The organism is Micromonospora narathiwatensis (genome assembly GCF_900089605.1).
In the GTDB taxonomy this organism is placed as follows: domain Bacteria; phylum Actinomycetota; class Actinomycetes; order Mycobacteriales; family Micromonosporaceae; genus Micromonospora; species Micromonospora narathiwatensis.
Genome location: NZ_LT594324.1, coordinates 5913334 through 5971004 on the forward strand (window position 1 = coordinate 5913334; position 57671 = coordinate 5971004).

General features: G+C 68.4%; 46 protein-coding genes, 1 tRNA gene and 3 pseudogenes (2 of these 50 only partly in view). 34 read left to right on the forward strand and 16 right to left on the reverse strand.

What is annotated here, in order from left to right; translation table 11 throughout:
* Together GA0070621_RS26125 and GA0070621_RS26130 are read left to right on the forward strand one after the other, a co-directional pair.
* Window positions 1-221, forward strand: the 3' portion of a protein-coding gene (locus GA0070621_RS26125) for a LysR family transcriptional regulator (RefSeq protein WP_091200714.1). It extends 700 nt beyond the left edge of the window; 221 of the gene's 921 nt are visible here — the last part of the coding sequence; its start codon lies off the left edge, out of view; its stop codon occupies window positions 219-221.
* A gap of 396 nt (window positions 222-617) precedes the next feature.
* Entirely contained in the window at window positions 618-4958 is a 4341-nt protein-coding gene (locus GA0070621_RS26130) for an ExeM/NucH family extracellular endonuclease (RefSeq protein WP_167667395.1), read from the forward strand.
* 162 nt (window positions 4959-5120) lie between these two features.
* On the opposite strand, the gene GA0070621_RS26135 is transcribed toward GA0070621_RS26130, so the two are convergent.
* Window positions 5121-5792, reverse strand: a complete 672-nt coding sequence (locus GA0070621_RS26135; protein ID WP_091200716.1) for a type 1 periplasmic-binding domain-containing protein — start codon at window positions 5790-5792, stop codon at window positions 5121-5123.
* A gap of 174 nt (window positions 5793-5966) precedes the next feature.
* Between GA0070621_RS26135 and GA0070621_RS26140 the strand changes: the two genes are divergently transcribed.
* The 3 genes from GA0070621_RS26140 (at window position 5967) to GA0070621_RS26150 (ending at window position 10455) form a co-directional block, all read left to right on the forward strand.
* Window positions 5967-7184 (forward strand): HupE/UreJ family protein, encoded by a 1218-nt coding sequence (locus GA0070621_RS26140; RefSeq protein ID WP_091200718.1) that lies wholly within the window; start codon window positions 5967-5969, stop codon window positions 7182-7184.
* 173 nt (window positions 7185-7357) lie between these two features.
* Window positions 7358-9286 carry a purple acid phosphatase family protein gene (locus GA0070621_RS26145; protein ID WP_167667397.1) on the forward strand — a complete coding sequence of 643 codons (1929 nt, stop codon included), beginning with the start codon at window positions 7358-7360 and terminating at the stop codon, window positions 9284-9286.
* A 35-nt stretch (window positions 9287-9321) separates the two neighbouring features.
* Window positions 9322-10455, forward strand: a complete 1134-nt coding sequence (locus GA0070621_RS26150) for a COG1470 family protein (protein WP_167667399.1) — start codon at window positions 9322-9324, stop codon at window positions 10453-10455.
* 97 nt (window positions 10456-10552) lie between these two features.
* Here the strand turns inward: GA0070621_RS26150 and GA0070621_RS26155 are convergent, their stop codons facing one another.
* Window positions 10553-11191 (reverse strand): hypothetical protein, encoded by a 639-nt coding sequence (locus GA0070621_RS26155; protein ID WP_157740055.1) that lies wholly within the window; start codon window positions 11189-11191, stop codon window positions 10553-10555.
* Between the two features lie 324 nt (window positions 11192-11515).
* On the opposite strand from GA0070621_RS26155, the gene GA0070621_RS26160 reads away from it, so the two are divergent.
* The 3 genes from GA0070621_RS26160 (at window position 11516) to GA0070621_RS26170 (ending at window position 13944) form a co-directional block, all read left to right on the forward strand.
* The gene (locus GA0070621_RS26160) at window positions 11516-12220 is read left to right on the forward strand and encodes a C40 family peptidase (protein ID WP_091200724.1); all 705 of its coding nucleotides are present in this window, start codon (window positions 11516-11518) and stop codon (window positions 12218-12220) included.
* A 17-nt stretch (window positions 12221-12237) separates the two neighbouring features.
* Window positions 12238-12837: a hypothetical protein gene (locus GA0070621_RS26165; protein WP_091200726.1), complete on the forward strand. Its 600-nt coding sequence runs from the start codon at window positions 12238-12240 to the stop codon at window positions 12835-12837.
* Between the two features lie 462 nt (window positions 12838-13299).
* Window positions 13300-13944, forward strand: a complete 645-nt coding sequence (locus tag GA0070621_RS26170; protein ID WP_091200728.1) for a hypothetical protein — start codon at window positions 13300-13302, stop codon at window positions 13942-13944.
* A 104-nt stretch (window positions 13945-14048) separates the two neighbouring features.
* Here GA0070621_RS26170 and GA0070621_RS30190 read toward each other — a convergent pair whose 3' ends face one another.
* The 3 genes from GA0070621_RS30190 to GA0070621_RS26185 all read right to left on the reverse strand — a co-directional run bounded on the left by GA0070621_RS30190 (window position 14049) and on the right by GA0070621_RS26185 (window position 16477).
* On the reverse strand, window positions 14049-14198 hold the full coding sequence (locus tag GA0070621_RS30190; RefSeq protein ID WP_091200730.1) for a hypothetical protein: 150 nt from the start codon (window positions 14196-14198) through the stop codon (window positions 14049-14051).
* Between the two features lie 843 nt (window positions 14199-15041).
* A complete protein-coding gene (locus tag GA0070621_RS26180) occupies window positions 15042-15335 on the reverse strand; it encodes a hypothetical protein (protein ID WP_091200732.1) in 294 nt (97 codons plus the stop codon).
* 299 nt (window positions 15336-15634) lie between these two features.
* A complete protein-coding gene (locus tag GA0070621_RS26185; protein WP_167666441.1) occupies window positions 15635-16477 on the reverse strand; it encodes a hypothetical protein in 843 nt (280 codons plus the stop codon).
* Here GA0070621_RS26185 and GA0070621_RS26190 point away from each other — a divergent pair.
* The 3 genes from GA0070621_RS26190 (at window position 16386) to GA0070621_RS26205 (ending at window position 18101) form a co-directional block, all read left to right on the forward strand.
* A complete protein-coding gene (locus GA0070621_RS26190) occupies window positions 16386-16613 on the forward strand; it encodes a DNA cytosine methyltransferase (RefSeq protein ID WP_167667401.1) in 228 nt (75 codons plus the stop codon). The genes GA0070621_RS26185 and GA0070621_RS26190 overlap by 92 nt on opposite strands.
* 265 nt (window positions 16614-16878) lie before the next feature.
* Complete coding sequence (locus GA0070621_RS26195; RefSeq protein ID WP_091200734.1) at window positions 16879-17223, forward strand: DUF4241 domain-containing protein; 345 nt, start codon at window positions 16879-16881, stop codon at window positions 17221-17223.
* Between the two features lie 530 nt (window positions 17224-17753).
* A complete protein-coding gene (locus GA0070621_RS26205) occupies window positions 17754-18101 on the forward strand; it encodes a hypothetical protein (RefSeq protein ID WP_157740056.1) in 348 nt (115 codons plus the stop codon).
* 146 nt (window positions 18102-18247) lie between these two features.
* On the opposite strand, the gene GA0070621_RS26210 is transcribed toward GA0070621_RS26205, so the two are convergent.
* The gene (locus GA0070621_RS26210) at window positions 18248-18913 is read right to left on the reverse strand and encodes a Type 1 glutamine amidotransferase-like domain-containing protein (RefSeq protein ID WP_091202873.1); all 666 of its coding nucleotides are present in this window, start codon (window positions 18911-18913) and stop codon (window positions 18248-18250) included.
* Between the two features lie 127 nt (window positions 18914-19040).
* Window positions 19041-19376, reverse strand: a complete 336-nt coding sequence (locus tag GA0070621_RS29660; protein ID WP_167667403.1) for a hypothetical protein — start codon at window positions 19374-19376, stop codon at window positions 19041-19043.
* A gap of 779 nt (window positions 19377-20155) precedes the next feature.
* Between GA0070621_RS29660 and GA0070621_RS26220 the strand changes: the two genes are divergently transcribed.
* Window positions 20156-20458: a helix-turn-helix domain-containing protein gene (locus GA0070621_RS26220; protein ID WP_089007704.1), complete on the forward strand. Its 303-nt coding sequence runs from the start codon at window positions 20156-20158 to the stop codon at window positions 20456-20458.
* 778 nt (window positions 20459-21236) lie between these two features.
* Here the strand turns inward: GA0070621_RS26220 and GA0070621_RS26225 are convergent.
* Window positions 21237-22145, reverse strand: coding sequence for an AraC family transcriptional regulator (locus GA0070621_RS26225; protein ID WP_091200740.1), 909 nt, complete (start codon window positions 22143-22145; stop codon window positions 21237-21239).
* Between the two features lie 75 nt (window positions 22146-22220).
* Here GA0070621_RS26225 and GA0070621_RS26230 point away from each other — a divergent pair, with 75 nt between their 5' ends.
* Window positions 22221-23069 (forward strand): NmrA family NAD(P)-binding protein, encoded by an 849-nt coding sequence (locus GA0070621_RS26230; protein WP_091200742.1) that lies wholly within the window; start codon window positions 22221-22223, stop codon window positions 23067-23069.
* Window positions 23066-23488 carry a VOC family protein gene (locus tag GA0070621_RS26235; protein ID WP_091200744.1) on the forward strand — a complete coding sequence of 141 codons (423 nt, stop codon included), beginning with the start codon at window positions 23066-23068 and terminating at the stop codon, window positions 23486-23488. Before GA0070621_RS26230 ends, GA0070621_RS26235 begins: the two co-directional genes overlap by 4 nt.
* Before the next feature lie 822 nt (window positions 23489-24310).
* Here GA0070621_RS26235 and GA0070621_RS26240 read toward each other — a convergent pair.
* From GA0070621_RS26240 to GA0070621_RS26250, 3 genes are all read right to left on the reverse strand, one after another.
* Window positions 24311-24958 carry a nucleotidyl transferase AbiEii/AbiGii toxin family protein gene (locus GA0070621_RS26240; protein ID WP_091200746.1) on the reverse strand — a complete coding sequence of 216 codons (648 nt, stop codon included), beginning with the start codon at window positions 24956-24958 and terminating at the stop codon, window positions 24311-24313.
* 2 nt (window positions 24959-24960) lie between these two features.
* Entirely contained in the window at window positions 24961-25527 is a 567-nt protein-coding gene (locus GA0070621_RS26245) for a hypothetical protein (RefSeq protein ID WP_091200748.1), read from the reverse strand.
* Between the two features lie 96 nt (window positions 25528-25623).
* Entirely contained in the window at window positions 25624-27972 is a 2349-nt protein-coding gene (locus tag GA0070621_RS26250; RefSeq protein WP_167667405.1) for a TOTE conflict system archaeo-eukaryotic primase domain-containing protein, read from the reverse strand.
* Window positions 27973-28033: 61 nt separating this feature from the next.
* Between GA0070621_RS26250 and GA0070621_RS26255 the strand changes: the two genes are divergently transcribed.
* The 6 genes and pseudogenes from GA0070621_RS26255 to GA0070621_RS26280 all read left to right on the forward strand — a co-directional run bounded on the left by GA0070621_RS26255 (window position 28034) and on the right by GA0070621_RS26280 (window position 33033).
* A complete protein-coding gene (locus GA0070621_RS26255; protein ID WP_167667407.1) occupies window positions 28034-28345 on the forward strand; it encodes a hypothetical protein in 312 nt (103 codons plus the stop codon).
* Between the two features lie 6 nt (window positions 28346-28351).
* Window positions 28352-29503: a hypothetical protein gene (locus GA0070621_RS26260; RefSeq protein ID WP_091200752.1), complete on the forward strand. Its 1152-nt coding sequence runs from the start codon at window positions 28352-28354 to the stop codon at window positions 29501-29503.
* 356 nt (window positions 29504-29859) lie between these two features.
* Window positions 29860-30873 (forward strand): annotated as a pseudogene (locus GA0070621_RS26265) (IS110 family RNA-guided transposase); the annotation flags it as partial.
* Window positions 30874-30988: 115 nt separating this feature from the next.
* Window positions 30989-32353, forward strand: a pseudogene (locus GA0070621_RS26270) (IS1380 family transposase); the annotation flags it as partial.
* A 190-nt stretch (window positions 32354-32543) separates the two neighbouring features.
* A pseudogene (locus GA0070621_RS26275) lies at window positions 32544-32756 on the forward strand (IS110 family transposase); the annotation flags it as partial.
* A 201-nt stretch (window positions 32757-32957) separates the two neighbouring features.
* Window positions 32958-33033: transfer RNA gene (locus tag GA0070621_RS26280), tRNA-Arg, on the forward strand.
* Window positions 33034-33187: 154 nt separating this feature from the next.
* Here the strand turns inward: GA0070621_RS26280 and GA0070621_RS26285 are convergent.
* From GA0070621_RS26285 to GA0070621_RS26300, 4 genes are all read right to left on the reverse strand, one after another.
* Entirely contained in the window at window positions 33188-34405 is a 1218-nt protein-coding gene (locus GA0070621_RS26285) for a tyrosine-type recombinase/integrase (protein ID WP_091200753.1), read from the reverse strand.
* A gap of 3 nt (window positions 34406-34408) precedes the next feature.
* Window positions 34409-34618, reverse strand: a complete 210-nt coding sequence (locus GA0070621_RS26290) for a helix-turn-helix transcriptional regulator (RefSeq protein WP_091200755.1) — start codon at window positions 34616-34618, stop codon at window positions 34409-34411.
* The gene (locus GA0070621_RS26295; protein ID WP_231921102.1) at window positions 34615-35766 is read right to left on the reverse strand and encodes a TRM11 family SAM-dependent methyltransferase; all 1152 of its coding nucleotides are present in this window, start codon (window positions 35764-35766) and stop codon (window positions 34615-34617) included. Before GA0070621_RS26295 ends, GA0070621_RS26290 begins: the two co-directional genes overlap by 4 nt.
* Before the next feature lie 79 nt (window positions 35767-35845).
* Window positions 35846-36535, reverse strand: a complete 690-nt coding sequence (locus GA0070621_RS26300; protein WP_091200759.1) for a hypothetical protein — start codon at window positions 36533-36535, stop codon at window positions 35846-35848.
* Between the two features lie 718 nt (window positions 36536-37253).
* On the opposite strand from GA0070621_RS26300, the gene GA0070621_RS26305 reads away from it, so the two are divergent.
* The 8 genes from GA0070621_RS26305 (at window position 37254) to GA0070621_RS26340 (ending at window position 46636) form a co-directional block, all read left to right on the forward strand.
* Window positions 37254-38084: a hypothetical protein gene (locus tag GA0070621_RS26305; protein WP_091200761.1), complete on the forward strand. Its 831-nt coding sequence runs from the start codon at window positions 37254-37256 to the stop codon at window positions 38082-38084.
* Between the two features lie 288 nt (window positions 38085-38372).
* Window positions 38373-38816, forward strand: coding sequence for a pilin (locus GA0070621_RS30580; RefSeq protein WP_167667413.1), 444 nt, complete (start codon window positions 38373-38375; stop codon window positions 38814-38816).
* 2 nt (window positions 38817-38818) lie between these two features.
* Window positions 38819-40963, forward strand: a complete 2145-nt coding sequence (locus GA0070621_RS26315; protein WP_157740058.1) for a hypothetical protein — start codon at window positions 38819-38821, stop codon at window positions 40961-40963.
* Between the two features lie 6 nt (window positions 40964-40969).
* Complete coding sequence (locus tag GA0070621_RS26320; RefSeq protein ID WP_091200763.1) at window positions 40970-41917, forward strand: PrgI family protein; 948 nt, start codon at window positions 40970-40972, stop codon at window positions 41915-41917.
* On the forward strand, window positions 41914-43671 hold the full coding sequence (locus GA0070621_RS26325) for a VirB4 family type IV secretion system protein (RefSeq protein ID WP_091200765.1): 1758 nt from the start codon (window positions 41914-41916) through the stop codon (window positions 43669-43671). The genes GA0070621_RS26320 and GA0070621_RS26325 overlap by 4 nt, the downstream gene beginning before the upstream one ends.
* A 28-nt stretch (window positions 43672-43699) precedes the next feature.
* Window positions 43700-45073 carry an MDR/zinc-dependent alcohol dehydrogenase-like family protein gene (locus GA0070621_RS31020; protein ID WP_167667416.1) on the forward strand — a complete coding sequence of 458 codons (1374 nt, stop codon included), beginning with the start codon at window positions 43700-43702 and terminating at the stop codon, window positions 45071-45073.
* Entirely contained in the window at window positions 45063-46184 is a 1122-nt protein-coding gene (locus GA0070621_RS26335; RefSeq protein ID WP_091200767.1) for a DegT/DnrJ/EryC1/StrS family aminotransferase, read from the forward strand. Before GA0070621_RS31020 ends, GA0070621_RS26335 begins: the two co-directional genes overlap by 11 nt.
* The gene (locus GA0070621_RS26340; protein WP_091200769.1) at window positions 46181-46636 is read left to right on the forward strand and encodes an NUDIX hydrolase; all 456 of its coding nucleotides are present in this window, start codon (window positions 46181-46183) and stop codon (window positions 46634-46636) included. Before GA0070621_RS26335 ends, GA0070621_RS26340 begins: the two co-directional genes overlap by 4 nt.
* A gap of 124 nt (window positions 46637-46760) precedes the next feature.
* Here the strand turns inward: GA0070621_RS26340 and GA0070621_RS26345 are convergent, their stop codons facing one another.
* Window positions 46761-47942, reverse strand: a complete 1182-nt coding sequence (locus tag GA0070621_RS26345) for a hypothetical protein (protein ID WP_157740059.1) — start codon at window positions 47940-47942, stop codon at window positions 46761-46763.
* A gap of 307 nt (window positions 47943-48249) precedes the next feature.
* Here GA0070621_RS26345 and GA0070621_RS26350 point away from each other — a divergent pair, with 307 nt between their 5' ends.
* From GA0070621_RS26350 to GA0070621_RS26365, 6 genes are all read left to right on the forward strand, one after another.
* The gene (locus GA0070621_RS26350) at window positions 48250-49995 is read left to right on the forward strand and encodes a type I restriction-modification system subunit M (RefSeq protein ID WP_091200773.1); all 1746 of its coding nucleotides are present in this window, start codon (window positions 48250-48252) and stop codon (window positions 49993-49995) included.
* Between the two features lie 151 nt (window positions 49996-50146).
* The gene (locus GA0070621_RS26355; protein WP_167667419.1) at window positions 50147-51265 is read left to right on the forward strand and encodes a restriction endonuclease subunit S domain-containing protein; all 1119 of its coding nucleotides are present in this window, start codon (window positions 50147-50149) and stop codon (window positions 51263-51265) included.
* Complete coding sequence (locus GA0070621_RS26360) at window positions 51265-54402, forward strand: type I restriction endonuclease subunit R (protein ID WP_091200777.1); 3138 nt, start codon at window positions 51265-51267, stop codon at window positions 54400-54402. Before GA0070621_RS26355 ends, GA0070621_RS26360 begins: the two co-directional genes overlap by 1 nt.
* A gap of 468 nt (window positions 54403-54870) precedes the next feature.
* Entirely contained in the window at window positions 54871-55089 is a 219-nt protein-coding gene (locus GA0070621_RS29665; protein WP_157740061.1) for a hypothetical protein, read from the forward strand.
* Between the two features lie 69 nt (window positions 55090-55158).
* Window positions 55159-55755, forward strand: coding sequence for a restriction endonuclease subunit S (locus GA0070621_RS29670; RefSeq protein WP_157740062.1), 597 nt, complete (start codon window positions 55159-55161; stop codon window positions 55753-55755).
* A 2-nt stretch (window positions 55756-55757) separates the two neighbouring features.
* Window positions 55758-57671 carry the 5' portion of an N-6 DNA methylase gene (locus GA0070621_RS26365; protein WP_091200779.1) on the forward strand. Its footprint extends 36 nt past the window's final position, so the window shows 1914 of its 1950 coding nt (coding positions 1-1914); its start codon is at window positions 55758-55760; its stop codon lies beyond the right edge, outside the window.

Sequence of the window (57671 nt, forward strand, 5' to 3'; positions counted from 1 at the left end):
CGGCCGGTCTGGGTGTCGCCCTGGTGCCCGCGCTGGCCGTCCGGGCCACCCCGCCCGACCTCGCCCTGCTTCGGCTGCATTCCGACGACGCCTCGGTCCGGCGGGTCTTCGCCGCCACCGCAGGCGGTCGCAGCCGGCCACCGGCGGTCCGGCGGTTCCTCAGCCACCTCGACACGGTGGCGGCCGGGCTGGCCGGCCCGGCGGCGGCCGTCGAAACCTAGTCGGACCGCCCGCACTGCCAGCGGTCGATGGCTTGGGCAGTTCCCGTCACGCGTCCGACGAGGAGGCATCCCCCGGATGCGCGGCCGTATCGTCTTCTGTCACGATCTCCTGGGCACGGCACCCCAATGATCCCCGGAGTCGTACCTGTCGTGTTCAGAGCCATTACGCAGCGCGAGCGAATAATTGAAATCAGCGAATAATCTGCGCCCGCGTCCGTTTCGTGGCTCAGCGCACTTTTGTTCGATCTACGTTGAATTCTGGCCGACAGGCTAACCTGCTCCGTACATCTGGCGGCTCCTGCTAAGACACCAAATGCGCTTAGGTTCCACCAGTCCATCCCCCCTCTCGGAGGCACAGCTTTGAAGCTCCGACCCATGCGCAGGCACCCTGTCAGGGTGTTGGGCGCACTCGTCACAAGCGGTGCGCTCGCCCTGAGCAGCAGCGCCGCCTTCGCTGCCGAACCGGTGGCGACACCATTCATCAGTGAGATCCACTACGACAACGCCGGCACCGACGTCGGCGAGGCGATCGAGATCGAGGCGCCGGTCGGCTTCGACCTGAGCGGCTGGCAGATCGTTCTCTACAATGGCGGGAACGGTGCGGCGTACAACACTCGTACGCTGAGCGGTTCGGTGCCGGCGGCCGGCGTGATGGTTGCCGACTATCCGGTCAACGGCATCCAGAACGGTGACCCCGACGGTGTCGCGCTGGTCTCCCCGACCGGTTCGGTGACGGAGTTCATCACCTACGGTGGTCCGTTCCTCGCGGTCGGCGGTCCGGCCAACGGGCTGACCGGGACCGACATGGGGGTCAAGGAGAGCTCCACCACCCCCGTCGGCCAGTCGCTGCAGAAGATCGACGGCAAGTGGAACCCCCCGGCGCCGAACACCTTCGGCGTCCGCAACTCCGCCAGCAACCCGGACCCGGACCCGGACCCGGACCCGGGCATCGGCTGCACCGTCACCGTCGACCGCACCATCGCGGAGGTCCAGGGCACCGGCAGCGCAACGCCGCTCGCGGGTACCCGGGTCACCGTCGAGGGCGTGGTGACCGCCGACCACCGCACCGGTGGCTACAACGGCGTCTACGTGCAGACCGCCGGCAGCGGTGGTGACCGTCCGGTCGCCGCCGGCACCGCCTCCGACGGCATCTTCGTCTACGTCGGCACGAACACCGCGAACCACCCGGCGGTCGCCGTCGGTGACCGGGTGCGGGTCAGCGGCACCCCGAGCGAGTACAACGGCCTCACCCAGCTCAACACCGCCGCCAAGACCGACGTGCAGATCTGCGCGCACAACGCGACCCTGCCGGCCCCGGTCCCGGTCAGCCTGCCGCTGTCCGACGACGCCCGCGAGTCGGTCGAGTCGATGCTGGTGGCGCCGGTCGGCCAGTACACCGTCGCCGAGGTGTACAACACCAACCGGTACGGCGAGGTCGTGCTCGCCGCCGGCGACAAGGTGGCCCCGAACGCGACCGACCTGGCCCGCCCGGGCTCGGACGCCGCCAAGCAGGTGAACGCCGACAACAAGCTCCGGCGGATCCTGCTCGACGACGGCAAGACCACCAACCTGGCCACCGCCGGGCTGCTGCCGCCGTACCTGTCCAAGGCGAACCCGCTGCGGGTCGGCGACTCGGTCGAGGCGTTCGGCCCGGTCGTGCTGTCGTACGGCTTCAACGAGTGGCGCCTCCAGCCGACCACGCCGGTCAGCGCGGACACCCCGACGGCCACCCGGACCACCTTCAAGGCCACCAACCCGCGTACCGCCGGTCCGGCGAACGTCGGCGGGGACGTGCGGGTGGCCAGCTTCAACGTCCTCAACTACTTCGTGCACTTCGGCGGCGACGCCCGCGGTGCGGCGAACGAGGCCGGGCTGGCCAAGCAGGAGGCGAAGATCGTCGCGGCGATCAGCGCGCTCGGCGCCGACGTGGTGGGGCTTGAGGAGATCGAGAACTCGGTCCGGTTCGACCCGAGTGACCCGCAGCAGGCGCTGAAGCGGCTGGTCAACGCGCTCAACGCCAAGGACGGCGCGGGGACGTGGGACTACGTCCGCAGCCCGGCCGAGCTGCCCAGCCCCGCCGAGCAGGACTTCATCACCACGGCGATCATCTTCAAGCCGGCGAAGGTCCAGCCCAAGGGCCCGGGCCGGTCGATCAACGACGAGACCGTCTGGTTCAACGCCCGCGAGCCGATCGCGCAGACGTTCACCGCGGGGAAGACCTCCTTCACCGTGGTCGTCAACCACCTCAAGTCCAAGAGCGGCACGGGGACCGGCGACAACGCCGACACCGGTGACGGTCAGGGCAACTGGAACGGCGACCGCGTCCGGCAGGCCAAGGCGCTGACCGCCTTCGTCGACCAGGTCAAGGCCGACAGCGGCACCGAGGACGTGCTCCTGCTGGGTGACTTCAACGCGTACACCCAGGAGGACCCGATGCAGGTCCTCTACCAGGCCAAGTTCAAGGATCTGAACAACACCGGCAAGGCCACCTACGTCTTCGGTGGCGAGTCCGGCTCGCTCGACCACGCCCTCGCCTCGCCGTCGCTGGCGTCGCGGATCACCGGCGTCGACGTGTGGCAGATCAACGCGGTCGAGTCGTTCGCGTTCGAGTACGACGGCCTGGCCGACTTCTACGAGCCGACCCCGTACCGGGCCAGCGACCACAACCCGGTCGTGGTGGGCATCAGCACCAGCGCGAAGCCGGTCAACCTCCAGCTGCTCGGCATCAACGACTTCCACGGCCGGCTGGAGTCCCCGGCCACCGTGGGTGGTCAGCCGGTCGGCGGCGCTGCTCAGCTCGCCGGCCTGGTCGGTCAGCTGCGGGCGCAGAACCCGAACACCGCGTTCATCTCCGCCGGTGACAACATCGGCGCGTCCACCTTCGTCTCGGCGATCGACGGGGACACCCCGACGATCGACGCGCTGAACAAGGCCGGCCTGGTCGCCTCGGCGGTGGGTAACCACGAGTTCGACAAGGGCATGGCCGACCTCACCGGCCGGGTGTCCGACCGTGCCGCCTTCCCGTACCTGGGTGCCAACGTGTACCGGGGCGACACCCGGGCGCTGCCGGCGTACTCGGTCAGCACCATCGGCGGTGTCAAGGTCGGCTTCGTCGGCGTGGTGACCGAGCAGACCGCGTCGCTGGTCAGCCCGGACGGCATCGCCGGCCTCACCTTCCGTGACCCGGTGGCCGAGGCCAACCTGGTGGCCCGCCAGCTCAAGGACGGCAACCCGGACAACGGCGAGGCCGACGTCGTGGTGCTGCTCGCCCACGAAGGCGCCGCGACGGAGAACATCACCTCCGCCGAGGCGCTGGCCAACGACCCGGTCTTCGGCAAGTTCACCCGGGTCGACGCCACCATCGACGCCATCTTCAGCGGTCACACCCACCAGCCGTACGCGTTCAAGCTCCCGGTCCCCGGGACGGACAAGCTGCGTCCGGTGGTGCAGGCCGAGGACTACGGCATGCGGCTGGGCAAGGTCAACCTGACCTTCGACCCGAACACCGGTTCGGTGACCTCCTCGGACGCGCAGCTGGTCGACGTGGTCGGCGCGCCGCAGGACGCGGCGGTGGCCGACATCGTGGCCGCCGCCAAGGTCAAGGCGGCCGAGCTGGGCAAGCAGAAGCTCGGTTCGATCACCGCGGACGTCAAGCGGGCCTACACCAACGGCAACGAGGACCGCGGCAAGGAGTCGGCGCTGGGCAACTTCATCGCCGACGTGCAGCTCGCCGGCACCAAGGACGCCGGCCGGGGCGGGGCGCAGATCGCGTTCATGAACCCGGGCGGTCTGCGGGCCGACCTGCTCTACCGGACCGACGGCACGGTGACCTACGCCGACGCCTTCGCCGTCCAGCCGTTCGCCAACGACGTGGTCACCAAGAGCTACACCGGTGCCCAGATCAAGCAGGTGCTGGAGGAGCAGTGGCAGCCCGACGGCGCGTCCCGTCCGGTGCTGTGGCTGGGTGTCTCGAAGGGCTTCAGCTACACCTACAACCCCGAGGCGCCCAAGGGCTCGCGGATCACGTCGGTGAAGCTCAACGGCACGGCGCTCAACCCGTCGGGCACGTACCGGGTCACGGTGAACTCGTTCCTCGCCTCCGGTGGTGACAACTTCACCACCCTGGGCAAGGGCACCAACCCGGCCACCACCGGCGACAACGACCTGACCATGCTGGTGAGCTACCTGGCGGCGAACTCGCCGGTCACCGCGGACACCCAGCCGCGGTCGACGATCGGCCAGGCCGGTCCGCAGTGCACCACGACGATCACCGGCACGTACAGCAAGCCGCTGGTGGTCAGCGCGGGCCTGGTCTGCCTGGAGAACGCCACGATCGGCGGCTCCGTCACGGTCAACCCGGGTGCCTCGCTGGTGGTCACCGGCGGCACCATCGGCGGTCCGGTGTACGCCACCCGCCCGGTGCTGTTCGAGCTCTCCGGCGCGACGGTGTCCGGCCCGGTCACGGTGTCCGGCGCCACCGGCGGGCTGACCATCACCAAGGGCAAGGTGAACGGCCCGGTGTCGGTCACGGCCAACACCGGTGGGGTACGGATCGACACGGTCACCGTCGGCGGTCCGATCACCGTCAACGGCAACACCGGCAGCCAGCCGGTCGTCGTCGCCGGGAACGTCATCGGCGGGCCGCTGGCCTGCTCGGGCAACACCCCGGCCCCGGTGAACGAGAGCCGGCCGAACAGCGTGAAGGGCCCGTCCTCGGGCCAGTGCGCCAAGCTGTAGTCCGGATGTGTTGACCGGTCAGCGGCCGGAGCCGACCAGGCTCCGGCCGCTGACTCATTTCCGGGGCCGGCGCCGGGTCTGCCGAACCGTTGTCGCTTGCCGGTCGTCCGGGTCGCTCGCGGGAGGTTCGACCCCCGGCGCCCGCGCCGACGTCCCGTCCGGTCAGTGCTGGTCGAGCCAGATCACGATCCCGGTCAGCTCGTTGAGCACTGCCGCGACACCCGCCCGGATGGCGGCCGCGCAGCGCTCCGCCGTGAACGACTCGGGGTCGTACGTCGAGGACATGCCGAGCCCCTCGCCACGGAACGACGCGCCGGACCAGTCCACCGCCGTGACGTTGTGGGTGGGCTCGGCCAGCTCCGCGCCGACCACGAGGAACTGCTGCGACAGGTGGTGCGGGGTGACCAGCGCGAGGGGGTCGACGAGGTCGTTGCCCGCGCTGACGATCAGGTCCGGGCCCATCTCCAGGGCCCGGCTGATGCTGGGTACGAGGTCGTGCCCGTCCTCGGCGGCCACCGTTCTGAGATCGACGTGCGTCTCCCGGGCCCACTCCTTGACCGCGCCCACGAGGGCTTTGGTCGGCCGGTCGTCACCCGCGGTGAGCAGCACCACCCGGTAGCCCTTCGACGGGCGGACCCCGGCCCAGGAACCGGGCCGTGGGGTGACGGTCCCCTCCGGGGTGGGCGGCGCGGAGGGGTCGATGAAGCCCGGGCCGAGGGCGCCGATCGGTACGGGCTTGGGGTGTGGCCGCGACCAGTCGTCGCCGGAACTGCATCCGGTGACCAGCACGGCGGCCGTGGCCAGCATGGCAACGGCCCGGAGCGGGGGGCGCAAGGCGGTCGTCCTCCGAGGGCTCGCGGGAATACGCGTGCTCCTTCCTATCCCAGTTCCCGCCGAGGTCAATGCGCTGGCCGCCGTTCCGGCGGTTTGTTCTTCAGCGGTTCGCCAGCGGTCCGGTCGGCGTTCAGCCGTGGCGTGCAACGTGCACTCGCCAACCGAAGGAGCCGCATGTCAACACGTGTCCGCCGGACCGTCGTCGCTACCGTCGTCGGGATCATCGCGGCGGTGTTCGCTGTCCTGAGCGCCGGCCCGGCGCTCGCCCACGGGTTCACGTCGACCGTGTACCTTCAGCTCACCGACGGTGACGAGGGCCACGTACGGACGAAGCTGGAACTCGAGTACGACCTCTACGTCGTCTCCGCCGCCGACTACCAGCACGACGACCCCCTCTTCAAGGCGGGAATCCCGGCGTTCGACGCCGGTGACACCGCCGGGCAGGCCACCGCGCTCAACGCCCACCGGAAGTCGGCCGTCGGGTACGTCACCGAGCGCTTCTCGGTCACCTCCGGCGGCTCGCCCTGCACCCCCACCCAGGTCGGCGACTTCACGATCGGCGAGCGGGAGAACGTGCCGTACGCCGACCTGCTGCTCGACTGGGCCTGCCCCGAGCGGGGCGACGCGCACGAGGTACGCAGCGCGCTCTTCCCCGACGCCGAGGGCTACGTCAAAAGCACCAAGACGATCGTCACCTATCAGCTCGACGGCCGCTCGGGCAGCGCCGCGCTCGACGCCGCTCATCCGTCCTTCTCCACCGCCCAGGCCTGGTACGAGCGGTTCTGGGAGTTCTTCCGGCTGGGCGGCGAGCACCTGCTGACCGGCATCGACCACATCCTGTTCCTGCTGGCGCTCATCGCCGGGTCACGGCGGCTGCGGGAGATCGTGCTCGCGGCCACCAGTTTCACCCTGGCGCACTCGGTGACGTTCATGCTCGCCGCCCTCGGTCTGGTCGACGTGCCGGCACGGGTCGTGGAGCCGGTCATCGCGCTGTCGATCGCCGTGGTCGCCGGCTGGCACCTGTGGCGGATCTGGCGGCGCGGCGACCACGCCTCCGATCTGGAGACGGCGGGCGGCGGTCACTTCAGCCTGGACCGTTCGGGGTGGACCCGCCTCGGGGTCGTGTTCTGCTTCGGCCTCGTGCACGGGCTGGGCTTCGCGGGCGCGTTGGGGATCAACGAGGCGTGGTCGTGGACCCTGCTGTGGTCCCTGCTGGTGTTCAACGTCGGCATCGAGGTCGTGCAACTGGCCATCATCGCGGTCGTCTTCCCCCTGCTGGTCGTGCTGCACCGGCGGGCGGCGAAGGCCGGTCTCTGGGCGACGGGCGCGATTTCGGCGGGCGTTTCCGTTATGGGGCTGGTCTGGTTCGTCCAAAGGATCCTCGGCTTCTGAAACCGGCGCAGGGTTCCGGGAAGTGCAACTAACCCGCCGGGTCGGATTCATGACCGATTCACCGTGCGACGAAACCTTGAGTCCGCTTATCCGCACCTCTCCTCTCTAGAAAAGGGACGGAATCGATGAGATTGAGCACCCCAGCACAGGCCCCCGGGCTTGTGCGGCGGCGCGTGGCCGCAGGGGCCACGGCGGCGGTCCTGGGTCTGGCCGCGGCTGTCGGCAGCGGCCTGGGCACCAGCGCCAGTGCTGCCGACTCCAGCACCCTCACCGGCATCATCCTCGGTGTCGGCGCCGACGAGTCCCAGCGCATCGTGAACTGGTACTCCTCGGCCGACACCGCCCAGCTGGTCCAGCTCACCCCGACCGCCTCGCTGGTCAACGGCGAGTTCCCGGCCAACGCCGTCACCTTCGACGCGATCGGCGGGGCGAACATCGCCAGCAGCGGTGGTTTCAACCGCCACGCGACGATCACCGGCCTGAAGGAGGGCACGGCGTACTCCTACCGGGTCGGCTCCGAGGGCAACTGGTCCCCGGCGTACTCCTTCAAGACGCAGGACTTCGAGGGCGACTACGACTTCCTGTTCTTCGGCGACCCGCAGATCGGCTCCTCCGGCGACGTGCCGAAGGACCAGGCCGGCTGGCAGGAGACCCTGAAGGTCGCCACGGCGGCCAACCCGAACGCCGAGCTGCTGGTGTCGGGCGGCGACCACGTCGAGACCGCCGGCACCGAGACCCAGTGGACCAGCTTCCTCGCCCCCGACGAGCTGCGTCAGGTCCCGTTCGCCGCGACGATCGGTAACCACGACGTCGGCTCGAAGGCGTACGAGCAGCACCACTTCACCCCGAACACCGACCGCTCGGGTGCCCTGTACGCCAACGGCAACCCGTCCTCCAACACGTCGGGGGGTGACTACTGGTTCATCTACAAGGACGTGCTGTTCATCGACATCAACAGCAACAGCTACAACACCACCTCGGGTGGTGGCGGTGACGCGGCGCACGTCGCGTACATCACGGATGTCGTCAACAAGCACGGCGCCAAGGCCAAGTGGAAGGTGCTCGTCTTCCACCACGCGATGTACTCGCCGGCCAGCCACGCGAAGGACTCCGACGCCAAGGTGCGTCGGGTCGACTTCCCGACGGTCTTCTCCAACCTCGGCATCGACATGGTGATGGCGGGCCACGACCACGCCTACTCCCGCAGCTACGCCATCAAGAACGGCGCGAAGGCGAACCCGGACGAGCAGCCGGGGGCCGCGGACGTGTACCCCGGTCCGGGCGGCGTCATCTACGTGACCGGCAACTCGGCCTCGGGCTCGAAGTACTACGACATCACCAAGCCGGACAGCAGCGCGTCGAGCGGTGCCGGCAACGGCGCCGACCCGCTGAACCCGGACAGCTTCTGGTACAACTCCGTGCAGAACCAGGAGCACGTCCGCAGCTACGTCAAGGTCCAGGTGCGCAACGACAAGCTCGTCGTCGAGAACGTCCGCAGCGGCACCTGCGCCGCGCCGAACGCGTCGGTGGAGAAGGGCAGCTGGTGCTACAACACCCCGGCTGACCAGCCGGTGGGCTCGATCGTCGACAAGGTCACCGTGCACCCGTACCAGGGCAACGGCCAGAACATCCAGGTCAACGTGCCCAACGCGGCCCCGGGTGAGTTCGGCTGGACGATCGACGGCTACAACGGCCTGGTGGACCTCGGCACCGCCGAGGAGCACAACGGCGACTACTTCTCGGCGACCGGCCAGATCAACCCGATCGTCGTGTCGGACAGCCGCCGCTCGCTCGCCCCGTGGTCGATCTCGGCCAGCGTGGGTGACTTCCGGGACGGCGACAAGTCGTTCTCCGGCGCGTACCTCGGCTGGACGCCGAAGGTGCTCGAGGTCGGTGCCGGTGCCCAGGCCAGCGGCTCGGTGTCCTCCGCCTACGACGACAACGGCGCGGGCCTGTCCGTCTCGCGCGGCCTCGGCTGGGCCACCCAGGGCCACCCCCGGGGTACCGCCAAGCTGGGCGCTGACCTGGACCTGAAGATCCCGGGCAGCGTCGAGAAGGGTAGCTACCGCGCCACCCTCACGATCACTGCGCTGAGCAGCTGACCGGACCGTTTCACCGGCGGGGTAGGCACCTTCGGGTGCCCACCCCGCCGCTCTCTCCAGATCCGATCGAGATCGCCGAGGACCCCGAGATGCACGTGCTCGCAACGCGCCGGAAGACCGCCGTCGCCACCCTCGTCCGTACCGCCGCCCTGGCCCTGCTCGCCGCCGTCGCGGCCGCCGGCCTCGGTGCCGTGCCCGCCCGCGCGGCGGACGGCGACGTCACCTGGACGGTCCGGACGGCCTCGAACAGCTACGGCGCCGATCGGTCCAGCTTCAGCTACTCCGTCAACCCCGGCGGCCAGGTCAACGACGCCATGGTCGTCGCCAACCGCGGCAAGGACCCGCTCGACCTGGCCGTCTACACCGCCGACGGCTTCACCACCGGCACGGGTCAGCTCGACCTGCTCACCAGGGACAAGAAGTCCGTCGGGATCGGCGCCTGGGTCCACGCCGACCGCGAGCGCGTGGTGATCCAGCCCGGGAAGACCGCCGAGGTCCCCTTCGCGGTCAACATCCCGGACAACGCCCCGCCCGGCGACTACGCGGGCGGCATCGTCACCTCGCTGACCCAGGCCAACGAGGCCGAGGGCATCAACGTGGATCGGCGCCTCGGCATCCGGATCAAGCTGCGGATCAGCGGCGAACTCAAGCCGAGCCTCACGGTCGAGGACCTCCACATCGACTACGCCGGCACGTCCAACCCGTTCGGCAAGGGCGACGCCACCGTCACCTACCGGATCCACAACACCGGCAACGCGATCCTGTCGGCGCAGCAGGCCGTCTCGGTCACGGGTCCGTTCGGGTGGCTGCGGGCGGACGCGGGCGATGTCGCGGCCCCGCCGGAGCTGCTCCCGGGCGAGAGCTGGACGGTGACGGTGCCCGTCCACGGCGTGGCGCCGGCGGTCAGGCTGGCCGCGACCGTTGGCCTCACGCCGCTGCTCACCGACGCGTCGGGCTCCACCACCGCGCTCGACCCGGTTTCGACCACGGCGCACGGCTGGGCCATCCCGTGGACCCTGCTGGTGCTGGTCGTCGTACTGCTCGCCGCCGTCGTCGGGGCGCCGCTGCTCGCCCGCCGCGGCCGCGCACGGCGTAAGCAGCGCGAGGACGCCCGCGTGCAGGAGGCCGTCGAGCAGGCCCTTCGCGAACAGGAGACGCCGGCCCGCTGACCATCCGCGAGGCATTCGTACCGAGCGGCAGGAGATCTCCCCGCCACGAAGGTGACGGGGAGATCTCCCGACTCGGTGCCTGTGACCTGGCCCCGGGTCAGCGGACCACCACCCACTGGCCGGCCGAGTCCTGGCGGTAGACCCGGCTCTCCAGACCGATGTACTTCGACGCCGCACCGGTTCCGACCTTCGAGGTGCCGGTCTGGATGCAGGCGGGGTGGCCACCCGTGATCTTGACCTTCCCGACCTTGTTGTGCACCTCGAACAGGTACTCGTCGTAGACCGGGGTGACCCGCAGCTGGTACTTGCCGGCCTTCGGCTGGGTGTAGTTGAAGCCGACCCACACCGCCTGCTGCTTCTCGACGTTGAAGCCGACCGCCGCCGAAACGACCGACTTCGACAGGCCGAACGTGGCGGAGACGGAATTGTGGACCCGGGTCTCGTGTTGCAGGCTGATCACGGTGCCCTTGGCGTTTCCGGTGGCCCGCCACTTCGCCCCGCGCGGCCAGGTCCTGCTCTCACCGACGTACCGCTTGTTCTTGACGACCCTGCCGGGCAGGGTGCAGCGGTCGCCGACGTCGGCCTTGGCCGTCGCCTTCGTCGGCGACGTCGCCGAGTTCTTGGCCGGGGCCGCGGAGGCGATCGCCGATGCGGCGGTCGCTCCGCCGCCGACGACCACCGCTGCGACGGCGAGCGGGATGAGCTTCGACTTCAGAATTTCCCGAAATGAACGCATGACTACCTCACGGTCGTGACTGATCGGACGGGTGTTGGCGTCGGGCCCGGAACGCCTCGGCAATAAGCAAAGACGGCCGCCCGCCGTTCCGCATAGCCAAAACGGCGTTCGGAACAGATCTGGACTGGGCCGGGCGGCGGCGCGATTCCGGTACGGGACTCTTTCCGACGCGCCGAATCCGGGACAGGACGGGGTGGTCGGTCGGGACAGGACGGTCGCTCGGCCGATGCCGCGATCGGAACCTTCCCGTACGCCGGACGACCTTTCGAGACACCGGCCGAACAGGTGCACTCGTCGCGCAATCCCAACGCTGAGGAGTGGACCATGCTGGAGCCGAACGACAATTTCTCGCCCGCGCGCCCCGTGCCGCCCTCGCCACCGGAATCGAGGCGCAATACGCGCGGCCCCGGCCGTCGCGGCGTACTCAGGCTTCTGCTCGCCCTGGCGTTCATCGGCAGCGTCCTCGTCGGACTGGGCGGCCTCGCCAGCGCCAAAAGCGGCAACGGCTGCTCCGGCAGCATCGCCGAGAAAGCGGTGTGCCAGGCCAGGGCACAGAAGGGCGACCCGTACGTCTGGGGTGGCAAGGGAGCGAACGCCTTCGACTGCTCCGGTCTCACCTACTACGCCTACCGGAAGGCCGGGCTGGACTGGAGCTACCGCACCGCGGCCGGACAGTACGGCTACGGGGTGAGCAAGGGGCGGACAGTCTCCATCAGGAATCTCCGTCCCGGCGACCTCATCTTCTTCAACTGGGACGGCGGCGAGATCGACCACGTGGGCATCTACGCCGGCAACGGCAGGATGATCCACGCGTCGAGCGGTAGGGGCAGGGTCGTCGAGACCGATCTGAATTCGTACTACCGCAGCCACATGCTCAGTTCGGCGGTACGTCCCGCCTCCGGTTCGGCGAAATCGACCGACGGAACGAAGAAGCCGACCGCCAAGCCGACCTCGAAGCCGAAGCGCAGCAGTCAGCCGCACACCCAGCCCGACCAGATCCCGGTCGTGGTCGTCCCGTACGCCCGCTAGCCCGAATCGGACCCGACATGATGACGAAGCAAATCACCAGGCTCCTTCCGCTGCTGTTCGCCGGCGTCCTGATCACGGGGGTCGTCACGGTCGCCGGCGGGTTCGCGAACGCGGCGCCCACCTGTACCGGCACCGTCGACGCGGCCGACGACCAGACCTCGGACAACCAGGACTCCGCCGAGGCCCGGGACGCGACCGACGACCAGGACGCGATGGACGATCAGGACACGGACGGCGGACAGGACACGGACGATCCGCAGTCGGACGCGGACGGCGGACAGGACACGGACGATCAGCAGTTGGACGCGGACGGCGGACAGGACGCGGACGTTGGCGAGGACGTCGACGGTGGCCAGGAGGTCGACGGCGGCGAGGACGCGGACGGGGCCGGCGACTGCGCGGGCGACGGGACAGCCGACACCGGTGAGGATCCGGGCGGTGACGCGAGCGACGAGAGCGGTGCCGACTCGTCGGACGACTGCCTCGACACGGAACCCGTGAACCAGCGGGTCGTCTCCGTCGCTCCGACCGGGGTGACCGACAAGCCCGGCGTCGTGGAGCCGGGCGAGCCAGGGGCGAACGTCGGCGGCGGAAACGGACCCTGCGAACGGCCCTGACGCCGGTGCCCGTTCCCGGGGTGGTCTTCGGCGCCGCGTCGACCACCCCGGGGCGGCCCACGTCAGCTGAGCCGGACCGCTGTCCATCCGAACCCGACCGCCCGACGCCCAGCTCGCGCAACCCGGCGTAGAAAGGGAGTGGAGCGAACTCCGCAGGCAGAATGCCTGCGGTTTTTTTGTTCTCATCTCCCGCAGGCGCCGGGTCGCCGCCCCGGATCCCAACACTTTTCGTACGCATCGGCACAGGCCGTGTTCCGTCCGAGACGGGCCACAAGACCACATCTCGGCTCGTCCCGTACTGCTTTCGCTATTGGGGTGGACCGTTCGAACGGCTCTACTGGTGACCGCAGCCCGGGAACTGCATTCATCCGAACCGGAGATATCGCGAAAGGAATCGCCAGAATGAGTCACGTCGTATCGGCCGTTAATCCGCGTCGGTGGGGTCGCCGTACCAGCATCCTCTTGCTCGCGGTCGCTTTCACCGTGGTGGCGGGGTTGCTCGCCGGGCTCGCCGGGATCTCCGCGGCGAAGTCGCGCAGCGGCCTGCCGACCGAAGTGGTCCGGGCGCTGGACAACCTGAAGCGGACGGGGGAGATCTCCGCCAAGGACCGCGCCGTACTGCTCAAGCACCGATCGATCGCCGCGCAGGTGATCGACCCGTCGAAGACCCGGATCGTTGACGAGTCCACCGGTGACGCCGGCGCTGGGCTGAGCCCGCTCGCGGGTGGAGCGCTCACGGCCGGCGCCGCGGCCGCCGGAAAGGCCGGTTGCCACCGGGCCGACCGGTACATCTCCTACCGCACGGTGCTCGGCAGCAAGGCGTTCGACTGGCACAAGGTGCTGCACTACTGCTGGTCCAAGACGGGGAAGGTCACCATCAAGGAGCGCCGGTACTACCTCAAGAACAACGACGGCACCAACTACGACCGTGGTCTGATCAGCAACACGCAGACCGGCAAGGGCACCGCGCACTACGCCTCGACGATGCAGGGCAAGGTCGAGAACTGCGTGCTGAAGTACGGCTGCATCATGGTCAAGAACCCGTACATCCGGATCGTGGTGAACGGCAAGAAGGGCCTGCCGTACCAGATCTGGATGCGCAAGTAGCCCTGATCGGTGGCCGGCGGGTCCGCGCGACGCGGGACCGCCGGCCACCGGCGTGCGGGCGCGGGACACCGTCGACGGAACCGGTCCGGATCAGCCGGCAGCTCTCACACCCGTCTGCGTACCCAGCCGATGATCGCGGTCGCGACGAACAGGATGGCCCCGATCACGAACAGCCAGAACAGGCCCTTGACCACGAGCCCGACGATCACCAGGACCAGCCAGACCAGCAACAGGGCAACGATCAGTGCGATCATGGGCGTGGCGTACCCGTAGGTGGCCCGGGGAAACCATCCGGAATCCGGCCGCCCAAACCGGTCCGGGTAGTCGCCAGGTCCGGTGGCGGACCGACGCCCGGTCCGGGGCGGGCCGGGTCGAAGCCGCGTCAACCCAGGTCAACGGGGGCCACTCCCCGCCCTCCTTCGGGTCCGTGGGGGCGGCGTAGACGGCGGTCGGCGCGGACAGGAACCAGGCCACCGTGGCGACGCGGCGAATGGTGCACGAGTGGGCGAGGGCACGAAGACGTGGCGGGATGCGGGACATGTGTCACCTCCGGCCCCGGTTGGCCGTGCATCGGCACGTGGCGGGGCGATAGCAGGCGGTCGGAGAGGCAGACCGCCTCCAGGGGCGCGGGCACGGACAGCGCCACGAACCGAGACGGTCCCCGGGAGGAGCCCGTCCGCCCTTGTCGGGTAGCGGTGTTCGATGAGGTGTCAGCGCACCAAACTGCGCGGCACCCGAGGCGTCCGGCACGCGGGTGGCCCGAGTTGATCCCGGCCCCTGGCGGCGGGCGGAAGCACCGTCCGGGTCCAGCCCCATGGCCGCCGTCGGGGGACTTCCGCACCCGCAAACTGGCCCCTGTCAGCTCTGACGAACGCCCCCGAGGCCTCACACGGAACTGACAAGGCCCTGACAGGAACACCGCCGGGTCTGACAGAGCAGCTCAGCGAGATGAGGAGAGCGATCCCGTCGGCCCGATGTAGAGGCCCGCGCTCCGCGCGGCGCCTTGATCGAGGCAGCTCTTGGTGCCACTAATGGCACGCCGCATGATTGTTGACCTTGGAGCGCCAGGCAGTGTGCCGTCGGATGAGTTGCTGCTGTTACTCGACTGGTGCCGTGATCAGGTAAACGATGCCGCCACCGATGATGAATAGGCCGACGAGCATAAACCCGATCCCAGAGATGTACCGGCCAAGTACGAACCCCGGCTCCTGCTTCATCTCCCCCGGAGATACCTCACGGCCTTCCACCCAGCGTCTCAGTGAACTCCGCGCGATCTGACGGGCGTGCTCGTCTGCGACACCAAAGAGGTTCGCTACCCAGATGAGGCCGACGAACCCAAGAAGCAGGCCGAATCCGATGGCGCCGAGCCCTCTCAGGATGTGCAGCGGCATAACGGCTCCAAGAGCGGGCGACTGTTCGGCAACGAGCGAAGCCAGGGTATGCGATGGTGACAAGCGATCACATGCGTGGCGGGGATCGGCCGTCCAACTTCGCCCCGTTTCCGAGGGCTCGAAAGCCGACGCTCTTGACGCCGCTCGACGGGGATGAGGCGGTGGTGGGGATGCGGCGCGCGTACCCCCGGCACGTCCCTGGCCGCGGCCCGGTTGATGGCTCGCACGGCGGTCCGCGGCGGTGGTCGTCGCAAGCGGCTGCGGGCCCGACCGTTCTGGTCGGGCCCGCATAGGAGTGCTCAGGCGGCCACGCCTGCCGGTGCTGCGGTTGTCGGCCGTGCACCGGCGGCGGCACGCGCGGCGCGGGTCCGTTTCCGGTGCGTGGCGCTCGCGGCCAGGTAGGCGGCGGCCTGCGGGGACGCGACGCCGGTGAGCAGGCCACTGGCCAGAGCGTGGGCGATGCGCTGGTCGATGCGTCGGGTTCGCATGCGTAGGGCGTCGACGGTGATGCCCATGGCGGCGGCGATCGGTTCGATCGCTCGCCTGCCGAGGCGTAGGTCGATGTAGGGCTGCTCGTCGCAGGGGTCGAGCAGCCCCAGTCCGACCGCCCGCTGTACGAGTAGGTCGGGGTGGCCGTACGGGACGGTGGGGGTGCGGGGCCCGATGACGTGCTGGACATCGTCGACGGGCACCGCTTCGCCGGCGCGTTGGCGCAGTTGGTATCCGGCTCGCCACGCGGCCATGCACAGCGACGCGTACGGCGCGGGCTTCGACAGGTCCGTCCGGTCCCGCAGCGACGTCAGGAACCCAGTGAGGATCTCCGAGGCGTTGTCATGGGCGTCGCCGGACCAGCCGGTACGCAACTGGCCGGCGCAGCGGCGCAGCGCCGGCAGCGCCATGCCCGCCGCGGCGACGACCCACGCCGGTCCGTCGAGGCGTGCGCGCAGGATCAGGTCCCGCCACACGGTGTCGCGGGTTGTGTAGGCGCGTGGGTGCGCCAGCAGCCAGTCGCGCAGCGCCGGCAGTGTCGTGACGCCGCCGGGCAGGTCGGTGTCATCGTCGCTCGCGTCGGCCTCGACATGGCCGTCGAACTGGTGCTCGGCGGCCAGCTCGCCTGGTACGCCGTTCCCCTGCCAAGACATCTCCAACGCCGGCAAACGAGCCGGCATCACCGGTATCCACAGCAGCCTGTGGACAAGCGTCGCCGACGCTGTTCGCGCACTTCGACCGCCACTCGTCTTCGTGGAAAACGTCGCCGCCCTCCTACCTATTGACTGAACTAACCAGGCCGGAGTGAACGTGGTTGGCCTCCGCCGGACAGGGCCTTCAGCGGGACGGAGGGCAGCATGGACGAGGCCGATGGTGGCATTCGAGACATCTTGGCGCTTGTCGTCGAGCGAATCGGGCGGTGTGTCGAGCGGCCAGGGCAGATTCCCGGGTGGGAGGTCCACGACGATGCGGGTGAGCCGGTAGCCGGTGTGCGCCAGTACCTGCTCGATTGCGCCGCGCAGGACCTGAGCCCTCGCGAACCCACCGACACCGAATGGGCCCACTTCCACCAGACCCCGCCACCCTTCGCGACGGTGAGGCGTTCACCGTCGGCGTCGATGTGGCCACCATCGCCCTTTTCGATGCGGCGGCGCTTCCGGCGATGGCCAGACGGACCGAGGACGAGCCGGACTCCTACCTTGTGACCGCGGCGGACGGCCCGGTTGAGCTGGCTGATCCCGCCTCCGGCGCCAATTTCATCGCGTTCAACACCGGCTGGGGCGACGGCGGTTGTCCCGTCTGGGTTGGGCGTACGTCTAGCGGCGCTGTCGCCGGCTTCCTCGTCGACATGGCCATGCTGGCACCACCGCCAACGCCTGCCAGCGGCTCCCCATACTGATCGGGGACAGCCGAAGTCCTCGATCCTGACGGAGCTACAGGACGACAAGATCGTCTAGCCGATCCTGTTCACGCACGTCCCGAGACTGATCCGTCAATCAGGTCGTGAGACGCGACACGGCTGTTAGAGGCCAGCTGCGTCGAGGATTTGGCGCATCCGCCGGACCGGCAGTGCTTCGTTCGCCGCCGCATTTGCGACAACGTCGACGTCCTCGTCGTCCAGCAGGACCGTGAACACCTAAGCTTTTTCAATTCAAGATCATCAAAGTTTAGAGAATCCGCCGGGGGTTCGACGTCGTCGCCGCCGACCTTGGCCGCGCTCGGGTACGACACGAGCTGGCTCTGCCTACGCACATCCGACATCGGCGCCGCCCACCGCCGCGACCGGCTGTTCCTGCTTTATCTGGACACTTTCACACGGCAGTGGTGGAGATCGCGTCGATGGTTTCCGCCAGCGCTGTCGTCTGCCAGTTGATGTGAGGCACTGCCAGAATGTTCGAGGCAACCAGCGAGCGCGACCCGAGGATGACGATGGAGATCAGGCAGGACGGCCCGCTCCTCCTCGTCGAGCAGGAGCGGTTCGATGCCCGCTTCCCCGCCGATCCGGCAGACGACCTTGAGCAACTCCAGCACCAGGACTTCTACGTGACCGTCAAGGGAGGCCCGACCTACTACGCGAGCCTCATGACCCTCGGTGCGATTGATGCAGTGCTGCGCCGGTGGGCCGAGACCGGCGAGGCCGCCAGTGGGCGCTACTTCTTCACAACGGACCTGGTCATCACGCCTCGGCCCGGCATCACCGCGATGATCGAGGCAATCGACGGACTCGTCCGCGAGGAAGAGATCGGCAACGCTTGCCAGGTCATCCGGGCCCGGTAGGAAGCCGAGATGCCTCGGATCGACTGGCAGGAACTGCCCGCTGCGTGCGCCAGTCGTTCTGAAGCACCGCAGGTCACCGGCATGGCGGTGTCTCAGAACAAACTGGCAGACGACAAGCGTTCTGGAGGTAGGACGGTCGTCGACGTTCACGATGCCGGGTTGAACAGCTTCCAGTGCCCCTCGGAGATGACTTCGACGCCGCCGTCGGTCACCTTGATGGCTGTCTGATCGTCAGTGGCATACGCGGGGCCCTTGATCTCGGCGGCCCACCGTTCCGCTGCTGCCATGGAGTACTCCGGAGTATCCGGGGTGTCGAGGTGCGGAAAGATCGAGAAATCGACGACTCCCAGCGTGCGGTCGTCATCGTCGGGGCCGGTGAAGTACTGCCCGATCCGGGGAGCCAGCACCATGCTTCCGGCGCTGAGCCCGACGTAGACCGTATCGCGTAGCGACAGGAGGAGATCGGCCAGTCCGGACTCCCGCATCCAGTGGCACAGATACATGGTGTGGCCGCCGTTTACCAGCAGGGCGTCGGCCTCGCGGACCCAGGAAATCCAGCGTTTCTTGTCGATGCTGGGCAGCGCGGTGAGCTCCAGCACGCCCACCGACTTCCACCCTAACTCAGTCATAGGACTGGGTGATTGTCCGCTGATGAAGCGCCAAGGGCCGCCTGGCTCCCCGTACGGGCCTCCGTACCCTGCCGTGGGGATGCAGAGAGCGTTGGCCTCGGCGATGGGTTTACCGAGGAGATCGACCAGGGCCGCCCGGATGCTTGCGTTCCGGACGCCGGAGTCGGTAAGGAGTAGCTTCATCACACCCCGCAGTTGTCATGTCGTGTGGGACCCGCCGGTCACTGATTATGTGTCGGCGGGTCCAGTGGGGCCGAGTTCGTCGAGGAGTCCGCGGATACGGTCGGCGGTGCAGCGGTGTCGTTCGATCTCACGGGCCCAGCCGCGCTCGGTGGCATCGGCGATGAGTTGTTCCTCGGTGCGTAACCGTTCCTGTAGCCGAGGGACGTGACTGGGGTGTGGTGACGAACTTGGGGCGGGTCAGGTAGATGTCGCACTCGCATGGCCCCTCTTGGGGCAGGCGCAGGCAGTGGCCGAGTTCGAGTTCGGTCTTGTAGAAGTTGGTCTGCAGCCAGTCGAGCGCGGTCTGGTCCAGTTCGCCGCGGCGCAGGGTATCGGCCAGAGGCCCGGCGAGGGCCGCTCCGGGTTGCAGGACCGCTTGATAGTCGGCCAGCACGGTCGGGTCGGAGATCTGTGAGCAGGTCATCGACATGCCCCGCGCTGAGGTGCCCGAGGATCTTCATGATCGCCTGGGTGCGGGCGCCTTTCTCGGCCAGTTGGGTGCCCAGCATGTGCCGGAACCGGTGGGCGTCGCCACGGTTCGCAGTGGATCTCTCCGTGCGCGACAGCTGATCGCCCTGACAGGAGAGACACTGCGTGTCCGAACCCAGAAAATCTATGTGGCAATCGCTAGACATGCTCGCCGTCGCTGGTTAGTCTTTCTACCGTTGAGTGCGGAGGGTGCAACAAAGACGCTGACGAAGCCGCCCACGACGGGCGATGGAGCGGGGCCCAGCTTCACGCGGCTCCCGCTCGGCACGACCAGTAAGAAGTGGAAGTTGAAGCAGTACGGCAGTACCCCGGGCGTGAGGCTTGCGCTCGGGCGCGACGACGCGGTGGGGCCAGCGTCAGGTTTCAGGGCTCCGCCGCAGGCAGTATCGGTCCGCCGGCGCCACAGCCAGGAGATCGTGGGCCGGGCGCCGGCGGACAGCACGCACACTTGAGCTAGAGGAAGACAGAGGAAAGGGAGGGCCGTACACCGTTGGATCGCCCGCCGCCGGCCGCATGTGACGGGCCGAGCGCGGACACCGCAGCTTCCATCGAACGAGAGGTGGTTCTCCGGTCACGCTTACGCGATCCCCGCACCCGAGGCCGTCTGGCCCGGGGCGGACATGACAAACCGACAGTCTTGTCGGTGATGGTGTTAGACCCGTTAACCCTGGGCCCCGGCGCTTTCCGCGCCGGGGCCCTCGATGTGGAGGTGGCATGGGCCAACCCGATGACATGCTGGACGACGAGAACTACCCCGCCTACACGATGGGCCGCGCCGCGGAAATCGTCGGTTGCTCGCAGGACTTCCTGCGCCGGCTCGGCGAGGCGAAACTGATCGACCCGCACCGCTCCGCCGGCGGCCACCGCCGCTACTCCCGCTACCAGCTACGCCTGGCCGCCCGCGCCCATCGGATGTGCGAGCAGGGCACCGACATGGCGGCCGCCTGCCGCATCATCATCCTCGAAGACCAACTCGAAGAAGCCCTCCGACACAACCAATCCGACCCGACCCACTGACCACTCCGCACCGGTGGTAACCCCCGAGGCGACGCGAACCGTCACACGGTCCCGGCCTTGTCAAGGCAGGGACCGTCTGTCGTTTCCGACGTGGTCCCGAGCCGCTACCGCCACCCCGGGGCGCGGCCCGCCCCCGTCCAACTCGTCCAGCAGCGCTTGCACCCCCTGCACAAAGCGCCCGCGGCGACCGCGACGACACCTTCGACAAGGATGTAGCCCGCCGTCGCGTACGCAGAGTAACGACGAATAGACCGCGGCCCGTGGACAGGGGTAGATGAGTGGGCCGAGCAACGATCCGTCCTGGAACTCTGCCTGGCTGACGGAGACGATGTCGCCAACATGGTGCGCGAACGCTGCTGCCGATATCGGCAGGCATCGAATACGGGCGGCGAGGTGCTAGGGCTGCGCCCCCTCGATCTGGACGGCCTGGTCGCTGATGATCCCGCTGCATCGCACATCGGAGCGGTCCACCGAGTGTGGGGATGGCACACGATCGTCAACCGGGCTGAGGAGCACTTCGCCTAGCTACTTCGACCTGAAAAAGTCGCCGAAGGAGTCATCGGCTTGTCATGCGAGCGACTTGCGCAGGCCATTGTCAGTCCGTTTCGGGAAGTGAAGTAGTTGGCGCACCGCCAGGTCGCCGAGTGGGGCCGCCGCGCCGAAGATGATGCCGGCGGCCAGGAATCCGACGGCCGCCGCGGTGCTCGCCGGCCAGCGGCAGCCGCCACAACGGTGTCGATCGTCCAGACGGCTCGCCCGCCGCCGTCGACCTCACCCTTTATCCGGGTATGGGCGCGTTCGCATCGCGCCAGCGGCCGGGTGGCACGCCGTGGTGGCGGCGGAAGGCTGCCGCGAACGCGTTGGGTGAGGTGTAGCCGGTCCGGCGGGCGATCTGCTCCAGGGTGAGTTCGCCGACCAGGAGGTAGTCCCGGGCCAGGGTCAGACGCCAGTCGGTCAGGTACTGCATGGGGGTCTGTCCGAGCGCGCGTTCGAAGTTGCGGGCGAACGATGGGCGTGACATGGCGGCCAGGCGGGCGAGTTCCGGGACGGTCCAGCTGCGTTGTGGCTCTTCGTGCATCGCCTGGAGCGCCCGGCCGAGCCGGGGATCCTCGGCGGCGCGGTACCACCGTGGCGCGGTCGGGTTCTGCTCGTAGGAGGCGCGTAGGACGAGGACGAGGAGGACGTCGAGCAGCCGGTCGAGCACGGTGTGGCTCCCGGGAGCCTGCTCCTGCAGCTCCCGCGAGATCAGGGAGACGACGTCGTGCACCTGGTCGTGAGCGGACGGCCGGATGACCAGCACGGGTGGGAGCGCCTGGAGGAGGCTTCGACCCACGTCACCGGAGAGGCGGTAGGCGCCGCACAAGAAGACGCAGGCGCCCGGATCGGCGGCATCGGTGTCCGCTGTGGCGGCCCAGAACTGTTCATGGGAGACGCACGTGCCGGGGCTCGGCTCGTCGGCGATGTGGTGGTCGCGCCCGCCGACGACGATCGCGAGGTCGCCGGGCAGCAGCCGCTGGGCCTCGGCCGGGTCGTCCAGCCAGAGCCATGCGTGGCCGCGCAGCACCGTGTGAAGGGAGAGCTGGATGGAGCCCGGCAGGGTCAACCCCCAGGGCGGCAGGGCTGCGGAGCGCGCGAAGACCGCTCCCAACGCTCGGGCCCGCACAAGATAATCCTGCAACACGTCCACGGGGTGAGCGTAACGCGTTGCTATCTGAGCGCAATACGCATTCATACGCGCATCACGGTATGACACCGTAGAGGCATGACCGAATCGCAGCCCACCGTCCTCGTCCTCGGCGCGACCGGCAAGACCGGGTCCCGCGTCGTCTCCCGCCTCCGCAGCGGCGGTGTCGCGGTCCGCACGGCGGCGCGATCCGGCGCTGACGTGGCCTTCGACTGGAGCGACCGCGGCACCTATGCCTCGGCGGTAGCGGGCGTCACCCGGGTTTACCTGATGGCGCCCGTCCTGCGCATCGACTTCGCCGCGGACGTCGCGGCGTTCCTCGACGAGGCCGAGTCGGCCGAGGTCGAGCATGTGACCTTCCTGAGCGCGTACGGGATGGAGCACGCGCCGGCCGAGTTCGCCCCTCGGGCGGTCGAGCTGGACCTGAGCAGGCGAAATCGGCTGACCCACACCATCTTGCGTCCGGCGTGGTTCATGCAGAACTTCAGCGAGACGTTCCTCAAGCCGGTGAACGGCGCCGTCGTCGTGCCCACCGGCGACGGTGCTGAGGCGTTCATCGACGTCGAAGACATCGCGGCCGTGGCCGCGACCACGCTGACCGACCCGGTTGCGCACGCCGGTGCGGCGTACAGCCTGACGGGGCCGCAGGCCCTCACCGTTGCCGAGGCCACCGCGATCATCGGCAAGGCCGCCGGCCAGCCCGTCGTCCACCAGGACATCGACCGCGAGGCATGGATTGCCGCCGTGCTGGCGACCGGCGTCCCCACCGACTACGGCATCGTCCTCCGCCAGCTGACCGAAACGGTCGCGTCCGGCAACGGGTCGCGTCCCGACGACACCGTAGAGAAGATCACCGGCAACCCGGCGCGGACCTTCCGGGAGTTCGCCCGCACGAACGCCGCCGTATTCCGTGAGAGCTCGAAATGATCGACCACGTCTACATCTCGGTCACCGACGTCGACACGGCGTCGGCGCTCTACCTCACCGCCCTCGGGCCCCTTGGCTGGAAAGAGGTCGGCTACTACCGGGCCTCCTCCGGGCCGGACAACGTGCCCGACCTGTTCGGCATCGGTGACGCCGCCTACCTCTCCACCGGCGTCGGCTCGAGCATCTGGCTGCGGCAGCGCAATGCCGGCGAGACGGGCCTCTACCTCGGCATCCGCTGTGACAGCAACGACGCCGTCGACGCGGCATACGCCGCAGCCATCAGGGCCGGCGGCATCGACGAGGGGAGGCCGGCCGAGCGAACCTACTTTGCGCCCGGCTACTACGCCGCCAACGTCGCCGACACCGATGGCAACCGGCTGGAATTCGCCCATAAAGCGCAACTCCAGCCTCGCCGGTGACGAGCCGCCCACGATCACCACGGCCAGAACCAAGGACGATTCTCCAAGAACTCCTTTCTCAGGGACTCGTCGCAGGCGTTTCACTCCGGTACTGTTCGCGATCTTGATGCTCGTGATCCGGGTGAAGGCGCACAAGTAAGGTGACTCGCAGGCGGGCGATCTGCTCAAAAATGTCAGGTGGCAGGAAGCGCCGGCATGTCCGGTCTCGGGACCTGCGTGGCCGCCTCCACCCTGTCCCACGGCTGCCAGTAGGCGGCGGAATAGCTACACGTGTCCGGTACGTCCCGAGACTGCCCGCGTCGTGATCTGAGCCAACGCTCGAAGCCCGCGGAGGGCTACCGCCGAGGCGCGCCATGCCGGCTGGCGGCTCCCGGGCCGGTGGAGCGGGCGGCCACATCATGATCTTGGATGGTGTGCGCGGGTGTGGGCTCTCCAGCGGACGCCAACCCAGGTTAACCGGTGCCAACGCGGGTCACCGTGGCCGACCGCCGGTCGCAAACCGGGTTCGTGTGCTCGGGGTGTGGTCCTGGCCTGGGAGAACAGGGGTGCGGGTGACGTGGGTGAACGTGGGCCACTCCCTGCCACCCCAAAGTGAACCCCCCAGGTCGCTAGACTAGGCCCTCGCGCCCTCGTAGCTCAGGGGATAGAGCAACGGTTTCCTAACCCGACGCTCCGCCGGTGTCCACAGGCCGATGACCTGCGGCTTTCTGTCTTCTGCCGTTGCGTGCCGGTCGCTTCGCGGGCTCGCTGCGATCGCTTGCTGAAGATCAGCTGGAACGTTGCGGGTTCTGCGTGTACAGGCTTACGCAGTCGGGAGCCGAGTCATCCTTCCTCGTCGTCGAGCAGTTCGCGGCGCCATTCGGCGAATCGGCTGCGGAGTTTGTCCAGCGCTGGGCCGGTGACGCCGTACTGGGCGAAGTCGTCGGGATCGAGCTGGGTGGCTTGTCCGAGGGCGTCGGCGAAGATGCGCGGGTCGAAGCCCCGGTCGGCGCGCTGGGCGAGGGTGAGGAGGGCTTCGCGGGTGTAGCGGCCGGATCGGAGCGTGGCGTCGATGTCGATGAAGTCGCGGGCGAACGCTCGTCCGTAGAGTGCGCTCATCTTGTTCGCGACCGCGTCGTCGGGGTGGAGGACCGGTCCGATCGCCATGAGGATCGGTTCGTTGGCACGCCAGTCCACGCCGAGTTCGACCTTGGAAACCCGGATACCGTCGGTGACGGCCAGCCGGGCGAAGGTGTCGTACTGGCGCTCGGTCTCGACGGTCAGGCCATCATCTCGGTAGGCGTGCACGATGGCGGTGACCGCGGCGGTGAACTCCTGCCGGCGGTCCCAGGCGGTGAACAGGTCGACGTCCTCGCTGGGCCGCTCGAGAAGTCCGGCGGCCTGCACCGCGTAGCCGCCGGCCAGCGCGAAGCCGTATCGTTCGGCGGCCGCGAGCCCGGTACGGGCGAGGCGTTCGTGGAAGGGGTCCACCGCTACGCCGCGTTGATGCGGGTGGCGGCGAGTTCGGGGAAGGCTTCCTCCCAGCGCTGGCGGAGTTGGGGGGGCAGCCAGAGGGTGGGCCAGAGCCGCCCGAGGAGGTCGGCGTCGAGCCAGGTGTTCAGGTCCTCGACCGTGCTGGCTTCGGTGAGCACCACCTTGTACATGCTGGCCAGGCGTGCGGCCCGGTTCAGGTCGTACTCGGCGTGCCCGGACCAGTCGAGATGACGCGGAAGCGTCACCGTGCCCTCGGTCGGGCCGTGCAGCGCGGCGAGGGTTTCGGCCACCACGTAGGGCTTCCGGTCGCCGTAGGGCCGGTAGTCTGCTGGCGGCTGGGGTGACGTCCTGCGCCGGCTGATGTTGGTCGCCCGCCGGACCTCCGGTCGTAGCGCCTGACGGATCGTCTCCCGGCTGTATCCGGTGACCCGCTGCAGATCCACCGGCCGCCAGCCGGCCGCGTGAAACGCCCGGAGCTGCTCGTCCCGCTCGGTCAACGCAGCCGCCCGCGTCGCCTCGTACCGGGAGACAACCGCGTGCAGCTCATCCTCGGAAAACCGGCCCATGCCCGTAGCCTACTACGCTAGGCCAAGCGCGCTTGGCATCTTTGTCATATCCCTGTAGTCGGCGGGACCAGTCATGGTGATCGCGATGGGATGCGCTCATGTTCTGGTGAAGCCGAGGGCCCGGTATCCGGGCATGCGGCGTGGGGAGTGAGGCGGCGAGGATGGGTGTGGCCGGGTCGTGGTAGTCGTGGACCTCGGCGAGGTCCTTGCCGGGTGCGGTGCGGATGACGCGGCCGGCGCATTGGACGAGTAGGCCGTCGTAGGAGATCGGGCCGGCGAGGAAGAGGGTGTCGAGGGCGGGGGCGTCGAAGCCTTCGCCGATGAACGGTGTGGTGCCGATGACGAGCGGCCGGCGCCGGCTTTGGCGCCGTCGAGCCGGTCAACGATGATCCGCCGTTCGCGGGTGCTCATCGCGCCTTGGAGCACGAGCGGCTGGTGTCCGCGTGCTGCGAGCAGGGCGGTGAGGGCCTCGACCTGGGCGACCCGTCGGGTCAGGACGAGACAGTTGCGGCCGCGGGTCAGGGCTTCGGCGACGTCGTCGGCGATCTGGGTGTTGCGGGGCTCGTCGAGGGCCAGTCGCCGGTGTACCTCGGCGAGCGCACCGGGTGCGTCCAGGTCGATGTCGCCGGGTTGGAAGGTGGTCTCGTGGATGTGCAGCGCTCGACGGGGTCCAACGTCGGCGTGCATCGCCGCCGCGAGGGTGCCGGGTTCCTCGTCGGTCAGGGTGTGGCGGACGGGTCCGAGTTGCCAGGTGACGAGTTGGCCGAGGCCGTCGCGTCGGGTGGGGGTGGCGGTGAGGCCGAGCCAGAACTGCGCGGCGATCCGTTTGACCGAGTGCTCGTAGGCTGCGGCGCCGAGGTGGTGGCATTCGTCGACGATGACGTGCCCGTACCCCTGGGTCAGGGTGGCGATGTCGTCGTGCCGCGCGAGGGAGGGCAGCAGCGCGATGTCCACGGTGCCGGTGAGCTTGCGTCGGCCGCCGCCGAGTTGGCCAGGCTTGATGCCGAGGAACTGTTGGATGCGGGTGCGCCACTGGTCGGCGAGGGCTTTGCGGTCGACGAGGACGAGGGTGGAGGTGTTGCGTTCGGCGATCACGGCGCAGGCCATGACGGTTTTGCCGGAGCCCGGTGGGGCGACCAGGATTCCGTCGTCGTGGGCGAGAAGTGCGCCGACCGCGTTGGCTTGCTTGCTGGTGAGTTCGGCGGCGAACGCGGTGTCGATCTCGGTCCCGGAGTTCCGTGCGTCCGCGACGGCCAGTCGCGACCCGGCGTGTTCGACGATGGCGGCGATGGTGTGCCGCAGGCCCCGCGGGAGGACCAGGCGGTCATCGAGGGTGAGGTCGTAGCCCTGGATGAAGCGTGGGGTGTCCCAGGTGGACTTGCGGAGTCGCTGCAGCTCGTAGAACTTCGGGTTGGCCATGGCGGCGGCGTGCTTGAACGTCGCCAGTGCGGCAGGGGTCAGCTGGGCGGCGTCGATGCTCAGCCCGGCACCGGCCTCCGCGTGGACCACCGGAGGCAGCGGAGGACGGACCTGGGTCGCCGCGGATCGGCTCATCGTGGCGACGTCGGCACCGGTGACGGCTTGTTTGGCCTGCCGGGCGATCTGTTCGGCGTCGCCGGGGCTGAGCCGGTCCAGCGTCGACAGGAATGCCCACTGGTCGGCGTACGGCTCGAGGGTGCCGAGGTCGAGGAAGGTGGTCAGTCCGTCCTTGCGGCGGCGGCCCTGTAGCGGTGCGGCGATGAGGTTGCCGAAGCCACCCTCGGGCAGCACGTCCTGGTTGGGGAACAGCCGGTCGTACGAGCGGAGGTCCATCGACCCGCGAAGCACCATCGCCTCACGGAGAAGGACGGTGCCGACGGCGCGTGCGGTGGCGGCGGAAACGGCGCCGGTGAAGAAGACCCACACGTGGGCGCCGCGGCCTGACTGGGAGATCTCCAACGCGGCGGGCACCGCGCTGGCCCGCGCTGCTTTCACGTACGCGAGGGCGTCGAGCATCGCCGTCGGCCCGTCGAAGTCGGCCACGACGAAGTGGCAGATGTTGCCGGGCATCAGCGGGTACAGGCCCATGAACACGTCGCCGACCAGATGCGCCGCGACGACCTCCGTCGTCCGGGGCAGGTAGGCGGCACCGCGCCGGTCCATACCCTTGCGCCAACCGCCGGCGACCGCGGGCATCCACCCAGCAGCGCCGGTACGGGCGTTGTTCCACCGCACGGCGTACACGTCGGCCCTGGCCCGGAACCGGTCGGCGAACAACGTCAGCTTGTCCTGTGCCGGCGAAGCCATGGTGACCAGCCCTGGCGGGTCCACCGGCGCGGACAACTGCTCCGGTGCCGCAGTCGTGTCCTGGCCGCGCAGCTCCAGCAGACGCGCCAGTCGGGCGTTCTCCGCCCGTAACCGCTCCACCTCCCGCCGAAGATCGACGAACTCGGCCACCGAACCCATGCCGACCATCCTCGCGCATCGGGCTCCGAGCACCCTGACGCCGGTCCGCTATCCTCCGCCGATGGCATCGAAGGGGACTGCCGCGCTGGAGGCGATGATCGAGGAAGCCACCGTCGATACGGATGGTTACGAGGACGAGCGCGCCGGCCTGTTCGCCATGATCGAGGAGCATCTGGCGGTGCCGTTCACCACCACCGTCCTCGGCGTCGAGGTCACCGTGCGGAAGGTCGAGCTGGCAGCGGACAGCGTCGTCGCGGTCTGCGTCCGGGACCGCCACTGGCAGCGGGTCGGCCTACTCGACCTTCCGCTACCCACCCCTACGCCGGACGGCGCCGCGTGGATCGACGCCTACCGGCACTGGGCCGGAAGGTAGGCCGCTATGAGCGAGTACCAGTACTACGAGTTCACCGCCGTCGACCGGCCCCTCACCGGCCGGGAGCGGGCCGAGCTGCGGTCGCTGTCGACCCGGGCCGACATCACCGCCACCAGCTTCGTGAACACCTACGAGTGGGGCGACTTCAAGGGCGATCCGCGCACGCTGGTGGAGCGGTACTTCGACGCGCACCTGTACCTGGCGAACTGGGGCACCCGCCGGCTCATGCTGCGGCTACCGAAGCACGTGCTCGACCCCGTCACGGTCGCCCAGTACTGCCAGGGTGGCAGCGCATCCGCGTGGACCGCCGGCACGCACGTCATCATCGACCTGCACGACGAGGACGAGGACGGCACCGACGAGTGGGACCTCGACGGCCACGGTCTGCTCGCCTCCATCATTCCGGTTCGGGCCGGCCTCGCCGCCGGTGATCTGCGCCTGCTGTACCTGGGCTGGCTGCGCTGCGTACAGTCCGCCGAGATCGCCGACGACGAGCCCGAGCCGCCCGTCCCGACCGGGCTGGGCACCCTCGACGCGCCCCTCACCGCCGTCGCCGAGTTCCTGCGCATCGACCCCGACCTGATCGCGGCCGCGGCGGCTGGGTCGGCGCCGGCCGCCTCCGGTGAACCGGCCGCCGCGCAACTACGCACCTGGGTCGTCGGGCTGCCCGCCCGGGACAAGGACGCCATTCTGACCGACCTGATCACTGGCGGCGACAGCCACCTACGCAGCCGACTGCTGCGCCGCTACCGCGACGCACACCACACCGATACGCCCACCCCAGCAGTCGCCCGTACCGCCGGGGAACTGCTCGCCACCGCCGCGGAGTTGCGCGCCCAGCGAAAACGACGGGACGCCGAGCAGCGCGAACGCGACCGGATTCGCCGGGAACGGTCTGCCGCAGCAGCCCGGCAACGGCACCTCGACGCCCTCGCGGTCGATCAACCCGCCGCCTGGCAGCGGGTCGACGACCTCATCGCCACGAAGAAGCCCCGCGAGTACGACACCGCCGTACAACTCATCGTCGACCTGCGCGACCTCGCCGAAGGCGACGGAGACAGCACGTCGTTCCGGCACCGGTTGGCCGAGCTACGAGCAGTGCACGCCCGCAAGCCCAGCCTGCTCGAACGCCTCAACCTCGCAGGCCTTGACACCTGAGGCTTGGTTCGCCGCCCGGTGACCGTCACCGAGGCGCGCAAGATCGTGAACCGCCCGGCGTCCCCGGCGCGACGTCCCTGACAGCGGCGGCTTGGGCTCCGGGTGTCCGTCGGGACCCGCAACCGGGCATCGAACTGTGTCGTTTGCTGGGGTGGACCCGGAGGGTCGGGTGACTGTCTGGGTGTGTGCTGCCGATGTCATGGCCAGCTAGGAGTAGGACGCCCCGGCCCTCGCTGATGACCGCTGTATCAGCACTGGATGGAGACTTGCGACCGATCGCCCTTTCCGAAGTTGTGGCTACTGAACCGCGGCGGGTCCACGCCCCTTGACCAGACAACCGAAGAGGGTGATGCCCGATGGGCAGCCTGTGGGCCGGCGTCGATGTCGGCAAGACCCACCACCACGTGTGCGTCGTCGACGACGACGGCACCGTGGTCTTATCTGAGAAGATCCCTAACGACCAGCAGGCCATCGGCGGCATCGCCGGACGGCTCGGTAAGCGCCGTAAGCCGATCCGCTGGGCCATCGACCTGCGGGGCGGACCCGCCTCGCTGCTGCTGGCGGTGCTGTTCGACCGCGGTGCGGACGTGCGCTACGTCAGCGGCACGGTCACCTCCCGGATGGCGGAGGCGTTCCACGGCGAACGCAAGACCGACGCCCACGACGCCTACGTCATCGCCCAGACCCTGCGCATGCGCGCCAATCTACCGACCCTCACCGTGGCCGACGGGGTGCAGCAGCAGTTGAAGCTGCTCGTCTCCCGCCGCCTGGACCTGGTCGCCGACCGGGTCCGCATCACCGCCCGTATCCAGGACCTCCTGACCATGATCAGCCCTCCCCTCGAGAAGGTGCTGAACCTGCGCAGCAAGGGCGCGCTGCGGCTCCTCGCGCAGTGGCAGACCCCTGGCGGGCTGCGCCGCGCCGGTGAAGCCCGCATCCTGGCCCACCTGTGCCAGGACGGCGTGCGGGCCGCCAAGGCACTCACCACCAAGGTCCTCACTGCCGCGCGGACGCAGACCGTCGCCGTCGCGGGTGAGGCCACCGCGGCCGTGATCGTGGCGGAGATGGCGACCGATCTGGAGGCGGTCAACGAGCGCATCACCGCCATCGAAGCCACCATCGCTGCGGTTGTCGCCGAGCACGAACTGGGCGAGATCGTCACCAGCCTGCCCGGCATCGGCACCACCCTCGCCGCCGAGTTCCTCGCCCACGCCGGCACCCTCACCACCTACGCCAGCCCCGCGGCGCTCGCCGCCCACGCCGGCCTCGCACCTGTCTCTCGCGACTCCGGGCGTCGGCAAGGTCACCAGGTTCGGCCCCATCGCTACCATCGCGGGCTACGCCGAGTGTTTAGCCTGGATCCGTGGACGAGGGCTGGTCCATTGTGGCTGGGGCGGCGTGGAAATATGACGAGAGTGCCCTCTGGGCTGGGATGATCGGGTTTGTCTAGAACGCGAATCTCACCAGCTCGGAAGGGCACTCTCGGTGCAAGGATCTCATGCCTGGCGTGCGGACAGCGCGGTGTTCGACGAGGACAATCTCGTGTCGTGTGCAGGGCTGGTGCCTGTGCTGGAACTGGCGGAGCAGGCAGGGTTGTCCCGCCTGTTGGACGAGCACGTCCAGTTCGCCTGCGAGCGGCTCAAGTCCGGTGCGGCGAACCCGACGCCGAAGCTGACCTCGATCATCGCCGGGATGGCCGCCGGCGCGGACAGCATCGATGACCTGGACGTCATCCGGTCCGGTGGGATGAAGAAGCTGTTCAGCCGGGTCTACGCCAATTCCACGTTGGGGATCTTCCTGCGGGAGTTCACCCACGGCCACACCCGCCAACTGTCAGCGGTGCTGCGCCGGCACCTGGTCGCCCTCGCGCAGCAGACCCCGGTGCTGGACGGCATCAACGACCACGTCTTCATCGACATCGACTCACTGCTGCGCCCGGTATACGGGCACGCCAAGCAGGGCGCCTCGTTCGGGCACACGAAGATCGCGGGCAAAACCATCCTGCGCCGGGGCCTGTCGCCCCTGGCCGTCACGATCTGCACCGCGACGGCGGCACCCGTGCTGGCCGGCGTGCGGTTACGGGCCGGACGCGCCGGCTCAGCCAAAGGCGCCGCGTCCATGCTCACCGAGGGCATCAACACCGCTATCGCCTGCGGCGCGGACCCGGCAAAGATCCTGGTACGCGGCGACTCCGCCTACTGCAGCGGCAAGGTCATCACCGCGGTCGTCAAAGCCGCAGCGCAGTTCTCGTTCGCCATCGCCCGCAACCCGGCCGTCGACGCCGCGATCGCCACCATCGGCGACGAGCAGTACACGCCCGTGCACTACCCAGGCGCCGTCACCGACCCCGACACCGGGCAACTGATCTCCGACGCCCACGTCGCCGAAGTCGAATACACCGCCTTCGCCGACACCCGCCACCGCATCACCGGCCGGCTCATCGTCCGCCGCGTCCTGGACGCCAACACCCAGGACCCCCTGTTCCCGGTCTGGCGCTACCACCCGTTCTTCACCAACAACCCCGAGCCCGTCACCAGCGCCGACATCACCCACCGACACCACGCCACCTGCGAAACCGTCTGGTCCGACCTCATCGACGGCCCCTGGGCCCACCAGCCCTCCGGCTCGTTCAACGCCAACACAGCCTGGTGCATCCTGGCCGCGATCACCCACAACCTGCTCCGCGCCGCCGGCACCCTCACCGGCACCGCCCGCTACGCCACGGCCCGAGGCGCCACCCTGCGCACCCACTTGATCAACATCCCGGCCCGACTCGCCCGCCCACAACGCCGCCCCGTGCTGCACCTACCCAGCCACTGGCCCCGAACCCAGGCATGGCTCACCCTCTGGAACGCCGTCTTCACCACATAAACACCCCGACCCGCGCACAGCACCCCGGCCACCACACGCATCCACGCTCACCACACGACCATGAACCGAGAACGCTGGGCAGACCAGCAGCACAACCACACCCTCAAACCAACACCAAGATCGAATCACCCGATCACCGGCCGACTCGAAACCGGTCCACGGATCGAGGTTTAGCATGTCCAGCTTCACCGCCCTGACCCACTGCCCACGATCGCGCGCCTACTACGACAAGAAACGAGCCGAAGGAAAAACCCACCGCCAAGCCACCGCCGCCCTGTCCAGACAACGCCTCAACGTCCTCTGGGCCTGCATCCGCGACAAGACCCCTTACCAGCCCAAGCAGTCAAGATCAGCGGGGGTGGCGTCATGCGAACTCGCGTAGAGACTCCTCCAGCGGGTGCCAACCCGGGTCAACCGGTGCCAGCGGGGGTCACCCGTGGCCGACCGCCGGCCGCAACCCGGGGTTCGTGTGCTCGGGGTGTGGTCCTGGGCCGGGAGAACAGGGGTCCGGGTGACGTGGGTGAACGTGGGCCACTCCCTGCCACCCCAGGCGAACCCCAAGGTCGCTAGACTAGGCCCTCGCGCCCTCGTAGCTCAGGGGATAGAGCATCGGTTTCCTAAACCGTGTGTCGCAGGTTCGAATCCTGCCGGGGGCACCAAGACAAGGCCCTGACCAGCAAGAAGCTGGCCAGGGCCTTGATGCGTATCTATGCGGTTTTGAATCGCCCCCCGAAAACCCCTCAGTAACGCTGGTGGGCGATCGGGTTCTAGCGGGTCCGTGGTGGGGCATGTCGGGGGACGGTCCCTGTGTGTCTATCCGGTCCGGCGTGCGCCATGGGGGCGACGCTCGTGGCTGGTCGTGGCCCGGCCAGCGCCGAGTTGTTCGAGGATGTCGGAGCTGTCCGGGGCGAGAGCGGGCTTGACGATGTAGTGCCTGTTGGTGACCTGCTCGGTGGCGTGCCCGAGTTGGGCTGCGGCGTGCTTGGCGTCAGCCTCCTTGTCGATCAGGGTGGCGACGGTCTTGCGGAAGGTGTGTGGCGTGACCCATTCGAGGCCAGCGTCAACGCGGGCCTGACGCCACTGGCGGCGCACGTTCTGCGGAGACAGCCAGGTGCCGCGCCGGGAGGCGAAGATCGCATCGTGAGGGTTGTCGGCGGCCGTGAGTTTTCGGGCCATCAGCATCCCGACTGCGAAGCGAGGAAGGACAACGGTTCGGAAACCGGCGTCGGATTTCGTCCAGTCCTGCCGGAAGAAGCCCTTGCCCTTGAGGTAGACGATCGTGCCGCAGATGGTCAGTGTCGGGCGTTCGGCGGCAAGGTCGAGGTCTTCCCAGCGCGTTGCCAGGATCTCGCCGATGCGGGCGCCGGTGGCGAGCATGAGGTCGATGATGTCGCCCAGATCGCCGGTGTGCCGGGGCCCGGGTTTACCGGGGGTGGTCTTCTGCCACCGTTGGATCGCCGCACGGACGCCCTCCAGCTGCTCCGTTTCCAGGGCGACGACCTTGCGGCGCGGGTTGCGTAGTCGGCCGGTGTCGCGGACGGGGTTGGTGGTTATTGCGCCACGGCGTACGGCTAGGGCGAGCATCTGCGTGAGGACGACCTTCGCGAGCCTGGCGGCTGTCGGGCGGTCCTCGGCGACCTTGCGCAGGAACTTGTCGATGCGGCCGACGGTGGCCTCTCGGATCCGAAGGTTGCCCAGGGCGGGCACAACCGAGACGCGCACGCTGACTTCGTACTGGCTGATGGTCTGGGGCGCGAGACGCTCCTCTGCGGTGATCTCGTCGAGCCAAAGGCTGGCGAGTTTGCTGATGTGGGTCTCCCGGGTGATCTCGTCGTCGTTGGGAGCGGCACGGTCACGAAGTTTGACCTTGAGCGCCCGGATAGCGGCGGGGCCGGTGGTGTCGGTGGCCTCGACGTCGCGGGTGCTGCCGTCGTAGTCGCGGAATCGGGCTCGGGCGCAGTACCGGTTGGGGCCGAGCTTCTCGGTGCGGATGTTGCCCCAGGTCCCGATGGGTAGTGGAGGTCGGGCCATGGCTCAGCGCTCCGGGTCGGTTTGGGCGTCGAGCCAGCGGTCGACCTCGCTGCGCCGGTAGCGCAGGGTGTTGCCGACCCGGATGGCGCGCGGTCCCTTACCTCGGCTGTGCCAGGCGTAGAGCGTGTTCTTCGGCTTGCCCAACCAGGTCGCGACGTCATCGATGGTCAGGAGGGGGTCGGGTCGCGACTCGCCGGCGGTCGAGGCGCTCACGGCCGGTCTGCCGTGTCGGATGACCCGGCCTGCTGGCATGGTGCGTTGGGGCCGGCGAGCGGATGGTGGGCGATGGTGACGGCCCGTTCGGGCCCGGGGGTGTTGTGTGGATGGGGCGGGCACGGTGCGGGTGTCCTTTCAGCGTCCCGGCCCGGGTCGGGCCGGGTGTGGATGACGCTGCCGCCGGGGTTGACGGGGTGCGCCGGGTGTGCCCGTCGATCCACGCTGGTCGGGGTGGAGTCATCAAGCCCACGGCCGGCGGGCGGTGCGGCGAGGGTGACGCCGCCCTGCGCGGAGTTGTGCGGGTTGTGGTTCGTCCTGCGTAGCTGAAACAGCAGAAGATCCTCGTGCTGGATGAGCCATTGCGGATCGCCGGTGTTGATGGCGTCGCGGACGTTCTTCATCTGGAAGAACGAGGCCCGTGGCACCAGCACGCCGTCGCGGACTCCGGCGATGAGCGCCACGAGTTCTTCGACCAGGGTCAGTCCGGCGGCGAGTCCGGCGGCGGCGACCATGCCGGGGATGTCGATGAGTTCGCCGCGTCGGCGGTAGGGGCGGGCGGTGACGGCGACGTACCCGCCGGGCCGCAGCACGGCGGCGCAGCCGGTGAGGATCTGGGTGAATCCATCGGCCAGTTCGACGTGTTCGGTGTAGGCGAGGTTGCCGGCGTCGGCACCGTACCGGTGGTGGATCTTGCGGACTTTGCCTCGGCGGGGGCCGGGGGTGCGGACGTGGCCGTGGGTGGACGGCCCGTACGGCGGGGAGGTGATGACCAGCGAGACGCGACCGTGGACGTCGGCTGGCAGCAGGGCGGGGAGCCGGCGGGCGTCGCCGGTGTAGATCTCGCCGGTGCCGGTTGCGCCCTGGCTGGTGGCGAGGCGGATGTTGTCGGCGGCGTGTTGTGCCCAGCGGTTCTCGTACTCGACGCCGATGCCGTGTCGGCCGAGGTGCATGGCTTCCACGAGGGTGGTGCCGATGCCGGCCATGGGGTCTACGACCAGATCGCCGGGCTGGGTGTAGGTGGCGGTGAGGTAGCGGGGGATGGTGGGCAGCATCTTGCCCGGGTGTTCCATGGAGGCCGGGGTGTACCGGCCGCGCCGCAAGTCTCGGGAGGCGGTCTGTCCGGTCAGCAGAACCGAGCCCTGCATCCCATCGGCGATGAGGGCGAACAGCCGCGCAACGTCGCTCGCGTCGAGGTCGGAGGTGGAAGCGGCGGTGGGGACGGGCTCACGCATCGGTGTCCTTTTGGTCGAGGGTGGTCGCCGTGAACGCCAGGACGTCCATGTGAGTGCGCAGGTGCCGCCCGTGCAGCAGCGCGGGGACGGTGCTCGCGGCGGTCGCCGCGTCGGTGCGCGGGTCGTGGGCCGGGAGGGGGAGCACCAGCACCGGGATGTGCTGGTGGTAGTTCAGCCCGGCGATGCGGGCGGCGCTGATGACGATGCTGCGCCGAGAAATCTGACCCGACTCAAGGCCGTGGGTGGGCAGCGCGACGAGGACGAAGCCGCCGGGGCGCAGTAGCCGGTGCCACCGGTGCATCGCTGCGGCGGTGTCGCGCAGTCCGAGGTCATCGCGATCGGGGCGGGGCAGTCCAGCCAGCAACAGCGCAACGCCGTCCTCGGCGACGCGCCGGGCGCGGACGGGCCGTCCGTCGGTGACTCGGAGGTCGTCACCGTCGGTGGTGATGGTGCCGGAGTGGCGGTGCAGATACCGGGCGGCCTTCGACACGGTCGGGTGGTTGTCGAGGTCAGCCACGAGGTCGCCGTCGCGGGTGTAGTGCCGGATCAGCCAGGCGAGGCGCTGCGGGTCGAGTCCGTGCCATGCGGCCGGGTCGACTAGCGGCGCGGCGCGGCGGTGGACGGGGACGAGGAACAGCCCGACGGGTGGGCGTTCGGGGTGGTGCGAGTGGGTCTGCGGCATGGGTGGTGGGCCACGTCCGCCGACAAGCGCTGACACTAAGGGAATACAGATCAGGGCCTCGATTTGGAGGACAGCGCCCCGCCCACCGGCCGCTGAGTCCGACGCGTTCGGCGTGTTCAACCGGGATGAACAAGATCGTGAGAAGGTTGAACGCGCAGGTCAACGGTTGTACACCAGCCTTTGACAAGCCGTGACCGAGATGGAGAGGAATAACGGCCGAGCCGGCAGCGCCCTGGCGGTGACCCAAGCTTCGCCGATCGCTTCTCGCGATGCCACGTACAAGATCAACCTCTCACCATGAACACGGTCGTCTCGGCAACGGAATGCCGTGAACACGCTCTGCCGTAGCTCGCGGACTGCGCGCCGACCATGAACACCTCCGGCCCGAGACCTTCGGCGCGGGCCTTTTTCGCATCAATGCCATCGGATGCGTACGCGGTTGTCCGAGCCCTCGACGGGGCGACCGGTGCCCCCGGCGGGCGGCGGCTTGAACGGGCAGCGAGCCGGTTGCACACGGCTGTGATTTCGGCGGAGCCATCGTCAGGCATCGCATCGGAGACTGTCATCGCCGTCCCGGCTGATCACGCTCAGTTCAACCTAGAACAAGATCATCGGTGTTCAAGTTGTGTTCAACCGCCCTGGTGGCGTGGGTGCTGCACCGCCGACCGGCCTTCGATCGCCGGCCCGGCAATCCCAAACACCACCAGGGAGTACACCCATGTCTGCGAACACTCGCCCCGTTGCCGGTCCGCTCGCCGGTCACCCGGGATCACGGCCCGGCGCGGCACTGCTCGGCGCGATCGACTACCGGTTCCGGCTGTGCGGCGAAGGACCGCAGCCGCAAGCCGTCGACGGCCGGCAGCTCGGCCACGGCCTGCCGCGCCGCCGGATCGCGCTGACCGAGCTGTCGGCCATCCTCATGCACCCCTCCTGCGGCGCCGCGGCCCAGGACGCCGCGTGGAGGCTTCTGGTCGTCCGAGCCCGCACCGGCGAGGACCGGTGGGTGGTCGGCGCGATCGGCGTAGCCCTGCCCGGTCTGCGGCACCGGGCGCACCTGCTGTCGAAGCTGTCGTCCGGCGACCTGCACGCCGCCCTGGTCGAGGCGTTCCTCAAGGCGTTGAACACGGTCGAGCTTGACCAGCCGGGCATCGTGAACGCCCTGCTCAACGCCGCGTTCTCCGGTGCCCGCGCCGCTCTGCGCGGCCAGGAGCCGGCAGAGTCGGGGGAGGCGGACTTCGCGCCCGGCTCGGCGCTGCCGCCCGCCCCGTACGGTCACCCGGACCTGGTGCTGGCCCGCGCGGTGCGTATCGGGGCGATCAGCGTCGCCGAGGCGGACCTGATCGGCGGGACGTTCCTGGAGGACACCAGCCTCGCCGCGTACGCCGAGCGCACCGGTCTGCCCCGCTGGGGTGTCTACAAGCGGCGCAGCGCCGCCGTGCAGCGCCTCGTCGCGGCGATCCGCTCCGGGGCGCTCAGCGACCCGACCGCTGACGTCATCGCCGAGGCAACCGGCACCACGGCCCCGGCGGCGACCCCGCGCCGGCCGTGATGCACCAGTTCTGGGCTGCGCTTCTCCAAATCGGTCCTCGGATTTGTATTCCCCTAGTGCGGGACTTCCCGCACTAGGTGACCTCCCCGACCGGCCCCGCTGACGGCGCTGACACCCCGTTCGCCCGGCCCACCACACCTTCGTGAGGAGGACGGCCCTCGCGCCGGTCGGAACCCCTGGTCACCACATGCGGGTCGATGCACTCCCGCCTCTGCCACCCACCGCGCCGCAACCGAGCCCCGCCACGCCCCGGGGCCGGTTGCGGCCCGACCCGGAGGTGTTCCACCCATGACCAGCAAGCCCACCCGCGAGCCGGCGTCGCGGCGCAAGCCGCTCCCGCGTCCGCGCCGGCCCCGACTGCACCCCTCCGACTGGATGCTCTACCAGGCCACCCGTCTCATCCCGGCCCTGATCCTCGTAGCCGCAGTCCTCGCCACCGTCATCGTGCTGGGCGATACCGCCGCCTACGCCGCCGACGCCGGGGCACCGCTGCCGCTGGCCGCCGACTCGATCGAGGCAGTGGTCAACAACATCACGAGCTGGCTGGTCGGCATCCTCGTCGCCGTCGCCACGCTGTTCCTGACCGTCGGCGGCCTGCGCTACCTCGCCGCCAACGGTGACCCCAGCGAGACCGAAAAGGGCAAGCTCGCGATGAAGTCCGCCGCGATCGGCTACGCCCTCGCGCTGCTGGCGCCGCTGTTCGTCAGGATCGTCGGCGAGTGGGTGAAGTAGCCATGCTGCCGACTCGCGCCGCACAGCGCATCTCTCGCCCGGCACGGCTGGCCCTGGCACTGCTGCTCGGCCTAGGCCTCGCCAGCGGCGCCGCCGTCACGGCCACGCCCGCGCAGGCCGAACCCGCTCCCGCCCCCGCGCCGGGTGTGCCCACACCCGGTATCCCGCCGTCACCGAGCGGCCCGATCCCCATCCCCACGCCGACGCCGAGCCCCATCGGCCCGCCGCCGACGGGCACCCCGACGCCCGCTCCCACCCCGACGCCAGACCCGTCACCCGGAACCAGTCCGACGCCACCGGCGGCCACCTCGACCGACGACGACCCGGCCTGGTACGACATCTCCGGCCAGATCCGGAAGGGCATCAACAACTTCTTCGCCTGGATGGTCGAGACCGGCCTGGCCCCGGTTATGGACACCCTCGGCAAGACGGTGCTGTCGACCCCGGACCTGACGACCAATCCGCAGGTCAAGACGATCTGGACAACGAGTCTGGTCATCGCCAACGCCGTCTTCGTGTTGTTCGTGATCGTCGGCGGGTTCGTCGTGACCTCGCGGGAGACCCTGCAGAGCCGACACGGGCTCAAGGAGATCCTGCCCCGCCTGGTGATCGGCGGGGTCGGCGCGAACCTGTCGCTGCTGCTCTGCGCGAAGATTCTCACCGTCGCCAACGCGGTGACCGCCGCGATTGCCGGACAAGGAGTCGACGGTCCGGCCGCAGCGACCGCCCTCACCCAGGCGCTGAGCAACGCCGGGCAGGGCAACAACTTCCTGCTGACCCTGATGATCCTCGCCGCGCTGGTGATGGCCATCGTGGTCGTGCTGACCTTCATCCTGCGCGTGGCGGCCACGATCCTGCTGATCGGGGTGTCCCCGCTCGCGCTGATGTGCCACGCCACTCCGCAGACCGAGGGCCTGGCCTACACCTGGTGGAGGGCGTTCGGAGCGTGCCTGGGCATGCAACTCGCCCAAGCCTTCATCATGCTGGCCACCGTTCGGGTGTTCCTGACCCCGACCGGACCGGCGGTCCTCGGCCTGCCGATCACCGCTGACGGGTTCCTCGGCATCGGGGTCTGCCTGACCATGCTGTGGGTCCAGATCAAACTGCCGGGCTGGATGAAGCAGTTCATCCTCGGCCCGCTCGGACAGTCCCGCGGCCGGGGTCTGCTCGGCCAGCTCGTCTCGACGTACCTGACGTTCAAGACCCTCGGCCTGGCGACCGGAGTGCTGGGTGGCTCGAAGGCAGCCGCCGGACGGACGGCGGGGACGGCCGCCCGGCGAGCCGGGACGATACCCCGCCCCGGCCGTCCCGGACCGGCTCGTGCGCCCCGGCCCGGCATGCCCCGTCCGTCCCGACCGGGACCGTCCCGTCCGTCCCCGCTGCCCGCCGGACCGGCCGCCTTCAGCCACGCCCCGTCCCCTCACACGCCCCTCGCGCAGCCCGCCGGGACGACCACTGCGGCGTTCAGCCACGCCACGCCGCCCGCCACGACACGCCACGCCACGGGGGACGCACCGCCCGCTGTCTTCTCGGCCGCGCCGAGCCCACAACTCGCACCGCCCGCCCCAGCACCGGCACCGAGTCCCATGCCGTTCAGCCATGACTCGACCCGTGTCGTACCGGCGGCGGAACGTCACACAGCGATCGGTTCCGCGCCCACCTCCACCAGGGCGCCAGCGGTGGTGTTCTCGGCGGCACCGCAGGCCCAGAGCGCACCGAAACGGCCTCCGGCTCCCGTCACGCCGACGTTCTCGGCCGCACCGGCGACACCGCCTCGGCCACGTCCGACGGCGGCGAGGCGAGCACCGGCAACGCCTACACGTCCGCTGTCAACAGCCAATGTCACTCCGGCCAATCTGCCCCGATCCGCCCAGCCCCACAACCCGGCGGTGTGGCCCACCCCGGCGGTGCCGACCCCGGCGGTGCGGTCGACCCGGGCGGTTCGCCCGTCCCCGTCCGTGCGTCCGGCGGTGCCGTCCCCGGTCCGCCGTCCCGCCCCCGCGCGGGCTCCGACTCCCACGCCCGTGCCGGCTCCCGAACCGCCTCCCGCCGCGCCGCCGCCCGCGCAGCCGCGTCCCCGTCTGCTACGTCCGGCCGCGCCGTCCCTGTCGCAGCGCCCCGTCCGTCGCCGCCCCGAGAAGGAGTGATCACTGATGTCCCGCCGCACCCACGACGAGCCGTTGCGCGCCCGAGTAGCGGCCGACGTCGAACGGCCCGATCGGATCGTGTTCGGCTTGACCCTCCGCCAGGTGGTCATCCTGGCCGTCACCGCGCTGATCCTCTACGCGGTCTGGACCGCCCTGGCGACGGTGGTCAACCCGCTGTACTTCATCGCCGGGTCGATCCCGGTCGGCGGGGCGGCGTTCTTCCTCGCGGTCACCCGCCGCGACGGGATCAGCCTCGACAGCTGGCTCCTGGCCGCGATCCGCCACCGCCGCGCCCCGCATCACCTCGTGCCGACCGACACGCCCATCCAGCCGGCACCCGCCTGGGTGGCGACCACGAGTAAGCGGGGCACGGTGGCGATGCCCGCGCCGCTGCGGCTGCCGGCGAAGGGCATCACCGCCGACGGGCTGATCGACCTCGGCCCGGACGGCACCACCGCCCTGGTGTCGGCCTCGACCGTCGCGTTCGGCCTGCGCTCACCCGGCGAGCAGAACGGCTTGGTCGCCGGGTTCGCCCGCTGGCTGAACAGCCTCGACTCTCCGACGCAGATCCTCGTCCGCGCACGGCGCGTCAACCTGACGCACGTCGCCGACCGCATCGAGCACCACGCCCCCGCGTTGCCGCACCCGGCCCTGGAGGAGGCGGCCCGGTCGCACGTCGGGTTCCTCGACGACCTCGCCACCGGCCGCGAGCTACTGCACCGGCAGGTCACTGTCGCCGTGCGGGGGCGGCGCGGCCCCGGCAACACCGCTCACCAGGCCCACGAGGCGGTCCGCGCGCTGGCCGGATGCGAGGTGGCCGCCACGGTTCTGGATGGCTACGACACCCAGACAACTCTCGCCGCGTGCCTCGACCCGACCGCCCCCACCGTCGCGTGGGCCGCTGCCGGCGACCCGAGTTGGCGGCTCCACTCGGAAGGTGGTGAGCAGGCGTGAAGCTACCCAACGCACTTCGCAGGCGCCGCGCGGACGAGGCCGACGGCCTGCTGCCGGGCAGCCCCGACGCCGTGGACGTCGGCGGCCGGTCGGTGCGGGTAAGCGAGGACTACTGCGCGACCCTGGCGGTGACCGGCTACCCGGCCGAGGTCGGAGCGGGCTGGTTGGAGCCGATCCTGTCCTACCCGGGCCGCGTCGACGTCGCCCTGCACATCGAACCCATCGCCCCGATGATCGCCTCCGACCGGCTGCGCAAACAGCGCGGCCGGCTGGAGTCGTCGCGGCGCTCCGATGCCGGGAAGGGGCGCCTGGACGACCCGGAGTTGGACGCCGCCGCGGCGGACGCCGCCGAACTGGCCGCCCGGGTCGCCCGAGGCGAGGCCCGGTTGTTCCGCCTCGGCCTGTACCTAACGGTGCACGCGGACAGCGAGGCCGAACTGGCCGACCGGGTGGCCGAGGTACGCGCCCTGGCCTCCTCGCTGCTGCTCGACGTGGCTCCAGCGACGTGGCGGCAATTGCAGGGCTGGATCACCAGCCTGCCCTTGGCCGTCGACGCCCTCGGCATGCGCCGGGTCTTCGACACCGACGCCCTCGCCGCCGCGTTCCCGTTCACCAGCCCCGACCTACCGGTCACCGCCGGGGACACCGGCATGGGCGTGCTGTACGGCCTGAACCTCGCCTCGGCCGGAGTGGTGGTGTGGGACCGGTGGGCGCAGTCGAACTTCAACGCCGTCATCCTCGCCCGCTCCGGCGAAGGCAAGTCCTACCTCGCCAAGCTGGACCTACTGCGCAACCTCTACCTCGGCGTGCAGGCATTCGTCATCGACCCCGAAGACGAGTACCTACGCCTGGCCGAAGCGGTCGGCGGAACGATCATCCGCCCCGGCGCGCCCGGCGTGCGGATCAACCCCCTCGATCTGTCCGCCGCCGACGGCGACGATGCCCTGTTCCGGCGGACCCTGTTCATGCAGACGTTCGTCGCGGTCCTCACCGCAGGCGACAACACCACCGCCGCCCTCGACCCACAGGACGTGCCGGTCCTCGACGCCGCTGTCCTGGCCGCCTACCGGGCGAAGGGGATCACCACCGACCCGCGCACCTGGCGGCGACCCGCCCCGCTCCTCGCCGACGTTGCGCGGGCGTTGACCGAGATCGGCGAGGCCGGGCGGACCCTCGCCGCCCGGCTGCACCCGTACGTGTCCGGGTCGTTCGCCGGACTGTTCGACGGCCCCACCACCACCGCCCCGCAGGGGCACCTGGTGGTGTACGCGATCAAGGATCTGCCCGACGAGCTGAAGCCGGTCGGCACGCTGCTGACCCTGGACGCGATCTGGCGCACGGTCGCCACCTCCTCGCCGGACGTGCGGCGCATGGTGCTGGTCGATGAGGCATGGCTGATGCTGCGCGCCGGGCTCGGCGCGAAGTTCCTGTTCCGCCTCGCCAAGTCCGCCCGCAAGTACGGGGCCGGGCTGACCGTGGTCACCCAGGACGCCGCCGACGTGCTTGCTACCGAAGTCGGCCGCGCCGTCGTCTCCAACGCGGCCACGCAGGTGCTCCTGCGCCAGGCACCGCAGGCGATCGACGCGGTGACCAAGGCGTTCGGGCTCACCGACGGAGAACGGGCCTTCCTGCTGTCCGCGGCGCGCGGAGACGCCCTATTGGCCTGCGGCAACAGCCGGGTCGCGTTTCACAGCCTCGCCTCCGACGTCGAGCACCAGCTCGTCGTCACCGGTCCCACCCTCAGCCGCCGCTGACCTTCAACTGACCTGCCGGGAGTCTGCCATGTCCACCCTAATGCCGACGCTCATCGCCACACCGCCCTCGCCGTCACCCCACCCGGCTCCGTCCGCCGCGACCTGCGTCCCCGGCCGCGACGGCATCCCGGACTCCATCATCGGGCATCTCATGTGCGGCTCCTGGGCCGACAACGCTCCCGCAACGATGGCGGTCTTCGTCCGCGCGCACTGGCCGCTGCTGCTTGCTGGCCTCGTCGCGCTCGCCGCCGTCCGCCTCGGGTGGGCGTGGTGGCGGCGGCGGGTGTGGCGGGCCCACACCCGCCGCGCCCGCTGGCTGGAGATCGTCCCGCCGGTGTCGGCCACCCCCGCCGCCACGGTCGGGCTGTGGCGGCTACTCGCCACCGCGCTACCGCCGTCGAGCCGGTGGTCGTGGCGCCCGCACCGCCTCGTCTGGGAGGTCCAAGCCGACCCGCAGGGCATGCGGTGCGGGCTGTGGCTGCCCCCGGGCGTGAACCCGACCGCCGTGCTGCGGCTGCTGCAACGCGCGTGGCCCGGTGCCCGCGCCGAACAGACTCGCCCACCGGTCGTCGCCCTGGGTTGCCCGGTCGCCGCCGTGGCGTTGCTGCCCACGCAGCCCGAGTGGCTGCCGGTGGTGGACGATGCCGCGCCGGTGCGGGGGCAGCGGTGGGAGGTCGGTGCGCCGCCGGAGGAGGACCGGTTGCGGGCCGTCTACGACGGGCTCGCCGCCGCCGGCCGCACCGGCGGCGGGCTACTACAGGTCCACGTCACAAGAGCCCCCGCCCGCCGCGTCGCCGGGCTGCGCCGGGCCACCACCCACCCCGAGCGTGCCCACCGCCCCCGCTCCGGCGCGTCGCGCGCCATCGGCCTGCTCGCCGACGGCCTCCGCGCGCTGATCATCGGCGTCCTCAACGTGGTCACCCCCGGCCCGAGAACCCGCAAGCACCAGGCCGGCAGGACGGATCCGTACCTGGCCGAGTTGGCGCGCCAAGCGCGCGCCAAGCTGACTGGCTCGGCCGGAGCCGACGTGGCCATCGAAGCATCTGGCTCCTACGCCGGATTGCATGAAGCCATCCGCTGCGTCCGCGTGGGCGCGACGGTCGCGACCGTCGCCTCCTACCACGGCGACCAAGGCGGCCTGCGCCTCGGCGAGGAGTACCACCGCAACCGCGTCACGCTGGTCTCGTCCATGACGGTTAACGGCTGCCCCCAGCGCACCCACCCAGCCTGGGACCTGTCGCGGCTCAGCGCCACCGCCCGGCACCTCGTGACCGAAGGGCACGTCCGGGTCGACGGACTCATCACCCACCGCATCCCGTTCACCGACGCGCAAGCCGCGTACGACCTCATCGGCCAGCGTCCCGAAGAGACGATCAAGGTGGTACTCACCTATGCCAACTGACATCGCCCACGACCTGGAAAACCCCGTCGATGACCGGTACTCGCCACCGCCTTGCGGCGAATTGGACGAGATCCGTGCGGTCCTGGACGACGGCCGGCTCTCTGGCGGTGCCCAAATCCTGCCCGTCTACGAGCGCACGCTCGCCCACCGCTTCGGTGCCGCACGGGCCATCGCCGTCAACTCCGGCACCTCCGTCCTCCACGCAGCGCTCATCGCCTTCGACGTCCGCCCCGGCACCGAAGTCCTCGTTCCCGCGACCGCGCCACTACCCACCGCTATGCCTATCCTCACCTGCGGCGCGACTCCCGTACCGGTGGACACCCTTCCGAACTCCCTCGCCCTGGACCCCACCGACGTCGACCGGAAACTCACCGCCCGCACCCGCGCCGCGATTACCCTGCCCCTGTGGGGCTACCCCAACGACGAACGCGCCATCACCGGCCTGCTCGCCGACGCGGGTGTGCCCACCATCGAAGACGCCGCCCAAGCCCACGGCACCCGCATCGCCAACCAACACGCCGGCACCCTCGGCCGCGTCGGATGCTTCTCCACCCATGACCGGAAACTGCTGTCAACCGGCGAAGGCGGCTTCATCCTCACCAACGACCAGGAACTCGCCGACCGCATCGACTACTACACCCACCTCGGCCACCTACGCGGCGGACACGGCGTCAACTACAAGCTCGCCGGACCCCTCGCCGCCATCGGCCTGCGCCGGCTCACCCACCTCGACGCGCAACTGACCCAGCGACGCCGCAACGCCGAACGCATCCTGGCCGCCCTCCCGCCGGGAGGGCCGCTGCGCGAACTGCCCTACGGCGTACAGGACAAGCCCAACTACTACAACCTCGTCCTCATCGCGACGGCCCGTCAGCCCGAGATCGCCGCCGCGTTCCACGCCGCGGGGCTCTCCCCGGACTCGATCCGGTGGCGCTATCAGCCCCTCTACCACCAGCCGCTGTTTCAGCCATACGCCACGGCCTGTCCCAACGCCGAGCACCTCGCCACGGCCACCATTCAACTGCCCGTTCACCCTCAACTCGCAGAGAAATCGGTAGCGTGGATCACCGACCAAACTGTCCGAATCGCCCAGGAAGAGACCGCCGCATGATCCGGCACTTCACCAGCTCAGCGATCGTCTTCAACACCTCCGGACAGGTCCTCCTCGTACACCACAACAAGATCGGACTGTGGCTCTACCCGGGCGGACACGTCGACCCGAACGAGGACCCCGCCGAAGCCGCCCTGCGCGAGGTCGTGGAAGAGACCGGTGTCGAGGCGGAGATTTTGGCACCCGAGCCTTTCCGCCACCCGTCCGTGCGCAGCATCCCCCCGCCCTTCGCGATCATCGAGATGGACATCGAGGACCGCAAGATTGGACCCCACCGCCATATCGACTTCGTCTACATCTGCCGCACCCACAACGACACCCTCAACGCCCAACTTGAGGAGGTCCGGAACGCGGCCTGGTTCGTTGCAGCAGAAGTCGCCAAGCTCGCCGTCCCAAAGGAACTGCCGTCCCTCATCGCGGAGGCCGCCCGGCGGATGCCGCAACCCGTGTGAACACAGGGCGTAAACGTGGGGACGCCCTGGATGCTCAACCGGGGCGTCTTCCCGTTGCCTAGCTGAGCGCCAGAGCGGTCCGCGGAATTACACAGCCACGATGGGCCACTTGACAAGCGCGCGTCTACTGGTCGCGGACCTCAAGCTCATATTGCACCGCCGCACCTGCCTCGATCTCCGGACGGTTGCGCCAGTCAAGCGCTACAAGGACCCGGCCCGCTGCGGACACTTCGAGGCCAAGATCCCTACTTCGGTACAAGCGGTTGCCTTCTGCAGTGTTAGTGATCCCTACTTCGCGGTCAGGACTGACAGCGACGAGCAACCGTGGTCTCGGCGCACCATCCATGGTGGGCACGTTCCGCCACTGTCCTCGCCAGCGGGGGCCCATCCCTGGAACTGATTGGCGGGGTGCCGTCTCCAGGAGCTGGGCTTCCCGGTCCTCCACCGTACGACTGATGATCCGCTGCTTTGCGGTCTGTTCCCGGGCCCTGCCCGGAGTGCTGGCCGCTGCGAAGTAGAGATCCTCATCTTCAAGGTGGTCTTCGGCGGCCCGCCCAGAACTTGGAGGGAAGGGAGCCTCGGTGCGGCTCACGGGCGCCGGCTCCGTGTTCTGCAATCTCTGCTCCAAACGGTGCACGACGGCCAGGTCGGTGGCGGGTGCAGAGGTGTCTTTGGTGAAGCGGAAGTAGTCGATGGTTGTGCGGTTTTCCTGCATCCAGGTCCATGCCATGGATACCGGGTCGCAGCCAGGCCGGCGGCTCCAACTGAGGAGCTGGTCCAGTCGGTTACGTTGGGCGGTGGCGGTTAGTACGTTCTGGGGCGGGGGCTTGCTCCGGCCGCGTGACTCGCCGGCTAGGACAGCACCCTGACCACCAAAGCGGAGGTCAGGACGGGTGCCGTTCGAGGGGTACACCCCCTGGAACTCTGGTGGGAGTGCGTCGAAGTGAGCGACCTCGCTCAGCTTGGGCTCGTCATCTCGTACTACCGCAGTGAGCGCGCCGAGGGCCAGCACCTCCGTGGCGAACCGCCGGATATGGGACGATGAGCCGTCGAACGCTCGGTGCCGACGCAGAGGGACGCCAGGCGGCGTATGGCCGAACAGCGACATGACGAGGGCCATCTCGCGTTGCACCAGCTCAGCCAACAGATGACCTCGGTAAGGCACCGCTAGCGCGTTGACCCGCAGAACGTCGGCGAGATTCAGCTCCATGGCCCCGCTGTCGACGATCTGAACATCGTTGGGTTCGATGGGGATGCCCGGCATTGGAGGGGACACGACGAACCTTCTGACCCTGACCTCGGCCATCCTCCGACCCCCTGCGCTGCGCTCTCAGGCGCCCCCGTACGTGCGTTTATCTGCTGGGCGGGGGTACCCTAGCCGGCCGCCGGCGTGGGCGTGTTCCCTCACGGATACAGCGTCGGTCTTCCGACAACTGCTGTAAGCACGGTCGCAGCCGCCGCCGGCCCTATGCCACGCCGGTGTCGTGATGCGCGATGATGTCCTTTGACTCACCGGCTGCTGAAGACCGTGCGCCGCCGCCTACTCGGACGGCACGCATGGGCTTGCGCTGGGCGTCCAGCTTTGCCGTCGAGTGATCCTCGTAAGGAGCCTTGTGAGCACGCTCGGTAGTTTCATCTGGTCGATCGCGGACCAGCTTCGGGGCCCCTACCGCCCCAACCAGTACGGCAACGTGATCCTCCCGCTCACAATCCTGCGACGACTCGACTACATCCTTGAGCCCGACCGGGACACGGTCCGCGCGCTGGCCGCGAAGTACGACAACCCCAATCGGCTCAAGATCGAGGTCAAGAAGGCGACCGGCAGGCCGTTCTACAACACCTCGAACTACTCCTTCGCCAACCTACTGGCCGACGCCGATGGACTTGCAGACAACCTGGCCGACTACATCGACCGGTTCTCGCCCGATGTCGACGTTTTCCAGTACTTCGACTTCAAGAAGGAGATCCTGGCCCTGGAGAAGGCGGGGCTCCTACGCCAGGTCGTCACGTCCTTCAGGGCCGTCGACCTGCATCCGGAGGTCGTCTCCAACGCCGACATGGGCGATGCGTTCGAGTACATCATCCGCAAGTTCAACGAGGCCGCAAACGAGACCTCCGGCGACCACTACACCCCACGGGACGCGATCCGGCTGCTGGTCGACCTGCTCTTCGCCGAGAAGGACGCCGACCTGACCGAGGCAGACATCGTCCGCTCGCTGTACGACCCCACCGCAGGCACTGGCGGCATGCTCGCCCTGGCCGAGGAACACCTGCTCGCACAAAACCCTGGCGCGAAGCTGCGCCTGTACGGCCAGGAGTACAACCCGCAGTCGTACGCGATCTGCAAGTCCGACCTGCTGGCCAAGGGCCACGACGCAACCAACATCGCCTTCGGCAACACCCTCATCGACGATGCGTTCAAGGGCCGCCAGTTCGACTTCTGCATGTCCAACCCGCCCTACGGCGTCGACTGGAAGCAGTACGCCAAGGCGATCACCAAAGAGCGCGACGAAGCCGGTCCCTACGGCCGGTTCGCTCCCGGCCTGCCATCGACCTCGGACGGGCAGATGCTCTTCCTGCTCCACCTGGTTCACAAGATGCGGGCGCCGGAGCACGGCGGGGGCCGAGCCGGGATCGTGATGAACGGCTCGCCGTTCTTCAACGGCGCCGCCGAGTCCGGCCCCTCCAACATCCGCAGATGGCTGCTGGAGAACGACCTGGTCGATGCCATCGTCGCGCTGCCAACCAACATGTTCTTCAACACCGGGATCGCCACCTACATCTGGATCCTCGACAACACCAAGCATCCCGACCGCAAGGGCCTGGTCCAGCTCATCGATGGCACGTCGTTCTGGACCAAGATGCGCAAGAACCTCGGCTCCAAGGGCCGCGAGATCAGCGACGCCGATCGCGCCAGGGTTGTGGAGTTGTACGCCGAATTCACCGACGCCGACCCGTACTACTCCAAGGTGCTGCGCACGGACGAGTTCGGCTACTGGACCATCACCGTCGAACGCCCCCTACTCGACGAGTCCGGCAACCCCGCCGTCGACCGCAAGGGCAAGCCCAAGCCGGACACGAAGAAGCGCGACACCGAGAACGTTCCGTTTACCTACGGCGGCTCGACCGCTGGTGCGGCTGGCAAGATCGAGGTCATTCAGGCCTACTTCGACGCCGAGGTGAAGCCGCATGAACCGGACTCATGGATCGACTGGGCCAAGACCAAAACCGGCTACGAGATCCCCTTCACCCGCCACTTCTACAAGTACGTCCCACCCCGCCCTCTCGCCGAGATCGACGCAGACTTGGAGAAGCAGGTCGCGAAGATCCTGGACCTCTTGCGGGAGGTCGAGGGATGACCCGGTTCGGCGCAGCAGTGCAGAAGATCGACGAGCGGATCCCTGGGGTGGATCTTCCGCTCATGTCTGTGTCGCAGACCAAGGGTGTGGTGCGACGCAGCGAGCTGACAGACGCACCTCAACGTGCAGAGTCACTCGACGCCTACAAGGTGTGCCGCGCAAAGGGGACGTCGTCTTCAACAAGATGAAGATCCGTTCTGGCGCAATGGGTGTCGCCCATGAGGATGGACTGGTTACCTATCACTACGAAGTGTTGCGTCCTCGGGAGGGCATGAATCCGCGCTACATCGTCCATCTTATGAAGTCTTCGTGGTTCACCAGCGAGCTCATCGCACGTGAGCGTGGGATCTCAGCCGGAGGTGAGCACGGCGGCATTCGCACGACCGAAGTCCCATTTACCGTCCTTCGGACGATCGACGTGCTCCTTCCAGAGATCCACGAGCAGCGCGCCATCGCTGATTACCTCGACCGCGAGACCGCCCGCATCGACACGCTCATCGAGGAGCAGCAACAACTGGTCAAGATGCTCCATATGCGCCGCCGCGCGGTCGTTGACGCGGCTCTCTCGCAGGGTCTGGACTCGGAGGCTGGGCTCTCCGAGACAGGCAACCCATGGATCCCGGAGCTTCCCTGTGGCTGGAAGGCCGTTCGCGCGAAGCGAGTGCTGGTGTTCGGCCCTGCGAATGGCGTTTCCCCCCTGGCTGGCGATTCTGATGACCTGAAGTCGCTGTCCTTGGGTGCGATCAGGGATGGTCGGGTCAGCATGGCGCCCGAGGTGACCAAGTTTGTCGACCGCTCAAGCCTCGCGAGCACGGAGGCACTCAGGCTTCACCCTGGCGATATCCTGCTCGTTCGGGGCAACGGGAACGTGGATCTCGTGGCGCGCGCGGGCCTCGTCGGTCCCGAGTTCGCCGCCGAGGAATACATCTATCCTGACTTGCTCATCCGCATCCGCGTGAGCTCGTCCATGCTGTCCGAGTTCTTCGTGTGGGCATGCAACGCGAGCGCAACGCGCGCGCAGGTCCAGGCCCAGGCTCGAACGGCAGTCGGCACCTTCAAGGTGTCAGGTGGAGACGTTCGCTCGCTGGTTCTACCGCTGCCTCCGATGCACGAGCAGCGAGCCATTGTGGCGCACCTCGATGAGCAGACGTCGAAGATCGACAGCCTCATCACGGAGTCGGAGCGGTTCATCGACCTCGCCCGCGAACGGCGCTCAGCACTGATCACGGCGACGGTGACGGGGCAGATCGACGTACGGGAGCTGGTGTGATGGCCGATCACAACGAGGTCGTCTTCGAGTCCGAGATCTGCGCATACCTGGAGTGCCATGGGTGGCTCTACTCGGCAAACGACGCCGGCTACGACCGGGAGCGGGCGATCTTCCCCGAGGACCTGTTTGCCTGGCTGGAGAAGACCCAGAAGCCGGCGTACGCGAAGGCGTTAAAGGCTGCCGGGTCGGAGGCGAAGGTTCTCGATGTGCTGGCCACGGCGCTCGACAAGCCTCTTGAACATGGTGGCGGGACGCTGAACATCCTCCGCAGTGGGGTGCACTACATCGGTGGTGGTCGGTTGAAGATGGCGCAGTTCCGCCCCGAGACCAGCTTGAACGCGACCACCAACGAGCAGTACGCGGCGATGCGGGTTCGGGTGATGCGGCAGGTGCACTTCTCCACCGCCGACCGGCGCAGCATCGACCTGGTCTTCTTCGTCAACGGGCTCCCGGTGGCCACCGTCGAGCTGAAGACCGACTTCACCCAGTCTCTCGATGAGGCGATCAACCAGTACCGCAAGAACCGGAACCCGCTGACCAACGGGCGGCCGGAGCCGCTGCTGTCGTTCGGGCATCGGGCGCTGGTCCATTTCGCGGTCTCCAACGACCTTGCCGCGATGACCACCAAGTTGGAGGGCGAGAAGACGCACTTCCGGCCGTTCAACATGGGGCACGACAGTGGCGCGGGGAATCCGCCGGGTGAGGGCGGACGGTCGGCGACGGCTTACCTGTGGGAGCGGGTCTGGGAGAAGGACGCCTGGCTCACCATCATCGGCCGGCTGATGATCGTGGAGACCAAGGAGGAGTGGGATGTCGCGACCGGGACGTCGGTGCGGCGGACGAGCCTGCTCTTCCCGCGGTTCCACCAGTGGGAGGCCGTGACGAACCTCGTGGCAGCGGTGCGCGAGGAGGGGGTGGGGCATCGCTACCTGATCGAGCACTCGGCAGGTTCGGGGAAGACGAACACCATCGCCTGGACCGCGCACCGGCTGGCGCGGCTGCATGTAAACGACGAGAAGGTCTTCGACTCGGTAATCGTGGTCGTGGACCGCAACGTGCTCGACGGGCAGCTTCAGGAGGCGATCCGGCAGATCGACGGGTCGGGGAAGATCGTGGCCACGATCAGCCCGGAGGACGTCCGCAAAGCGGGGGCGAAGTCGAAATCCGGGCTGCTGGCCACTGCGTTGAAGAACGGGGAGCTGATCATCGCGGTGACGGTGCAGACCTTCCCGTTCGCGCTCGACGAGATCCGGGTCGACTCGTCGCTGAAGGGGCGGCGGTTCGCGGTGATCGCCGACGAGGCGCACTCGTCGCAGTCCGGGCAGATCTCCCGCAAGCTGCGAGCCGTGCTGACCGCGGAGGAGATCAAGGAGATTGAGGAGAGCGGTGAGGTCGACGTGGAGGCGATCCTGGCCTCGGAGATGACCGAGCGGGCCGAGTCGGAGAACATCTCCTACTTCGCGTTCACGGCGACCCCGAAGAACAAGACCCTGGATCTGTTCGGCCGCAAGGGGCCTGACGGGAAGCCGGTCGAGTTTCACCTCTACTCGATGCGGCAGGCGATCGAGGAGGGCTACATCCTCGACGTGCTCAGGGGCTACCAGTCCTACGACACCGCGTTGAAGATCGCAGGCCGGGCCGAGAGCGGCGACGGCGGCGAGGTGGTGGAGGAGGCTGCAGCGCGTAAAGGGCTGATGCGGTGGGTGAAGCTGCACCCGACCAACATCAGCCAGAAAGTACAGATCATCGTCGAGCACTTCCATACCAACGTCGCCCACTTGCTGGAGGGCAAGGCGAAGGCGATGGTCGTGACCGACTCGCGCAAGGCCGCAGTGAAGTACAAGAAGGCGATCGACGCCTACATCGCCAAGCGGGCCGCCAAGGACGCCTCGTACACCTACCGAACCCTGGTCGCCTTCTCCAACTCGGTGAACATGGCCGAGGACGAGGAGTGGGCCTCTGACTGGGGGCCGCAGCCGAGCAAAGACGACGAGTTCACCGAAGCCAAGCTGAACCCCGGCGCCGGCGCGGACCTGGCCGCCGCCTTCAAGGGCACGACGTACAAGATCATGCTGGTCGCCAACAAGTACCAAACGGGCTTCGACCAGCCGCTACTCTCGGCCATGTACGTCGACAAGAAGCTCTCCGGGGTCACCGCCGTGCAGACGCTGTCCCGGCTCAACCGCACCCACCGCACCGCAGGCGGGGAGCAGAAACGCAAGACGTTCGTCATCGACTTCGTGAACAAGCCTGAAGACATCCGGGCTGCATTCGAGCCGTACTTCACCAACGCCACCCTGGAGACCGAGACCGACCCGTACATCGTCGTTCACCTGGCCAACAAGCTTGCCCAGGCCGGGATCTACACGCCAGAGCAGGTGCGCGAGGTCGCCGAACTGTGGGTCACCCGCAAGGGCAACAACGCGCTTTCGGCGGCGATGAGCCCGGCCAAGAACGACTTCGCCCGCCGCTATGCGGCGGCGATCGAGGCCGACGACAAGGTCACCCTCAACACCCTCGACCTGTTCCGCAAGGACGTCTCCACCTACGTCCGGCTCTACGACTTCATGAGCCAGATCGTCAACTACGGCGACCCGTACATGGAGTCGCTGTCGATCTTCCTGCGGCTCCTGGAGAAGGTCATCGCAGATGCCTCCTGGGCTGCGGAGGTCGACCTTTCCGACGTGGCCCTGGTCGGGGTCAAGCACACCAAGGCGACCGCGGTCGACATCTCGCTGACCGGTGAGGGCCAGCTCAAGGGCATCGGCGCTGCGGGCACCGGCACCCGGAAGGAGCCGAAGTACGTCGCACTCCAGGTCGTCATCGACAAGATGAACGACCTGTTCGGGGCCGAGTCGTTCTCCGCGTCCCAGGTCCGTGAGTTCGTGCAGGGACTCGTGCAACGGCTGCTCGCCTACCCGGGCCTGGTCAACCAGGCCAAAGCGAACTCGAAGAGGCAGTTCATGGAGTCGCAGGACTTCCAAGCGGCCGTCACCGAGGCGGTCGTCGACAACCAGGAGGCCCACAACACCATGGCCGACTACTTCTTCAGCGACGGCCCTGGCATCAACGCCGTCATCATGGCGCTCGCGGACGCCTTCTACGAGGCAGCGATCGATCAGCGCATCGAGGGATAAGTCACCGGCGACTTAGACAGGCAGCACTGCGGCGGCATGCGCGGCCAAGGCAGCGACGTCGAGCCAACCGCCATCTCGGGCCGGCCGGGTCGAGCTCAAGCTCCAACCAGTTCCACCCCAACTGCCGGTCTCCCGGGATGTCGTGCTCGATCTCAGGGCGTTCGGCAAGGGTTTCGGCTGCGGTAGGTAGGCATCAACACGGCCGACCGGCAAGTTGCCGTCGACCGGCGCGGCACTCCGCTGCGCCCCTTGGCCAGACAGGGACGGTAGCCGGACGAGCTGTGGGCGAACTTTCGTCACGGTACGGACCCTCACGGCACCCTCGGGGCGTGCGAAGCGTGCTTCGCACGCCGTTCGTGCTATGGTGTCTGTATTGATGAGCACCGCACCGCCCCGTGGAGATTGGCGTCCGCGCGGGGCGGTGCGGTCTAACCCGCTTCGCCCAAGGCGAGCAGGAAGAAGGCAGACATGCCGATCGCCCGCTTCAACAGCTCAGGGTACCCGCCTCGAGGCAGCCGACGCGCGGCCTGGGGCGGCGTGGTCGTCGTCGTGGTTGTGGTGCTCGTGCTTGGCTTCGCCGCCGGGTATGGCGAGGCGGTGATGGGAGCGCTTGCCACTGCGGTGGTGAGCGCGGCGGTGACCGAAATCATCAAGGTCAGGATCGGGTCTATGCCGCGCAACGCGTGACCAATCGCAGGGGCGTGGCATGACTGCTACGCCCCTGCGCCGTACCGGCTAGAAGGGGTAGGTGTCCTGGTGTCTAAGGCTGAACGCGTCCTGCTCGGCGACCTGGCGGAGGTCACGCCTGGTCCGTCGGGCTCTTTGCTAGACCAGTTGGGGAATGAGCTCGACGGTGTGCCCGTGGTAACTCCCTCGGACATCGACGACAGACACCAAGTAGATGCCCGCAAGATTCGCAGGTTGCCGCACAACCAGGCGGCGCGGCTGGGGCGGTTCACCCTTCGGCAGGGCGACATCGTGCTTGTCCGTCAGGGATCACTTGGTAAGCTGGCATTGATAGACGGTCACTTTGGCGGATGGCTATATAACTCGTCCTGCGCGCGAGTGCGTAGTCGCGATCCTGCGGTATTGCCCGAATACCTGTGTCTGCACCTTTCCTCTCCCGCGGCGCAGGAGGAGATGTTCAGGCGCGCGCTTCCAGGAACTGTTCAGTCGCTCAACGCCAAGATCTTGGGTGGTCTTCCGATCATGGTCCCCTCGCTGGATCGACAGCACGATGTTATAGCGGCAGTCGCTGATATCGATGAACTAACGCTCGTGCACCGTGAGACGGCCCGACGTCTCGATGCCGTCAGGCGGGCGCTGCTCGCCGATGTATTTAGCGAGGGGTAGCAATGAGAAATCTGGACCTCACGCGAAGACTCTTCGGGGCCGTCGACGTTCTTCGAGGCGTGATGGATGTCGCGACTGGTGTGCGTGTCGTCTCGGCCGTGCTCGTGCTTAAATGGGCATCCGAACATACTGATGCGCTGACAGTGCCAGACGTATCGCGCTGGGGTCGGTTAACAGCCTCTGCGGAAAACTCGCTGGCCGATGCACTAGACCAAGCTATGACTGCGTTAGCGGTTAGCAATCCCGACTTTTTTGGCGACTTCTTCCATCATATTGTGCGTGACAAGCGAATCGGTGACCTCGAAGCCCGTAGCTTGATCGCTATCATCGACGAAATTCCAGTGGGCGGGGGTGGTCACGAGTCTGCTGACGTAGCGGGCCCGTTGTACGAGCAGATGCTTGCCAGGCTGGCGGATGACAACCGGCACAGTGAATTCGCTACGCCGTATTCCGTAATCCAACTAATGATTTCACTGGCAAATCCGCAGGTTGGCAATTCGGTCTACGACCCGTGCGCTGGGACGGGGGGCCTGCTCGCCGCCGCCGAGGCATTCGTCGCAGATCGCACGGGACAGCATAACGCGTTGCGCATCTTCGGGCAGGAGGTGAACGTAGAGACTAGTCAGGTTGCCCGGCTTAACTTAACGCTGCATGGCCTGTCGGACGTATCTCTTCTGGTCGGCAACGTGTTGACGAATCCAGGGCACCTTAGTGATTCTGAACGCTTGGAAAAATTTGACCGAGTGGTAACTCATCCTCCCTTCGGCATGCGATACGTCCCGGAAAAGCTCGCGTTTCCGGAGCAAACTCGGTACGGCCACAGTCGGTCAGCAGACCTGATGTTCGTCCAACACGTTCTGGCTTCCCTGGCGACCGACGGTACAGGTGTCATCGTTGTGCCGAACGGCGCGCTATTCCGTGGCGGAGCTGAGGGGCGCATCCGTCGTGCAATGGTTCAGGACGGTGTGATCGCCGCCGTTATTTCGATCGGACGTAATGTATTCCCTGGGACGTCCATCCCGGCCAGCCTGCTCGTCGTGAACAGTGGCGGTACGACTCGCGCTAACAAGCCAGACGTGTTTTTTATCAACGCCGAACATGAGGTCGACTCCACGCGGTCGCGGAGCCACCTGGCACCTCGTCACGTGGAGAAGATCGCGACCGCTTTTAGTGAGCGCCGGGAGATCCCCGGTTTCTCTCGATGGGTGTCAGTTGAGGAAATAGCCACTAAGGAATTCAGTCTAAATATTGGCGATTACGTCTCACCGATAGCTCCGCCGCGCGCCAAACTAAGCATCAACGGACTGCTCGCGGGCGAGGTTCCGATCGAAGAGGTCGAAGCGCAGGTCGACCGGCTCAACGCGTTCGGCATCGAACTGAATGAGCTTTTCGTGCCAGGGCGGCCCGGCTACCTAGAGCTCGCCCTGGACGGGTATGACGTTATCGCCGAGACGATCTCAGCATTGGCTGCACCGAGGTCGACCGAATTCGTAACAGCCGCCGAAGGATGGTTCCACAAGTTCCAGCAGGAGCTGATTCTGCTCGCCGACCGACCTGTCGCAGCTGTACGTGAACACTTCGCTGGTCAGTTCAACCAGGCGCTAGGGCATACCTCGAGAATTTTGAACGATGAACACCTGGCCGGCCTCTTCGTAGATTGGTGGGCAGCTAACCAAGAAGGCCTTAACCAGCTGCGTAGGCCCGACGGTGGGCCTGGGGCGCTCACGCCGGGCACGCGCGCAGCCGTCTTTGACAGGATCAGGGAAGACCTCTCGGCGCGAGCCCGAAAGCTCTTAGCTCAGCAGCAAGGCCAGCTGGTCGACGTGTATCGGGCGTGGAGCGACCAATACATGACATCGCTAGCGGAGCTAGCGCACCGACAAACAAAGGCATCCAACCGCTTGGCCGAGCGTCTG

Coding starts and splice junctions, on each gene's coding strand:
- GA0070621_RS26245 (WP_091200748.1), bottom strand. CDS start 25,527: ATGGGCCGGTTTTCCGAGGATGAGCTGCACGCGGTTGTCTCCCGGTAC.
- GA0070621_RS26180 (WP_091200732.1), bottom strand. CDS start 15,335: ATGCCGCTGCACATCCTGAGAGGGCTCGGCGCCATCGGATTCGGCCTG.
- GA0070621_RS26255 (WP_167667407.1), top strand. CDS start 28,034: ATGGCATCGAAGGGGACTGCCGCGCTGGAGGCGATGATCGAGGAAGCC.
- GA0070621_RS29660 (WP_167667403.1), bottom strand. CDS start 19,376: ATGACCTGCTCACAGATCTCCGACCCGACCGTGCTGGCCGACTATCAA.
- GA0070621_RS26335 (WP_091200767.1), top strand. CDS start 45,063: ATGCCAACTGACATCGCCCACGACCTGGAAAACCCCGTCGATGACCGG.
- GA0070621_RS26345 (WP_157740059.1), bottom strand. CDS start 47,942: ATGGCCGAGGTCAGGGTCAGAAGGTTCGTCGTGTCCCCTCCAATGCCG.
- GA0070621_RS26155 (WP_157740055.1), bottom strand. CDS start 11,191: ATGCGTTCATTTCGGGAAATTCTGAAGTCGAAGCTCATCCCGCTCGCC.
- GA0070621_RS26320 (WP_091200763.1), top strand. CDS start 40,970: ATGTCCCGCCGCACCCACGACGAGCCGTTGCGCGCCCGAGTAGCGGCC.
- GA0070621_RS26230 (WP_091200742.1), top strand. CDS start 22,221: ATGACCGAATCGCAGCCCACCGTCCTCGTCCTCGGCGCGACCGGCAAG.
- GA0070621_RS26340 (WP_091200769.1), top strand. CDS start 46,181: ATGATCCGGCACTTCACCAGCTCAGCGATCGTCTTCAACACCTCCGGA.
- GA0070621_RS26260 (WP_091200752.1), top strand. CDS start 28,352: ATGAGCGAGTACCAGTACTACGAGTTCACCGCCGTCGACCGGCCCCTC.
- GA0070621_RS26210 (WP_091202873.1), bottom strand. CDS start 18,913: ATGAAGCTACTCCTTACCGACTCCGGCGTCCGGAACGCAAGCATCCGG.
- GA0070621_RS26250 (WP_167667405.1), bottom strand. CDS start 27,972: ATGGGTTCGGTGGCCGAGTTCGTCGATCTTCGGCGGGAGGTGGAGCGG.
- GA0070621_RS30190 (WP_091200730.1), bottom strand. CDS start 14,198: ATGATCGCACTGATCGTTGCCCTGTTGCTGGTCTGGCTGGTCCTGGTG.
- GA0070621_RS30580 (WP_167667413.1), top strand. CDS start 38,373: ATGACCAGCAAGCCCACCCGCGAGCCGGCGTCGCGGCGCAAGCCGCTC.
- GA0070621_RS26220 (WP_089007704.1), top strand. CDS start 20,156: ATGGGCCAACCCGATGACATGCTGGACGACGAGAACTACCCCGCCTAC.
- GA0070621_RS26360 (WP_091200777.1), top strand. CDS start 51,265: ATGGCCGATCACAACGAGGTCGTCTTCGAGTCCGAGATCTGCGCATAC.
- GA0070621_RS26185 (WP_167666441.1), bottom strand. CDS start 16,477: ATGTCTTGGCAGGGGAACGGCGTACCAGGCGAGCTGGCCGCCGAGCAC.
- GA0070621_RS26160 (WP_091200724.1), top strand. CDS start 11,516: ATGCTGGAGCCGAACGACAATTTCTCGCCCGCGCGCCCCGTGCCGCCC.
- GA0070621_RS26195 (WP_091200734.1), top strand. CDS start 16,879: ATGGGCCCACTTCCACCAGACCCCGCCACCCTTCGCGACGGTGAGGCG.
- GA0070621_RS26285 (WP_091200753.1), bottom strand. CDS start 34,405: ATGGCCCGACCTCCACTACCCATCGGGACCTGGGGCAACATCCGCACC.
- GA0070621_RS26205 (WP_157740056.1), top strand. CDS start 17,754: ATGGAGATCAGGCAGGACGGCCCGCTCCTCCTCGTCGAGCAGGAGCGG.
- GA0070621_RS26300 (WP_091200759.1), bottom strand. CDS start 36,535: ATGCCGCAGACCCACTCGCACCACCCCGAACGCCCACCCGTCGGGCTG.
- GA0070621_RS26295 (WP_231921102.1), bottom strand. CDS start 35,766: ATGCAGGGCTCGGTTCTGCTGACCGGACAGACCGCCTCCCGAGACTTG.
- GA0070621_RS26140 (WP_091200718.1), top strand. CDS start 5,967: ATGTCAACACGTGTCCGCCGGACCGTCGTCGCTACCGTCGTCGGGATC.
- GA0070621_RS26315 (WP_157740058.1), top strand. CDS start 38,819: ATGCTGCCGACTCGCGCCGCACAGCGCATCTCTCGCCCGGCACGGCTG.
- GA0070621_RS29665 (WP_157740061.1), top strand. CDS start 54,871: ATGCCGATCGCCCGCTTCAACAGCTCAGGGTACCCGCCTCGAGGCAGC.
- GA0070621_RS26235 (WP_091200744.1), top strand. CDS start 23,066: ATGATCGACCACGTCTACATCTCGGTCACCGACGTCGACACGGCGTCG.
- GA0070621_RS31020 (WP_167667416.1), top strand. CDS start 43,700: ATGTCCACCCTAATGCCGACGCTCATCGCCACACCGCCCTCGCCGTCA.
- GA0070621_RS26305 (WP_091200761.1), top strand. CDS start 37,254: ATGTCTGCGAACACTCGCCCCGTTGCCGGTCCGCTCGCCGGTCACCCG.
- GA0070621_RS26165 (WP_091200726.1), top strand. CDS start 12,238: ATGATGACGAAGCAAATCACCAGGCTCCTTCCGCTGCTGTTCGCCGGC.